47 protein-coding genes and 1 pseudogene are annotated in these 42,736 nt (G+C 47.1%); 33 read left to right on the top strand and 15 right to left on the bottom strand.

Annotation, left to right across the window (positions count from 1 at the left end):
- The first annotated feature begins 145 nt into the window (after positions 1-145).
- The 17 genes from KDK13_RS14685 (at position 146) to cysQ (ending at position 16,909) form a co-directional block, all read left to right on the top strand.
- On the top strand, positions 146-1,327 hold the full coding sequence (locus KDK13_RS14685) for a hypothetical protein (protein ID WP_257285718.1): 1,182 nt from the start codon (positions 146-148) through the stop codon (positions 1,325-1,327).
- The gene (locus tag KDK13_RS14680; protein ID WP_257285717.1) at positions 1,320-2,054 is read left to right on the top strand and encodes a sulfotransferase family protein; all 735 of its coding nucleotides are present in this window, start codon (positions 1,320-1,322) and stop codon (positions 2,052-2,054) included. Before KDK13_RS14685 ends, KDK13_RS14680 begins: the two co-directional genes overlap by 8 nt.
- A 31-nt stretch (positions 2,055-2,085) precedes the next feature.
- Positions 2,086-3,120 carry an acyltransferase gene (locus tag KDK13_RS14675; protein ID WP_257285716.1) on the top strand — a complete coding sequence of 345 codons (1,035 nt, stop codon included), beginning with the start codon at positions 2,086-2,088 and terminating at the stop codon, positions 3,118-3,120.
- Between the two features lie 2 nt (positions 3,121-3,122).
- Positions 3,123-4,310 carry a hypothetical protein gene (locus KDK13_RS14670; RefSeq protein WP_257285715.1) on the top strand — a complete coding sequence of 396 codons (1,188 nt, stop codon included), beginning with the start codon at positions 3,123-3,125 and terminating at the stop codon, positions 4,308-4,310.
- A 333-nt stretch (positions 4,311-4,643) separates the two neighbouring features.
- Positions 4,644-5,663 carry a glycosyltransferase gene (locus tag KDK13_RS14665; RefSeq protein WP_257285714.1) on the top strand — a complete coding sequence of 340 codons (1,020 nt, stop codon included), beginning with the start codon at positions 4,644-4,646 and terminating at the stop codon, positions 5,661-5,663.
- Between the two features lie 83 nt (positions 5,664-5,746).
- A complete protein-coding gene (gene kdsA, locus KDK13_RS14660) occupies positions 5,747-6,598 on the top strand; it encodes a 3-deoxy-8-phosphooctulonate synthase (RefSeq protein WP_257285722.1) in 852 nt (283 codons plus the stop codon).
- A gap of 62 nt (positions 6,599-6,660) precedes the next feature.
- Positions 6,661-7,158, top strand: coding sequence for a 3-deoxy-manno-octulosonate cytidylyltransferase (kdsB, locus tag KDK13_RS19050; protein WP_306671142.1), 498 nt, complete (start codon positions 6,661-6,663; stop codon positions 7,156-7,158).
- Positions 7,155-7,448, top strand: coding sequence for a hypothetical protein (locus tag KDK13_RS19045; protein ID WP_306671141.1), 294 nt, complete (start codon positions 7,155-7,157; stop codon positions 7,446-7,448). Before kdsB ends, KDK13_RS19045 begins: the two co-directional genes overlap by 4 nt.
- A 23-nt stretch (positions 7,449-7,471) precedes the next feature.
- The gene (locus KDK13_RS14650) at positions 7,472-8,425 is read left to right on the top strand and encodes an SIS domain-containing protein (protein ID WP_257285713.1); all 954 of its coding nucleotides are present in this window, start codon (positions 7,472-7,474) and stop codon (positions 8,423-8,425) included.
- 40 nt (positions 8,426-8,465) lie between these two features.
- Positions 8,466-9,788 (top strand): MATE family efflux transporter, encoded by a 1,323-nt coding sequence (locus tag KDK13_RS14645; RefSeq protein WP_257285712.1) that lies wholly within the window; start codon positions 8,466-8,468, stop codon positions 9,786-9,788.
- A gap of 119 nt (positions 9,789-9,907) precedes the next feature.
- Positions 9,908-10,372: a Panacea domain-containing protein gene (locus KDK13_RS14640; protein ID WP_257285711.1), complete on the top strand. Its 465-nt coding sequence runs from the start codon at positions 9,908-9,910 to the stop codon at positions 10,370-10,372.
- Between the two features lie 260 nt (positions 10,373-10,632).
- On the top strand, positions 10,633-11,544 hold the full coding sequence (cysD, locus tag KDK13_RS14635) for a sulfate adenylyltransferase subunit CysD (RefSeq protein WP_306671140.1): 912 nt from the start codon (positions 10,633-10,635) through the stop codon (positions 11,542-11,544).
- Between the two features lie 123 nt (positions 11,545-11,667).
- Positions 11,668-12,024: a four helix bundle protein gene (locus KDK13_RS14630; protein WP_257285710.1), complete on the top strand. Its 357-nt coding sequence runs from the start codon at positions 11,668-11,670 to the stop codon at positions 12,022-12,024.
- An 89-nt stretch (positions 12,025-12,113) separates the two neighbouring features.
- Positions 12,114-13,538, top strand: a complete 1,425-nt coding sequence (gene cysN, locus KDK13_RS14625; protein ID WP_257285709.1) for a sulfate adenylyltransferase subunit CysN — start codon at positions 12,114-12,116, stop codon at positions 13,536-13,538.
- A 76-nt stretch (positions 13,539-13,614) separates the two neighbouring features.
- Entirely contained in the window at positions 13,615-15,348 is a 1,734-nt protein-coding gene (locus KDK13_RS14620; RefSeq protein WP_257285708.1) for an SLC13 family permease, read from the top strand.
- Between the two features lie 95 nt (positions 15,349-15,443).
- Positions 15,444-16,046 carry an adenylyl-sulfate kinase gene (gene cysC / locus KDK13_RS14615; protein ID WP_306671139.1) on the top strand — a complete coding sequence of 201 codons (603 nt, stop codon included), beginning with the start codon at positions 15,444-15,446 and terminating at the stop codon, positions 16,044-16,046.
- 80 nt (positions 16,047-16,126) lie between these two features.
- Positions 16,127-16,909 carry a 3'(2'),5'-bisphosphate nucleotidase CysQ gene (cysQ, locus tag KDK13_RS14610; RefSeq protein WP_257285707.1) on the top strand — a complete coding sequence of 261 codons (783 nt, stop codon included), beginning with the start codon at positions 16,127-16,129 and terminating at the stop codon, positions 16,907-16,909.
- A 14-nt stretch (positions 16,910-16,923) separates the two neighbouring features.
- On the opposite strand, the gene KDK13_RS14605 is transcribed toward cysQ, so the two are convergent.
- Both KDK13_RS14605 and KDK13_RS14600 read right to left on the bottom strand, forming a co-directional pair.
- Positions 16,924-17,337, bottom strand: coding sequence for a type II toxin-antitoxin system VapC family toxin (locus tag KDK13_RS14605; RefSeq protein ID WP_257285706.1), 414 nt, complete (start codon positions 17,335-17,337; stop codon positions 16,924-16,926).
- A complete protein-coding gene (locus KDK13_RS14600; RefSeq protein ID WP_101749139.1) occupies positions 17,337-17,561 on the bottom strand; it encodes a type II toxin-antitoxin system PrlF family antitoxin in 225 nt (74 codons plus the stop codon). The genes KDK13_RS14605 and KDK13_RS14600 overlap by 1 nt, the downstream gene beginning before the upstream one ends.
- Positions 17,562-17,622: 61 nt before the next feature.
- Here KDK13_RS14600 and KDK13_RS14595 point away from each other — a divergent pair, with 61 nt between their 5' ends.
- Both KDK13_RS14595 and KDK13_RS14590 read left to right on the top strand, forming a co-directional pair.
- Complete coding sequence (locus KDK13_RS14595) at positions 17,623-18,360, top strand: hypothetical protein (protein ID WP_306671138.1); 738 nt, start codon at positions 17,623-17,625, stop codon at positions 18,358-18,360.
- Positions 18,360-18,551, top strand: coding sequence for a WecB/TagA/CpsF family glycosyltransferase (locus KDK13_RS14590; protein ID WP_306671137.1), 192 nt, complete (start codon positions 18,360-18,362; stop codon positions 18,549-18,551). The genes KDK13_RS14595 and KDK13_RS14590 overlap by 1 nt, the downstream gene beginning before the upstream one ends.
- Before the next feature lie 200 nt (positions 18,552-18,751).
- Here the strand turns inward: KDK13_RS14590 and KDK13_RS14585 are convergent, their stop codons facing one another.
- Both KDK13_RS14585 and KDK13_RS14580 read right to left on the bottom strand, forming a co-directional pair.
- On the bottom strand, positions 18,752-19,015 hold the full coding sequence (locus KDK13_RS14585) for a PIN domain-containing protein (RefSeq protein ID WP_257285705.1): 264 nt from the start codon (positions 19,013-19,015) through the stop codon (positions 18,752-18,754).
- A complete protein-coding gene (locus tag KDK13_RS14580; protein WP_257285704.1) occupies positions 19,012-19,263 on the bottom strand; it encodes a DUF6364 family protein in 252 nt (83 codons plus the stop codon). The genes KDK13_RS14585 and KDK13_RS14580 overlap by 4 nt, the downstream gene beginning before the upstream one ends.
- Positions 19,264-19,432: 169 nt before the next feature.
- On the opposite strand from KDK13_RS14580, the gene rfbC reads away from it, so the two are divergent.
- Positions 19,433-19,858 carry a dTDP-4-dehydrorhamnose 3,5-epimerase gene (rfbC, locus tag KDK13_RS14575; protein ID WP_257285703.1) on the top strand — a complete coding sequence of 142 codons (426 nt, stop codon included), beginning with the start codon at positions 19,433-19,435 and terminating at the stop codon, positions 19,856-19,858.
- Positions 19,859-19,923: 65 nt separating this feature from the next.
- Positions 19,924-20,181, top strand: coding sequence for a sugar nucleotide-binding protein (locus KDK13_RS14570; protein WP_257285702.1), 258 nt, complete (start codon positions 19,924-19,926; stop codon positions 20,179-20,181).
- Positions 20,182-20,342: 161 nt separating this feature from the next.
- Here KDK13_RS14570 and KDK13_RS19040 read toward each other — a convergent pair whose 3' ends face one another.
- Positions 20,343-20,795, bottom strand: coding sequence for a type II toxin-antitoxin system HigA family antitoxin (locus KDK13_RS19040; RefSeq protein WP_306671136.1), 453 nt, complete (start codon positions 20,793-20,795; stop codon positions 20,343-20,345).
- Complete coding sequence (locus tag KDK13_RS14560; RefSeq protein ID WP_257285720.1) at positions 20,792-21,037, bottom strand: type II toxin-antitoxin system HigB family toxin; 246 nt, start codon at positions 21,035-21,037, stop codon at positions 20,792-20,794. Before KDK13_RS14560 ends, KDK13_RS19040 begins: the two co-directional genes overlap by 4 nt.
- A 65-nt stretch (positions 21,038-21,102) precedes the next feature.
- Here KDK13_RS14560 and KDK13_RS14555 point away from each other — a divergent pair.
- The 6 genes and pseudogenes from KDK13_RS14555 to KDK13_RS14530 form a co-directional block, all read left to right on the top strand.
- Positions 21,103-21,180, top strand: a pseudogene (locus KDK13_RS14555) (GDP-mannose 4,6-dehydratase); the annotation flags it as partial.
- Between the two features lie 200 nt (positions 21,181-21,380).
- Complete coding sequence (locus KDK13_RS14550) at positions 21,381-22,808, top strand: mannose-1-phosphate guanylyltransferase/mannose-6-phosphate isomerase (RefSeq protein WP_257285701.1); 1,428 nt, start codon at positions 21,381-21,383, stop codon at positions 22,806-22,808.
- A 260-nt stretch (positions 22,809-23,068) separates the two neighbouring features.
- Positions 23,069-23,554: a DUF1016 domain-containing protein gene (locus tag KDK13_RS14545; protein ID WP_257285700.1), complete on the top strand. Its 486-nt coding sequence runs from the start codon at positions 23,069-23,071 to the stop codon at positions 23,552-23,554.
- 641 nt (positions 23,555-24,195) lie between these two features.
- Positions 24,196-24,558 (top strand): hypothetical protein, encoded by a 363-nt coding sequence (locus KDK13_RS14540; protein WP_257285699.1) that lies wholly within the window; start codon positions 24,196-24,198, stop codon positions 24,556-24,558.
- A gap of 156 nt (positions 24,559-24,714) precedes the next feature.
- Positions 24,715-26,085 (top strand): undecaprenyl-phosphate glucose phosphotransferase, encoded by a 1,371-nt coding sequence (locus KDK13_RS14535; RefSeq protein ID WP_257285698.1) that lies wholly within the window; start codon positions 24,715-24,717, stop codon positions 26,083-26,085.
- Between the two features lie 49 nt (positions 26,086-26,134).
- Entirely contained in the window at positions 26,135-27,586 is a 1,452-nt protein-coding gene (locus tag KDK13_RS14530) for an O-antigen ligase (RefSeq protein WP_257285697.1), read from the top strand.
- Here KDK13_RS14530 and KDK13_RS14525 read toward each other — a convergent pair.
- Positions 27,545-28,114, bottom strand: coding sequence for an ATP-dependent zinc protease (locus tag KDK13_RS14525; protein ID WP_257285696.1), 570 nt, complete (start codon positions 28,112-28,114; stop codon positions 27,545-27,547). The two genes, KDK13_RS14530 and KDK13_RS14525, sit on opposite strands and share 42 nt — an antisense overlap.
- Positions 28,115-28,314: 200 nt before the next feature.
- Here KDK13_RS14525 and KDK13_RS14520 point away from each other — a divergent pair, with 200 nt between their 5' ends.
- From KDK13_RS14520 to KDK13_RS14510, 3 genes are read left to right on the top strand one after another with little or no spacing between them, the layout of a single operon-like run.
- Entirely contained in the window at positions 28,315-28,575 is a 261-nt protein-coding gene (locus KDK13_RS14520) for a hypothetical protein (RefSeq protein WP_257285695.1), read from the top strand.
- Between the two features lie 33 nt (positions 28,576-28,608).
- Positions 28,609-29,343, top strand: a complete 735-nt coding sequence (locus KDK13_RS14515) for a tyrosine-protein phosphatase (RefSeq protein ID WP_257285694.1) — start codon at positions 28,609-28,611, stop codon at positions 29,341-29,343.
- Positions 29,340-29,957 carry a hypothetical protein gene (locus tag KDK13_RS14510; protein ID WP_257285693.1) on the top strand — a complete coding sequence of 206 codons (618 nt, stop codon included), beginning with the start codon at positions 29,340-29,342 and terminating at the stop codon, positions 29,955-29,957. The genes KDK13_RS14515 and KDK13_RS14510 overlap by 4 nt, the downstream gene beginning before the upstream one ends.
- A gap of 138 nt (positions 29,958-30,095) precedes the next feature.
- Here KDK13_RS14510 and hmpA read toward each other — a convergent pair whose 3' ends face one another.
- Positions 30,096-31,298, bottom strand: coding sequence for an NO-inducible flavohemoprotein (gene hmpA / locus KDK13_RS14505; protein WP_257285692.1), 1,203 nt, complete (start codon positions 31,296-31,298; stop codon positions 30,096-30,098).
- A gap of 95 nt (positions 31,299-31,393) precedes the next feature.
- Between hmpA and KDK13_RS14500 the strand changes: the two genes are divergently transcribed.
- Complete coding sequence (locus KDK13_RS14500; RefSeq protein WP_257285691.1) at positions 31,394-31,813, top strand: Rrf2 family transcriptional regulator; 420 nt, start codon at positions 31,394-31,396, stop codon at positions 31,811-31,813.
- On the opposite strand, the gene KDK13_RS14495 is transcribed toward KDK13_RS14500, so the two are convergent.
- From KDK13_RS14495 to ppa, 7 genes are all read right to left on the bottom strand, one after another.
- Positions 31,810-32,769, bottom strand: coding sequence for a DUF3426 domain-containing protein (locus tag KDK13_RS14495; protein WP_257285690.1), 960 nt, complete (start codon positions 32,767-32,769; stop codon positions 31,810-31,812). The genes KDK13_RS14500 and KDK13_RS14495 overlap by 4 nt on opposite strands.
- Before the next feature lie 151 nt (positions 32,770-32,920).
- Positions 32,921-33,808, bottom strand: coding sequence for a 50S ribosomal protein L11 methyltransferase (prmA, locus tag KDK13_RS14490; RefSeq protein WP_257285689.1), 888 nt, complete (start codon positions 33,806-33,808; stop codon positions 32,921-32,923).
- A 188-nt stretch (positions 33,809-33,996) separates the two neighbouring features.
- Complete coding sequence (accC, locus tag KDK13_RS14485) at positions 33,997-35,337, bottom strand: acetyl-CoA carboxylase biotin carboxylase subunit (protein WP_257285688.1); 1,341 nt, start codon at positions 35,335-35,337, stop codon at positions 33,997-33,999.
- Between the two features lie 21 nt (positions 35,338-35,358).
- Positions 35,359-35,817: an acetyl-CoA carboxylase biotin carboxyl carrier protein gene (accB, locus tag KDK13_RS14480; protein ID WP_257285719.1), complete on the bottom strand. Its 459-nt coding sequence runs from the start codon at positions 35,815-35,817 to the stop codon at positions 35,359-35,361.
- 222 nt (positions 35,818-36,039) lie between these two features.
- Positions 36,040-36,492 carry a type II 3-dehydroquinate dehydratase gene (gene aroQ / locus KDK13_RS14475; RefSeq protein WP_257285687.1) on the bottom strand — a complete coding sequence of 151 codons (453 nt, stop codon included), beginning with the start codon at positions 36,490-36,492 and terminating at the stop codon, positions 36,040-36,042.
- Positions 36,493-36,721: 229 nt separating this feature from the next.
- The gene (dsbD, locus tag KDK13_RS14470) at positions 36,722-38,563 is read right to left on the bottom strand and encodes a protein-disulfide reductase DsbD (RefSeq protein ID WP_257285686.1); all 1,842 of its coding nucleotides are present in this window, start codon (positions 38,561-38,563) and stop codon (positions 36,722-36,724) included.
- Positions 38,564-38,704: 141 nt separating this feature from the next.
- On the bottom strand, positions 38,705-39,232 hold the full coding sequence (ppa, locus tag KDK13_RS14465) for an inorganic diphosphatase (protein ID WP_257285685.1): 528 nt from the start codon (positions 39,230-39,232) through the stop codon (positions 38,705-38,707).
- 429 nt (positions 39,233-39,661) lie between these two features.
- On the opposite strand from ppa, the gene KDK13_RS14460 reads away from it, so the two are divergent.
- Positions 39,662-40,075 carry a CBS domain-containing protein gene (locus tag KDK13_RS14460; protein ID WP_257285684.1) on the top strand — a complete coding sequence of 138 codons (414 nt, stop codon included), beginning with the start codon at positions 39,662-39,664 and terminating at the stop codon, positions 40,073-40,075.
- Positions 40,076-40,195: 120 nt separating this feature from the next.
- Positions 40,196-42,712 (top strand): hypothetical protein, encoded by a 2,517-nt coding sequence (locus KDK13_RS14455; RefSeq protein ID WP_257285683.1) that lies wholly within the window; start codon positions 40,196-40,198, stop codon positions 42,710-42,712.
- Positions 42,713-42,736: the final 24 nt, after the last annotated feature.

Genomic DNA, 42,736 nt, shown 5'->3' with positions numbered 1-42,736 from the left:
CAGAGGCATTGAGACCTCACCCCAAAGGCCGGATATATGGAAGCATTACTCTTTAACGTCATGATGGAAAACTTTTCCTTGCAATGCGGGGCGGACCATATATGACCCCGGTTTTTTTCTTTCCTGATAGGTTTAAACCAAATAAATGAATAAGATATTATGGTTTGTCTCAACATTAGAAGATACAAATTTTTTAAATGAGTTTTCTAAGGCTTATAAAGGTGATATTCATATTTTCTGCTTAAATTATATTACATATTTTCAATCTTCATTTAGAGGATTTAGAACACATCTACCTAAACAAGGCAAAGAGAGCAATATTCAATTCGATGCATCAAAAACATTTAATGTTCTTTCAGGAAGATTGACGCAAGAGCAGGCACAAAAAGCATACTCAAATACAATACATACTCTTAGTGATATTATTCGTGTTTCAGATTATATATTTATGATACCGAGCGGTAGACATGTTCATCACATAGCTGCTACAGATTTCGCCATTAGACACTCTATAAAACGTATATATATAAATTATTCTAATTTTCCTGGTTATACATTTTTTGACTCCGAGGGCACTGATGCATTGTCATCAATATATAAGAATCCAGATAAAATTGATAGACTATTTCCTGAACATATAAATATTAAAGACACCTTTAAGAAGTTTTCATCATTGAAAACAAATCAAAAAAACATACCACAAGCTGATAGTGGTCACAGCATAATTAAAAGATACGCTTTTATTTTTGATTCAATAATCCAAGCTACAACAGGAGTTATTGGTGATAGAAGAACGTCTTTCAGAATAAAAAGGTCTGATGATTTTTTGAGTATCAATTATGATCAGATTGATTTAAAATCTGCCTTTATATTCTTTCCTATGCAAGTATCCACGGACCAGCAGGTTTTAGTTAACTACGAAGGCGGGGGTGTAGTTTGTGCAATAAAGGAGGCACTCAGCTATGCAGACAAAAACAAATGTATGCTTTATGTTAGAGAGCATCCTGCAGAGGGAGATAAAAACAAAATTAGAACAGCGCTGGAAAGTCTTCGTAAAGATAATGAACGATTGAAGATTGTTAATAATTCTGTTGCAGACCTAATAAAAAATGCCCATGAAGTAATTACAATTAATTCAACGATTGGTTTAGAATGTAGGATTAATTATAAAAAGATCACCTTTCTGGGTAAGAGCTTTTATGAGAAAGCAACTAATGAGCAGCTTGCAAAATATCTTAGCAACTATCTCATTCCAGTAGATTATCATGCACCTTCAATAACGGAAGAAGCTGTTCTTAAAATCCTGAGGTTTGCCGACCATGTTTGAATTCTTACGGTCAATCATCAAAAATGTGCCCATCTTGAACAGGGTTGCTCGCATTATTTATGTATCCTCAGTTGACCTTTTAGAAAGAGATGAAATATCGAGAACAAAAGTAAACCCATATAGCGAACTAGAAGATAACTATAAGGTAATATTTATTCATATCCCGAAAAATGCTGGAAACGGTGTAGCAATGTCATTATTTGACAGGCAACCATCCGGTCATAATTTTATTACACTATATAGAGATTATGACAATAAAAAATACAACTCATATTTTAGCTTCTGTTTTTGTCGCTGTCCTTACGATAGACTCTATTCAGCTTATACATATTTAAGACAAGGTGGTTTTGGCATTTACGACAAAGAATTTTCTGAAAAATATTTATCAAAATTCACAAGCTTTCAAGAGTTTGTTCTCGAATTAAAAAATGATCAATTTTCAAAATTAATAACAAGATGGTGCCATTTTATACCCCAATATAAGTTTGCCTGCGATGAAAATGAGAACCTGCTTGTTCAATATGTAGCAAGATACGAAAAAATTGATGAAGAGATGGACTTCCTTCGGAAAAAACTTCATCTTTTAAGTAAAGAAAACAAAGTGGTTAATAGAAGCAAAAAATCAAATGTAATTGATATTTACACCCCGGAAATGAGAGAGATTGTTCATAGTGTTTACTATAAAGACTTTGAAATATTTGGTTATCAAAAACAATCTCTGCATTAGAAAAACTAAAGGGATTACCTCGGTGCTACATATGAAGAGCAGTCGTCTTGAGATACTTGACCTAGCACGATTTATAGCAGCAATAAGTGTTGTATTTTATCATTATCTATATCGTGGTTGGATAGCAAATGACTTAAGTATTTTAACTTTCAATGAATACAATGGTTTTATCAAATACGGATATCTTGGCGTACAATTATTTTTCATGATTAGTGGCTTTGTTATACCAATGTCAACCGAAGGTAAGACAGCAAAGCAATTTGTCATTGGAAGGTTCATTAGACTATACCCTGCTTATTGGGCGGCAATATTTATAACGTGCTTTTTTATTTATACCTTTGACGATGGTCGATTTTATATAAGCCCATTAGACTCCGTTGCGAACTTAACTATGATAAGTAAGTTGTTTGGAGTTTCATTCGTTGATGGTGCTTATTGGACACTAATTTATGAGATTGTTTTTTATTTCTGGTTCTTATTAGTATTGTTAGTACCCAAGGTAAAGATTGATTACTTAATGGTCATATTTCTTCCATTATCCTTATTATCTATTGTAAATCTCGTTAACGAGCATCTAGCAGTTTTCTGGGGTGGTAGTTTTATAGCATACTTTTATGCAGGCCTGATATTTTACAGGATATACAAAAGCGGCCTCAACAATTTAAGGATTGCAGCATTATTCACAAGTTTTCTCCTATGCATCCTTCAAGTTATCTACCAAATAGAGAAAAAGAATATTGTTTATGGGGGGGGGTTAAGCATATATCCAGCAGTAGCTATAGTTATAATATTCTATATGTTTTTCATTGCGCTAGCCTTTGAAAATCTATCTTTTATTAAGTGGAAGTTTTCAGCATTGCTTGGTGCTATTAGCTATCCATGTTATTTATTACATCAAAATATAGCTTATATTTTATTTAACAAATGGGGTACGAGTGTAAATCAGTACTTCCTGTTGTTTTCAGTATTTTCCTTTATTCTTATTTTGTCGTTTATTATAACAAAGTGGGTTGAAACACCTTTATCAAAAGTCTTGAAATACCATTTTAACAAGGTGTTTTCATGAGCATGAGTACAATTGGAAAAAGAAACATTGATACATTAAGCAATATTTTTTTAGCATTATTTTTCCTCGTATATTTTGCCATCCCAAAATCAACTAGTTTTATAGTCCCCGGTGACTTCAGATTAATTCCAGAGTACCTAACACCTTGGTACATTCAGCGATATGCATTATTGTTATTGGTTTTTGCTTATTTCTCCTACTATTTACTAATAAAACAAATAAAGGTCAACAAAACGGCAATCCAAACTATTTTTTGGTTTGGGGTGTTTGTGTGCTTTCAGATGCTTTATGAAGACTTTGTTTCTTTTTACGCTTACCTTGCCGCTGCATCAGCATACATTCTTTTACTAAATCTTAATAATAAAGTTATAGGAGAATCCACTTTAAGATTGCTTTTTTTATTTTGTTTTCTATATGTATTGCAGTTTTGCTTTTATAGAATAGGGGTCAGAATTACCTCCAGCTTTCTAGACCCCAATATTTCAGGATACTATTTATTTTTATGTTACTTGATTTTTAGAACTTCTAAAAAGTACTTTCTATCAACTACAGCATTATTAGCTGGTGCATTAACACTAAGCAGAAACTTTTATTTGGCTGTGTTTTTGTATGAAGTAGTAAATTTGGAGTATATTGAAAACTTTCTGAAAAACACTTTATTCTTAAATAGTGTTCTCAAAATAACTATACTGTCAATAATTACCGTGAGTGCTGCATCTTATTACATTGTTAATAGTGATAATTATAATATTACCATTGGCTCAACCTACGAAAGATTAACCAATTTAAATGACGGTTCAAATTACTCAAGAGCTAAAGCAAATATTGTAATGCTTGAAAGACTTGGTGAAGGAGATTTTATTTTTAGAGGGCAAGGTACTGGCATGGATGCTAATAGCGAACATAGGCCACACAATGCTTTCTTTCGTGCAATATACCGTTATGGTTTGTTCATTGCTCTATTATCTATAGGATTTTTCATATACTGTGCTAATTTATTTTTAAATTATAATTATGCGATAGTAATATCTTTATTTTCGTATTATTCCATTTTAAATGATTTCGTAACTGGTAACGAATTAATATTATTTGTTTTGGTAAATTTTGTATGCCTATCTATTAAAAACCATCAAACGAATGAAAAATCAACCTTGAGCTCAAATAACAATCCTAGGCTAAGCTCCCTTTAATAGTTGCGGCAAACCAAAGAACCTCTGTATTATTCAGGAATAACAACCCTAAAGAACGCAATTTTGTCTATTGGATTATCTTTTAAGTAGGCAATAACCCGCTACTTAAGTTTAATTGAATCAAATTCTCGCGTACATTCAATTTTGGCTCTTTGCGGATTCCAGACTGATGCTTGGTTGAACTTAGCTACACCCCTTGTCACGAAAGACTCTCATGGATTTGTTCAGCAGTTTTACTCTGACCTTATTTTTCGTTGCCTATAGCCAATTTTCACTATTGAACAGTCCGGAAACCAATAAGAGCCTCATTTTTTATAAAAGTCAAACATACCTATGAAAGTATGCATATTACATATAGTAGAATCTTTTGGTGGTGGCGTTACATCTGCAATCAATTCTTATGTAGAGAACTCAACCCAATTTGATCACCACCTAATTGCATCTGTCAGGGAGAATGATGCTACAGGCGAGGAAAATCAAGGCGATTTCAAATCTGTTCATTTATTAGCTAGAAGCTTGAAGTCAATAATTAAAGTTTTCCATATCGTTAATGAAATCAAACCTGATGTTGTGCATTTACACAGCACCTATGCAGGATTCATATTTAGAATCCTGCCCATAATCCCAAAGGATAAAATAATATACACTCCCCACGCCTTTGCTTTTCTTAGAGATCAACATAAATTCATAACCAGACTTTATTCTATAATAGAAAAGATCCTTGCAAAGAGAACAGCGATAATTGCTGGCTGTAGCCGAGATGAAAAGAACATTGCTTTGGATTTTTTGCCAGAAAAACGAACAGCTGAAATCATCAATATATGTGAACAGATTATTTCAGATTACAATAAAAAGAGCAATAAACACACCATCGTTATGGTTGGTCGTATGTGTAACCAGAAGGGCTTTCATTATTACCTAACTGTTGCCAAAAATTTGAGTCATAAATACCAATTCAAATGGATTGGTGGCGGTGACGAATTTAATACCAAATTAATGCAGGAAGCCGGTGTCGAAGTAACAGGTTGGCTTCATCGATCTGAAGTTATTAATCAATTAGCAACTGCTGACCTTTATTTTCATACTGCTGCCTGGGAAGGTTTCCCTATATCAGTACTGGAAGTAGCCAAGCTTGAGATCCCATTAATTCTTAGAGACATTGGTACGTTCACGGCTGAAGATTTAAATGTTGTAAATAGCATTGATGAAGCAGAAACCGAAATAGATTCTTATTTTTCAGGTGATCAAAAAGCAGTAATGCGAGCACAAAAGAACTACGAAATGATCAATGAATACCATACAAAAGAAAACCTTAAGACGGCTTTAGATAACCTGTATAACAGCTTTAAATAAATTCTGCTCTTTCTCCCTTTTCAAAATATATTGGCAAAAACTCCTAACTCAAATTTAATTACTTGACAACTCTTATGAACACTATGAACAGTAAATCATTACCCCTCCCCAGCGGCACCCTAAGCAACACCGCCCCCTTCACCCTCTTCGGCGGCATCAACGTCCTCGAAGACCTGGACTTCACATTAAGAGCCTGCGAACACTACAAAACCGTCACCGACAAACTCAACATCCCCTTCGTCTTCAAAGCCAGCTTTGACAAAGCCAATCGCTCCTCAATTCACTCTTACCGTGGCCCCGGCCTCGAAGAAGGCTTGCGAATCTTCGAAGCGGTAAAACAACAACTGGAAGTACCGGTAATCACAGACGTACATGGACCAGCCCAAGCCAAACCAGTGGCAGAAGTGGTAGACGTACTACAACTACCCGCCTTCCTGGCAAGACAGACCGACCTGGTTGTAGCACTGGCAAAAACCGGCAAACCTATCAATATCAAAAAGCCCCAGTTCCTAAGCCCACACCAGATGGGCAACATTATCGATAAATTCCGTGAAGCCGGTAACGACCAACTTATCCTCTGCGACCGTGGAACCTGCATGGGTTACGACAACCTGGTAGTGGATATGCTGGGCTTTAATGCTATAAAACAGGTCAGCGGTGGTTGCCCGGTCATTTTTGATGTCACCCATGCCCTGCAGTGCCGTGATCCGTTGGGAGCTGCTTCCGGTGGCCGTCGTTCACAGGTCAGCGAACTGGCCAGAGCAGGTATGGCGGTGGGCATTGCTGGGCTGTTTCTTGAAGCTCACCCTGACCCTGATCAGGCCAAGTGCGATGGACCCAGCGCCCTGCTACTGGATAAGCTGGAACCATTCCTACGACAGATGCAGGCTATTGATGATCTGGTGAAAAGCTTCCCTACTTTAGACACTCACTGACGCTGTAGAGCTGTAGAGCTGTAAAGCTGTAAAGCTGTAAAGCTGTAAAGAATATTATTCTCATGACCTGTAAAGTTGTAATACCAGCTCGGTATGGCTCTTCGCGCCTACCGGGCAAGCCGTTGTTGGATATTGCCGGTAAGCCAATGGTGCAGCATGTCTTTGAACGTGTGGTAGAAGCGGGCTTCAACCCGGAAACCGAGATTGTTATTGCTACGGATCATCAGGATATTCTCGACACTGGCCGACATTTTGGCGCTGTTACGGTAATGACTGCTGTTAATCATGCCAGCGGTACGGACAGACTGGCGGAAGTTGCACAACTGCTGAACTGGCCGGAACAGGCCATTGTCGTGAATTTGCAAGGGGATGAACCTTTAATGCAACCAGCCTATATTCGGGCTGTTGTTGATAATCTGACAACTTCTTCAGCGGGTATTGCCACGCTCGCTACCCCCATCACGGCAGCTGAAGATATTTTTGACCCCAATGTGGTGAAAGTGGTCGCGAATGCTAAACAGCTTGCCATGTACTTTAGCCGGGCTCCCATTCCAGGGTGAGGAATAGTTACTCCGGTAACTCCATCGATCAACGGACTGTTAAAAATTCTACCACTCTGCGACATCTGGGGCTTTACGCCTACCGTGTGGAAACCCTGCAAAAACTGGTAACCACTCACCCCCCAGTAATGGAACAGTTTGAAGCCCTCGAACAACTGCGGGCACTCTGGCTGGGTATCCCTATTCATGTTGCCACGGTTACTGAACCACCGGGCCATGGTGTGGACACTGAAGCTGACCTTGAACGGGTAAGAGCACACCTTAATCAGGCTACCCATTCTGATTACTGAAGCACTTATGGAAGAGATTATTTATGGAACCCATACTATTGAAAAGTACCATTAAGGCTGCCATTGCAGAACAGGCTAATGCACTTGTTACTCTTAGCGACCGTGTGAATGATGACTTCGCTAATGCCGCTGAACTTATGTATGCCTGCAAAGGCCGGGTGATTATTTCCGGTATGGGAAAATCCGGCCTGATTGGTAAAAAGATTGCGGCTACCCTGGCCTCCACTGGCACTCGCAGTTTCTTTATGCATCCGGCAGAAGCTTATCATGGTGACTTGGGGATGGTGCGTTATGATCAGTATGCCGATCTACTGGTGTTGATTTCCTACAGTGGTGAAACCGATGAAGTGTTGAAACTGATTCCTCCTCTGAAGCGGTTTGGTAACAAGATTATCGCCATCACCGGCAGGCTGGATTCGACACTGGCCAGAAACGCCGACGTGTTGCTGGATGCATCTGTTGCCAGAGAGATCTGCCCCCATAATCTGGCGCCAACCACATCCACCACCGCTGCTCTTGTTATTGGTGATGCCCTGGCAGTAGCGCTGATGAAATTGCGTGACTTTCAGCCTGAAGAGTTCGCTAACTATCACCCCGGAGGCAGCCTGGGTAGACGTTTACTGACCAGAGTCAGGGATATGATGGTTTCTGATAACCTGCCCTTTGTTCAGCCTGAGTCGTCCATGAATTCAGTTATTGTTGCGATGACAGAAAGCCGAACCGGCTTGGCACTGGTTACTGAGGGTGATTTGCTTCGAGGGGTGATTACTGATGGGGATTTAAGACGTTATCTGCTTGACCATAAATCATTGGAAGATGTATTTGCAAAAGACCTGATGAGTGAAAACCCTGTTTGTATCCATTCTGGTGCCATGCTGGTTGAGGCAGAGAGCCTGATGAAGGACAAACACATTAAGTGGCTGGTTGCTCTTAATGAAAAGGAGAAAGTAGTCGGCTTGCTGGAATGGGCTGTGTAATTTTGATGCCTTTGTACCATAAAAGTTTACCGGGGGCTTTATGAACCCGGTAATGGCAAAACTCCATGGAGCCTTTGGGCGGAAAAAAAATGGGCTACTGTTTCAGTCAGCACTGGCTTTCACCGTTCGCGCTTTCGGTGCCGGAAGCGGCTTCCTCCTAAACCTGATCATCGCCCGGACTCTGCCCCCGCAACAGGCAGGTTACTATTTCCTGGCATTTACGGTTGTTCAGGTATTGGCCATGATGGGGCTAATAGGCTTGCAGACAAGCCTGCTCCGCTTCATCGGCAGCAGCAAATCCGAACAAAACTGGAACGAGGCCAGCGCTGCTCACAAAACCGGCACCCTCTGGGCTTTCCTGTCCGCCACCAGCCTTGGAGTACTACTTTACTTCACCAGCCCCTGGCTGGCAGAACACATCCTGGAAAAACCGGATGCAACCACAGCCCTGCAAGCCATGGCACCATCGGTAACCCTGTTCGCCCTGCTCACCCTGAACGCCCATGCGCTTCAAGCTATAGGCGATGTAGTAAAATCCGTCAGCACCATAAATATCCTGGTGCAACTGTTACTGGCCGCAGCCCTGTTATCAGGTTTGGCCACCACAGCCCAGACAACAGCCGCCTTTTACTCCCTGGCCTGCCTGATCACCATGTTCATATCCCTGTTCTGGTGGCTACGCAAACCGGGCATTCACTGGTGCGGCGTTGGGCAATTTCCAGCAACCACCCTCTGGCAAAGCTGCCTCCCCCTCTGGTGGGTAGCACTAATGGGCTTGGGCGTACAATGGGCAGGCCAACTGGTCTCCGGAGCCTATGTACCACCAGAAGAGCTGGCCATTCTAGCCGTAGCCCAGCGAACCGCCATGCTCACCAGCTTTGTACTGATGGCTGTCAACCTGGTGGTCGCCCCAAAATTTGCCGCCCTCTACAAACAAGGCAAAAGCGAACAACTGGAACGCATCGCCCTTAAAGCCACCAAACTGATAGTGCTCTTCGCCCTGCCCATTGTGGGCTTTATGCTGATCTTCCCGGAATGGCTGATGTGGCTGTTTGGCGAGCAGTATAAAAGCGGAACCAACCTGCTGCGTATTCTTGCCCTTGGCCAGTTTGTCAATGTAATGACCGGCTCCGTAGGTTATCTACTCTCCATGAGCGGCCATGAAAAAGACCTGCGTAATGTCGCCTTTATCAGTGGCCCAATGGCCATCATTCTTGCACTGGTGTTAACCCCGCTATATGGCGTGACCGGTGCTGCGGTGGCAACGGCGATTGCGTTGGCCAGCCAGAATCTTTTAGCGGTTGGAATGGTTAAGCGGCGGCTTGGGTTTAACACTCTCGCCGTCTGGCGACGGACGGGGTGAGCAATAAGCTGTAAGCTGTAAGTTATTAGCTGTAAGTAAAAGTCTTTTTGCTTACGGCTTACAGCTTAAAACTTACAGCTTAAAAAAATTACAGCTTTGCCAGCCGATGGCTATAATGGATGAGCTTTCTTCCCACGGGGGTATTTATGGCCGATGTATTCCAGGTCGCGGCTTATTTTTTAAACAAAGCCAACAGTGATGATGCAGGTGATCTGATTTCTAACCTTAAACTGCAGAAACTGGTTTATTATGCTCAGGGGTTTGCCCTGGCTATTTTTGATAGCCCCTTATTCAACAACGCAATTGAAGCCTGGCAGCATGGTCCTGTGATCACAGAGCTTTATCATCGTTTTAAAACCTTTGGGAGTGGTGCGATTGATACGCCTGATGAGTTTGACGCTGAGAGCCTGTCTCCCGAAGAACAGGGCTTATTGGATGAAGTATATGATGTTTATGGCCAGTTCTCTGCGTGGAAGCTACGCAATATGACCCATGACGAACCACCTTGGACAGAGGCATACAGGACAGGTGGTTACGTAAATGAACAGACAATGACGGATTATTTCAAAACGCAATTGAATTGATCTTTTGTTCTGGTTTGACCGGTAACAGGATTAGTGATGGGTCGTATCAAAAAACCAAAAAATGATAAAGGGTTACAGATAAAAGCGCCTGCAGTGCAGACTTTGAATTATGACAGATTTAAACCCTGCTTTTCTCTTGAGTACCAGCTGTAAGTTTTAAGCTGTAAGTTTTAAGCTGTAATTTAAAAGCTTTTACTTACGGCTTACAGCTTAAAACTTATAACCTATCTTCATCAATCCCACCTCCTGAATAAAATTCCATGATCGAAAAAAAACACCTAACCCACCTCAAACAACTTGAGGCGGAAAGTATTCATATTATCCGAGAAGTAGCCGCCGAGTTTGAAAACCCGGTGATGCTTTATTCTATTGGTAAAGATTCGGCAGTTATGCTGCATCTGGCCGCAAAAGCATTTGCGCCCGGGGCTCCCCCATTTCCGTTGATGCATATCGACACCACCTGGAAGTTCCGGGCGATGATTGAGTTCCGTAACCAGATAGCGGAAAAGTATGGGATGGAGTTGATTGTTCATACCAATCAGGAAGGTAGGGCTGCCAATATCAATCCGTTTGATCATGGCAGTGCCAAGTATACGGATGTGATGAAAACCGAAGCCCTGAAGCAGGCTTTGAATAAATATAAGTTTGATGCTGCCTTTGGTGGTGCCCGCCGGGATGAAGAGAAGTCCCGGGCGAAAGAGCGGGTATACTCCTTCCGGGATAAGAACCACCGCTGGGACCCAAAGAATCAGCGGCCAGAACTCTGGAATACATATAACGGCAAGGTAGAAAAAGGTGAAAGCATTCGTGTATTCCCTCTTTCCAACTGGACTGAGCTGGATATCTGGCAGTATATATTCCTGGAGAACATTGATATCGTTCCTCTTTACTACGCAGCAGAACGCCCAGTCGTGAACCGCGATGGTACGCTGATCATGGTAGACGACGACCGTATGCCACTGCATGAAGGGGAAACCCCGGAAATGAAGTGGGTACGTTTTCGTACTTTGGGTTGTTATCCGCTAACCGGTGCGGTGGAATCGAAAGCTACAACACTACCGGAAATTATTCAGGAGATGTTATTAGCCCGGACTTCTGAACGACAAGGGCGGGTTATTGACCATGACTCGGCGGGGTCGATGGAGAAGAAGAAAATCGAGGGCTATTTCTAAAGAAGCTGTAAGTTAATAGCTTTAAGCTGTAAGTAAAAGACTTATAGCTTACAGCTTAAAACTTATAGCTCTAAAAACCTCTGCTAGCATTATGCTCTTTTGGTGATAAAAAGAGAGCAACTTATGAATTTTGAGAAGCTAGAGGTTTGGAAGCGGTCTGCACGGCTTTCAGCACAATTGTATAAAGAGTTGAAACGCCTTCAGGATTATGGGTTTCGGGATCAGATAACTCGTTCAGGTCTATCAGTTCCCAGTGATATTGCTGAAGGAATGGCGCGCAACAGTAGTAAAGAAAAAGTTCACTTCCTTTCTATTGCCAATGGTTCCTGTGCAGAGCTGCGAACCCAAATTTACATTGGCATGGATATTGGTTATATCGAAAGCCAGACAGGTAAAAGCTGGCTGCAAGATACCCGTGAAATATCTTCCATGCTGTTCAGTTTATCCAAATCGATAAGCGGGGAAAGTTTTAAGCGGTAAGCCGTAAGCTGTAAGTTAAAAGCGATAAAAACTTACAGCTTACAGCTTCAAACTTACAGCTTTTTTCCAACTTCGCTAAGAAAAATAAAATGAATCAATCCGAATTAATTGAAAAAGATATTCTCGCCTATCTGAAGCAGCATGAGTCGAAAGATATGCTGCGGTTTTTGACATGCGGTAATGTGGATGATGGGAAATCTACCCTGATCGGGCGATTGCTGCATGACTCCAAGGTGATCTTTGAAGATCAGTTGGGGGCGATTAAGCAGGATTCTAAGAAGTTTAATACTACCGATGAAGAGTTTGACCTGGCGTTGCTGGTTGATGGGCTTCAGTCTGAGCGGGAGCAGGGTATTACTATTGATGTTGCTTACCGGTATTTTTCGACCGATAAGCGTAAGTTTATTATTGCCGACTGCCCTGGGCATGAGCAGTACACCCGTAATATGGCTACTGGCGCTTCTAACTGTGACCTGGCCATTATTCTGATTGATGCCCGCCATGGGGTGCAGACCCAGACGAAACGGCATAGTTTTATTGTCAGCCTGTTGGGCATTCGCCATGTGATTGTGGCAGTGAACAAGATGGATCTGGTGGAGTATTCCCAGGATCGGTTTCGGGAGATTAAGGCCGACTATAAAGCGTTTGCGGAGCAGCTGAATATTGGTGATATCCGCTTTGTGCCTATCTCTGCCCTGCGTGGGGATAACGTTGTAGAAACCAGTGAGAAGATGCCTTGGTATCCCGGCGCCACACTGATGAAACTGCTGGAAACCGTGACGGTGACTGATAACAAGGATTACGGTGCCTTTCGCTTCCCTGTGCAGTACGTCAACCGGCCTAACCTGGACTTTCGTGGTTTCTGTGGGACTATTGCTTCCGGGGAAATTCATAAAGGTGATGCCGTAACCGTTCTGCCTGCCGGTAAACAATCTACAGTAAAGGCGGTTTATACACCGGATGGTGAACAGCCCGATGCCTTTGTTGACCAGGCCATTACCCTGACACTGGATGATGAGATTGATATCTCCCGGGGCGATATGCTGGTGCGCAGCGACCAGCTGCCGGAAGTGAGCAATGTGCTGGATGCCAACATGGTATGGATGAGCGAACAGGCCATGGTTCCTGGTCGTGAATACGCCCTGAAGTTTGCTACTAAAAACGTCTATGGACGTGTAGAAACTATCTACCACCGCACCAATGTAAACACCCTGGAGCAGGAAGAGGCACATCAGCTGGCCCTGAATGAAATCGGTACCTGTCAGCTTTGCACCAGCCAGCCTATTGTCTTTGAGCCTTACGAAAAGATCACATCCTGCGGTAGCTTTATCGTTATCGACCGGATGACCAATATTACTGTGGGTGCCGGGATGGTAATCGGCAAATCCGAGGAGGGAGGCTTGAAACTGGATGCTAAAGGCGAGATGACGCCGGAGCGGATGCGGGAGTTTGAGTTGAAGATGAACGCACTGGTTCGGGAATACTTTCCGCATTGGGAGGTAAAGAAGCTGTAAGTTGTAAGCTTTAAGCTGTAAGTGGAAAGCTTTTACTTACAGCTTACGGCTTACGGCTCAGCGCTTCCATCTTCTTATGGAGTTTATCGTTTTCGCTACGCTCGCCCTGTTGATCGGGGCGTTGGTGTCTGGGCGGGTGCGGCCGGTGCTGGCGTTTACGGGGGCGCTTGGGGTGTTTGTTGCCCTGGGGTTGATTGAGTTGGAGAGTGCGCTGGCGAATGTGATTAACCCCTCGCTGGTAACTCTGGTGCTGTTGATCCTGATCTCCCTGGCTTTGCAGAAAACACCATTTGTTTCGGGGCTTGGCGATCGGTTGTTGCGGGGTAGTTATGGCCGTGGGGTTTGCCAGTTGTTTGGGGTCGTCTGTTCTGCCTCGGCGGTGGTGAATAATACGGCTGTAGTCGCTTCGTTGATCAGTACTGTAAGTCGTAACCGGCAATTTGTCGCCTCCCGGGTACTGCTGCCTCTTTCCTACGCTTCGATTTTTGGTGGTGGGTTAACCCTGATTGGTTCCAGCACTAATATGATTGTGAATTCCCTGGCCATTCAGGAAGGTTATGGTGCGCTGGGCTTCTTTATCATTACCCCACTGGGGCTGGTGATGGCCGGTGTAGGCTGTTTGATAACTGTGTTATTGGGGTATCGGTTCCTGCCGGAGCGCAAAATGGCTGCCCGGGATCTGCAGAACTATTTTGTCGATGCTCGCATTACCGATGACTCGCCACTGGTTGGCAAAAGCATTCTGGATAATGGTTTGCGACACTTAGGGCGTTTGTTTCTGGTGGAGGTGGTTCGCAATAGCGAGTTGATCAGCCCGGTAGCCCCCGGTGAACGACTGTTAGCTGGTGATGTGCTGGTATTCTCCGGTGATGTTAGTGCGGTTCCGTTGTTGAAGAAGTTCCCCGGTTTGCAACTTTTCCATGGTTCCCATGATTCGGACAGTGACCCGCTACTGAGCAATCTGGCTGAGGCTTATATCAGTCATCAGTCGGTATTAGTAGGTAAAACTGTGCGGGAAATTAATTTCCGCACTCAGTTTGATGCGGCTGTGGTGGCTATCCGTCGTGGCAGTGAACGGCTTAAAGGTTCATTGGGCAATATCATCCTGCGCACAGGTGATAGCCTGGTACTGGCAGTGGGTGAGGACTTTAGCCAGCATACCAACCTGGAGCGTAACTTTTACCTGATTAATGGTATTGAGGTGGAGCACGCTCTGTCTCCCACCCACAGTGTGCTGGTACTGGCCGGTTTTCTGATAACCCTTGGCCTGTCCGTCAGTGGCGTACTGCCTCTAATGGAAGGACTGGTATTTCTGCTGGGTGGCCTGATTGTAACCAAAGTGTTGACTCTGGAAGAGATCCGCCGACGATTCCCATTTGAAATGCTGGCCATTGTGGCTGCCACCCTTGGTATTGCCCAGGTAATTATCAGCACTGGTGTAGCTGGGTCTATCGCCAGTGCGATCAATGCTGTCTTTAGCCAGTGGGGAGTGTATGGCGCTCTGATTGGCGTGTATCTGCTAGCCCTGTTATTTACAGAGATAATTAACAACAATGCTGCAGCTGCACTGGTTTTCCCCATCGCTATGGAGATGGCCAGCCGCTGGGAAGCAGAGCCATTGCCATTTATCATCGCCCTGATTTTTGGTGCCAGTGCCAGCTTTATTTCCCCATTCGGCTACCAGACCAACCTGATGGTTTACAGCGCCGGTAATTACCGAGTGCAGGATTTTGTGCGGGTTGGATTGCCGCTCTCGGTCGTTTACAGCGTTGTTGTTTTGACGCTGATTCCTTTGTTTTTTCCTTTTTAAAAAAAAGCTGTAAGTCGTAAGCTGTAAGCTGTAAGTAAAAGCTCTTAACTTACAGCTTACGGCTTAAAGCTTACGGCTCTCCAAGAGCTTTGTTAATGAATATTGTTTGGCATCACCATAAAGTGACGCGGGAAATGCGTTCCTCCCAAAAGAAACAAAAGCCATGCCTTTTATGGTTTACCGGGCTGAGTGGTTCCGGGAAGTCTACTATTGCCAATGCGGTAGATGAGCATTTATTTGAAACCGGCCACCACACCTACGTACTGGATGGGGATAATGTTCGCCATCGTTTAAACCAGGATCTCGGCTTTAGTGATGAAGACCGGGTAGAAAACATTCGTCGTATTGGTGAAGTTTCCAATCTGTTTGTGGATTCGGGCCTTATTGTACTGAGTGCCTTTATTTCTCCCTTTACTTCAGAGCGGAGAATGGTGCGGGAAATGCTGCCCGATGGCGAGTTTATTGAAATTTTTATTGATACCCCACTGGAAGTTTGTGAACAGCGTGATCCAAAAGGCCTCTACAAAAAGGCCCGTAAAGGAGAAATCAAAAACTTCACTGGTATCGACTCTGCCTACGAAAAGCCGGAAAACCCGGAGCTGGTCATTAACACTTCTGAACTGTCGTTGAGTGAGTGTGCGCGGAAGGTTGTTGAGTACCTGGGGGAAAGAGGGATTATCGAAAGCTGTAAGCCGTAAGCTTTAAGCGGTAAGTTCAAAACGCTTTCAACTTAGAGCTTACAGCTAACAACTTACAGCTTTGTTTTAAGGAGAAAAAAATGATTCAGGATATTCTAACAATCGCTCGTCAGGCTGGTGACGCCATTCTCAATATCTACGAACGTGATTTTGCCACTTATGAGAAGAATGATCAGAGTCCGCTGACAGAAGCAGATCTGGCTGCTCATGAGGTGATTATTGCCGGACTAAAGGAATTAACTCCTGATGTGCCTGTGCTGTCGGAAGAGTCTTCAACCATTCCCTGGGAAGAGCGACAGCAGTGGTCGAAATACTGGCTGGTTGATCCGCTGGATGGAACCAAAGAGTTTATTAAGCGTAACGGTGAATTTACGGTCAATATTGCCCTGATTGAAAATCACAAAGCGGTTATGGGCGTGGTTTATGCACCTGTGTTGAGACGGTTCTATTTTGCTGATGAGAATGGAGCTTACCGTCAGGATCATGACTCTGATCCAGTGCAGCTATCCGTTGCAACTCATGGCGGTGATCGCCCCTGGAATGTGGTGGCCAGCCGTTCTCATATGAGCGATGAGACCATAGCATTTATTGAAAAGTTGGGTGAATGTGAGCTGGTTTCTATGGGTAGCTCCCTAAAGCTATGCCTCGTTGCTGCAGGCGCTGCCGATGTTTACCCACGTTTTGCCCTGACTAGTGAGTGGGATACTGCTGCTGCACAGTGTGTGGTTGAACGTGCCGGAGGCATTGTGATTACTCCGGAATTTGAGCCCCTGAGGTACAACACCAAAGAGAGTTTGCTGAACAGTTTCTTTATTGTCTGTGGTGGTAATTCGGAAGAATTTAAGAAGCTTTGTTCGGACTGATGGAAATCAAAGGCTCAGTTTTTATCCGGCATAATCACGCTGATCGTTGGGAAATAACTGGTGTAACGCCCCTTGTCCCGACTGACTAACGGCCATTTGCACACGGCTGCCTGTGCTCCAATATAAAAATCCGGTAGCACCCCCGTTTTTTGTCCCCCCTGTTTACGGTATTTGAGAAACGCTTTAGCGGCCAGAAACAGGGTGTCATGGTTCAGGGGTTGCTCACCAATGTTGAGCCTGTTCAGTAATTTCAGTACTGCAGCCGGTGATTCCATACCGGCACAAAGTTCTGAAAAAATAATCGGGTTAATCACAGCATCGTAAGCTTTGGTCAGTTCACGCAAGGATTCCTTGGCCCATGTATGCCAATGGCTCTCTTTATCAAGGATATCGAGTATAATGCAGGTATCCAGCAGAATGAGTGCCATCAATCATCCCTCAGAAGTTTCAATAGCTCATCGGCACCCATGTTGAGCTTGAATTCATCAGCGGCTTTTTCTACCGGGTCTTCGGTTTCAATCGTTACTTTTTGCAGTACCACTTCGCCCCGTTCGTTTTTTATAAAATTGACCCGATCTCCGGGATTCAGACCGAGACTTTTACGAATATGGGCAGGAATGGTTACCTGACCCTGCGTGGTTAATTTCATCATGATTCTTATCGCTCTGGTTTGAATCTATTAGGTATTAAATTAATAGTTAATAATTGATTAAATGACAACTTTTTCGAGTCAAGTAGAGGCCATCAGTGCTTCTGTCCTGGAGCAATCACGGCAAGACCACTTTGCTGGTTACGACCCGTTTGACGGTTTAAACAGCAAACTGTTCGAATGGATGCCCAGCCTGAAGTCGGGTATTTTTGGTTTGGCCTGGATTCAGTATTTCAAGCAGTCTCCCATTAATTTCCGCCCCCTGCTGGGTATGCCGAAACCGGCATTGGATGCTGCCAACTTTATTATAAAAACCCTTTATACCGAGGCAGATGGCCGACGTTTTTTTGCCTATATCCCCGGCGAAACAGCGTTTGTCCATAATGCCAGCCTCTGGGCGGCTGCCTGGGTGGCCGTTGCCGCTGCTTATACAAGCAATGACGCTTATAAAGCACTGGCGCTGCAAGTTGCCCGGCAGTCTACCGGCGAACAAGGCGAAGATGGCTCCTGGGTTTATGGTACCCGCCACCACCACCAGTTTATTGATGGCTTTCATACCGGTTATAACCTGGAGGCTCTGGATGTAATTCGCCGGTCATTACATACCGATGAGTTTGATCAGGCTATTAAAAAAGGCTTCAGTTATTACAAAGCTAATTTCTTGGAACCAGACGGTACTGCCAAATATTACAACAACAATTGCTACCTGCTGGATATGCATTCGGTTGCCCAGGCGGTGCTGACCCGAAAAAGGAGAACTTTATCAACAAATGGCAAGACCGACTGGGCGTCAGTTTTGTAATGGGCGTGGGTGGTACTTTTGATGTGGTGGCAGGAAAGGTAAACCGCGCACCATTGTGGATGCAGAAATATGGACTTGAATGGTTTTACCGAATTGTTCAGGAGCCGCGACGGATGTGGAAGCGGTATTTGGTAACCAACAGCAAGTTTGCTTGGTATTTGTTATGGGAAAAAATTGGGAGTAAGTTTTGAATTTTTAAAAAAATTGGGGCCAGGGAACTGCTGTCGTTTGTATAAAAACTGCTATTCGATACTTTCAATACCCACCAGAGCAGTGAGAAGAAACTGATTGCCACCGTAGGTGTTGATGACCTGATCAGGCCGGTTTAACCTGCGGAGTTCTGGAGCCTGTCATTCGGTTGAATATGGAGAGCTGGGGGGGGGATTTGGCGCTAATGGAAGAAAAAACTTCTGAGCTGTTGAGTCTGATCGGCTTCCCAGCGCCCGCTTCCCGAAAAAGATAATACGGGTACTTTCGGGCCAAGGCTTTTCCTGAGTATGTAAAAGACGTTGGCAAATACGGTGACTGACGTAGCGCCTTGAAATTCACCACTCTGTATTTTCATAAAGACGGCGGCACTCTCTTTAAACCAGGGTTGGCGCCGGGCAAGCAGATCCAGAATGATGTCCGCATCAAGGTACAGTGTTTGTGTCACTGGTATTTCTCCTGCAGGAAGCGGACATAGTCTGCATGGTGTTTGGCCAGTTCAGATTCATCGATCACGCCAGCCAGATCAGCAACCAGCCCTTTGAGTTCCAGTGCGGGATCTTCTGTTTCCGGTGCTTTAGGCAATGTTCTCAGATAGTTTTCAACCAGTTTGGACAGGCTTTGCTGCTGGCTTGCGGCGTAGCTTTTTGCTCTTTTAATCACGTCCGGGTCAACGTTCAGTGTCAGTTTACTCATCCTGATCTCCTATACGTATTAACTCTATAAATTAGTACGTGTTACTGGGCAGAGCAAGGCAGACATTTCAAGTTTTCAGCGCGTATTGGGTGATGGCAGTCGATTTGGTATTTCGGTTTTCTATGCACACAGCCTAAACCTGAAGGGCTGGCTCAGGCGTTTCCGATCGGTGCTGATTTTATTGGTGACGATAGAGGTTTTTTTTCTGGAAAGCTTTCAGGCGGATCGTTACCGGCAGCAGCTGAATATTGATCTGGATTTTGTCCAGGATAACCATTCCCGTTCTGTCTATGGAGTTTTGCGTGGCTTGCATTTTCAAAAGCAGAAACCTCTGGGCAAGCTGGTTCTAGTGGTACGAGGTGAAGTGTTTGATGTGGCTGTGGATATTCGGCCTGGCTCTGTTACTTATGGTCAAACCGTGTGCGTTTTTCTGTCCGAAGAAAATAAGCGTCAGTTCTGGGTGCCACCGGGTTTTGCCCATGGTTTTGTGGTGACTTCAGAATTTGCTGATTTTGAGTACAAGTATACTGATTATTATGATCCAACCGATGAGGGGGCTATTCGCTGGGATGATCCGGATCTGGCTATTGAATGACCGGTAAAGAACCCAACTCTGTCTGCCAAGGCTGCTGACGCTCCGCTGTTCAAGGATCTGACCCAATGAAAATTCTGATTACCGGGAGTAACGGGCAGCTTGGCCGATGCCTGCAGGATCGTAGTGGCCATTACGATTTTGAAGTAGTCGCTGTGGATGCGGATAAGCTGGATATTACCGATCGGTCGGCAGTGGCATCCTTTGTTCATCAGCATAAGCCTGATCTGATTATTAATGCTGCTGCTTATACCGCTGTGGATAAAGCAGAAACAGAACGGGGGCTGGTGAGCGTGCGGTTATCTTGGCTACGGCAAAGCATGTAATTATTCGTACTTAGAGAGAGTGCTGGAAACTTTGAAGCGTGGTTAGCAAAACTGGGGTCATATATGGTCCGCCCCGCATGGCAAGGAAAAGTTGTCACAACGGCTTTTAAAGAGTAATGCTTCCACTCTCATAATAAAGAGGCCGGCCTTGGGGTGAGGTCTCAATGTTTCTCACCAGTATCAATAAACATCTCCGGCTCCAGCCCAAATCGCTCAGCCAGTTTTTTTACCTGTTTCAAATTCAGTGACCTTTTGCCATTAAGCACTTCAGAAACCACGCCCTGGCTACCAATCTCCGGGAGGTCTGACTGGTTCAGGTTATGCTGCCGCATCAAGGTTTTCAGGAGAGCGATGGCGCCATCCTGCTGATCCCACTGGCTTAATACCGGGTGGGTGCGGTACTCATAGGCTTCCGTCTGTCGGAGAATTAACTCCGCCAGCAAGTGACGGGGGTCTTCAGGGGCATCCCCGGAACTTTGCAGCAGTGCCTCAATGGTATCAAGGGCGGATTGGTAGGCCGATTCATCATGGATAGGGCCAAGGCAGGGGGCAGCCTCCAGCAGATGGGTAAACCGCTGGGTCAGTTCTGACAACTGGTCCGGTGTATGGCTCATAGCTTGCCTCCTTTGCGGCATCGGTTGATGATCTGATCATATTCCTTATGGTCAACAATGTGCTTAATAAACACCTTCTGGCCGGTGAAGTAAAAAATACCAATCAAGCGCATATGGTTGCCGGAAATATCAATAATGTAAGCATCCCGGTCATGGCGAAACCGCTCCACGCTTTTAAAAGTACGTTGCAAAACATGGACATCCGGGAAATTGTTCTTATTCAGTACCTGATAAGTCTCCATGATGGCGTCAGCGTACCTGGGGTGCTTTTTTGCCGCCTCTGCAAACTTTCTTTTCGCTATGATATGAAGTGTACAACCTGGCAACACAGTCCCATGTCGCCGTATCTTTTGAATCTCCAGAATATACCGCCGATGTTGATGCCTGAGGCTGCTGGCTTCTGACCAGGTTCATCAGCAAACCAAAGATTATTTCCTATGAGCTGTTAGCTTGTAGTTGTGGGTTTTGAGTTATGAGGCGTGAGTTCAAGCTCTGCTTCTTGACTCATACCCCAAAGCTCATCACTCAAAACAACATTCCAGCCATACCCCACAACTCATAACTAAAAAATCATAACTAATAACCATGACCTTAATCCCCGTAATCATGTCCGGCGGCTCTGGCAGTCGACTCTGGCCTCAGTCCCGTTCACTTTACCCAAAGCAGTTTCTGCCACTGGTGAATGATCAGACCATGTTGCAGAACACGCTTTCTCGATTGGATGGGCTGGACTCTGTTTCTGATCCATTGGTCATTGCCAATGAAGAGCACCGATTCCTGGTGGCAGAACAAATCCGACAGATGGGGCGGCAGGCTTCAGCCATTATTCTTGAACCTGTTGGTAAAAACACGGCACCCGCAGTGGCCCTGGCGGCCATGAAAGCTCAATCCCTGTCTGAAGAAAAAGACCCATTACTTCTGGTATTGGCTGCGGATCATGTGATCCGGAATGTTCAGGCATTTCATCAGGCTATTGAGACTGCCTTACCAGCGGCGAGCGATGGCAAGCTGGTCACTTTCGGTATTGTACCTACCCATCCGGAAACGGGTTACGGCTATATCAAGGCCAGTAAAGAGTTAATAGGCAACAGTGAACAGGTTGCTCTGGTAGAAAATTTTGTAGAGAAGCCGGATCTGGAGACGGCCCAGGGCTATCTTGCTTCCGGAGACTATTATTGGAACTCTGGCATGTTCCTGTTTAAAGCCTCCCGCTATCTGGAAGAGTTGAAGAAGTTCAGGCCTGATATTCTGCAAGCCTGTGAAAAGGCGATTGCAGTACAAAATCCCGATCTTGATTTTGTTCGCCTTGATGAAGCAGCGTTTACCGCCTGCCCGGATGAGTCCATCGATTATGCCGTGATGGAAAAAACCACCGATGTGGTGGTGGTACCGCTGGATGCAGGCTGGTCTGATGTGGGTTCCTGGACATCGTTGGCGGATATCTGTGAAAAGGATGAGTCCGGTAACTCGGTTCAGGGTGACGTTTTGTTGCAGAATACCCGCAACACTTACGTACGCAGTGAGAAAAAACTGATTGCCACCGTGGGAGTTGATGACCTGGTCATCACCGAAACCGATGATGCCATTCTGGTGGCCCATAAGGATCGTGTGCAGGATGTTAAAAAGATTGTGGAACGGCTGAAAGCAGAAAACCGGACAGAGGTAAAACTGCACCGCAAAGTCTATCGCCCCTGGGGAGCCTACGACTCTATCGATATGGGCGACCGCTTCCAGGTTAAGCACATTACCGTTAAGCCGGGAGCACAGCTCTCTTTGCAAATGCACCATCATCGTGCTGAGCACTGGGTTGTGGTTAAAGGTACCGCAGTGGTCACCAATGGCGACCAGGAAATTCTGCTGACCGAAAACCAGTCCACCTATATCCCCATTGGCGTGGTCCATCGACTGGAAAACCCCGGCAAGTTTAACCTTGAACTGATTGAGGTACAGAGCGGGGGGTATCTGGGTGAGGATGATATTGTGCGGTTTGAGGATACTTACGGCAGGGCGTGATTGACGCCGCCCGCTTTCCGCTGCCCGCTGCCCGCCGCCCGCTTCCCGCCGCCCGCTGCCCGAAAAAGCACAGCTCTTATCTTTTACGGGAAGCGGGTAGCGGGGGGCGGGCAGCGCTCATTATCTGATCTCCCTGATAAAGTCTTCTGGTTTACAGCTGGTCAGGTGGTCAAACCATCGCTGGTCTCTTTCGGTTTCAGGTTGCCTCATTCATGCCATAATTCGAGGAATTAGCAATAGAGGTCAGGAATACCAGCATCATGGAACACTATGACTTGTTGCTCACCCGTGTTGGTGAGTTACTGGAGGTGGGGCGTAGTCAGGCCAGGCAGCAAATTAACACACTACTGGTCGAAACATCCAGGGCGGGTCATCAACCGGTTACAGCAGCGGAACTGGTGAAAGATCCTTATGTTTTTGAGTTCCTCAATTTGCCCGAGCGTAAACAATATAGCGAGAAGCAGCTTGAAAATCAGCTTATTGATAAGTTGGCGCAGTTTCTCCTGGAGTTGGGCAAAGGGTTCGCGTTTATTGCCCAGCAATATCGGGTGACGCTGAATAATACCCATTACTATGTTGATTTATTATTTTATCACCGAATTCTGAAGTGTTTTGTGCTGATTGATCTGAAGCTTGGCAAGGTAAGCCATCAGGATATCGGGCAGATGAATTTGTATCTCAACTATTTCAAAAAAGAGGAAAATACTGCAGGGGACCATGAGCCTATCGGCATTGTTCTTGTTTAAAAAACTTACACACTTTAGCGAACGCTCATTGTCTGATATCTGCGCCCGGCACTTTCGGCTTAGTGACAGTTAATGCTCTCGAGTAACTGTACAAGCGTCATGACTGGCAGGTTTTCTGGCTTATAGCCCTTTATATTCCGTATTACGTCCGGGTCAACGGTCAGTGTCAGTTTGCTCATCCTGATCTCCTATACGTATTAATTTTATAAATTAGTACGTATCACTGGGTAGGGCAAGGCAGAGCAGTTCAAGTTTTTTAAGGCAGTTGTTCTATTACTGCGATTCCTTTGCGCATTGAAATCGGGGTCAGTTCATCCATTGTGCATAAAGTCAATAGCTTTTTAGAGTTTTCATATCAGCCTTGTTAACAACCATCCAAACTAACCTAAACAACAAGCGTTGTGATGGTTACTCCCGGTTGGCCGGGGAAATAGAACCAGCCAGGTCGTCTGATGAGATTTTAACCAGATGAGCAACACTATCCCGTTCAAATTCAGTGCCGTTGGATCCCGGAACATGCTTGGACTCGTAACTTTCAAAACAGTTGTTGCCGGGTAAGAGGGAATTTGGCTATTCACAATTAACGGTTCCCTATTCACTCAATGTTTGTGTTTTTGTGGTGCAAAAAAAAGATTCAAGATTTGCTACGGATTTTAGCGGTTGGCTGGCTGGCCTTTCTGGTGATTCTTTCGGTCAGCAAGAGTCTCGGTTATGGCCACTGGGCCTGGGGCAGCATTGAACGTTTTCTGGGCGGCAATCTGCAGATGCATTTTGTGATGGCTTTTATTCTTTCTGCACTGGCTCATCTGGCTTGCCCGGGGTTCTGGCACCGGGGCTGGTTGTTATTGCTGTTGATTTTGGGCTGTGCCCTTGATGAAAGCTTGCAGGCAGTGTTGCCTCTTCGGAATTTTAATCCGCTGGATTTTCTCCTGACCTGTGTCGGGTTGTTGCTGGCTGCGTTGCCGTTTATGATTGTTCACTGGCGTATGGATAAAAGCGCTTGAATCACTGAGTTCCAGAGTGTCGATGATTGCTCCTGCATAATCGATACTCCCGCCATCGGTGGCGGTCCCGCAAAAAATGAGAAAAAGAATAATAAATGTAGCCTCTTTTGTGTGCTTCGTACTTTTTGTGATTACCGGAAAATGGATTTTACATAAATGCCTACATCATTGTTATCGGGCCGGTCACGGCTGCCTCTTATTGTTCTGGTTATTATTGACGTGGCCATCGCCCTGGCCTGTGCGAAGCTGTCGGAATGGGTGCGGTTTGGGGACCTCGCCACCCATTATCTCAATGTGATGTATATGCAGGCATTGCTGGTGGTGGTTTTCTCGTTCCTGTGCGAAGTATATGCACCCTGGCGGGGGCGTCGACTCAGTGAGCGACTGGCCAAGGTGTTGATTGCCTGGGCACTGTCGTTTATAGCGCTGATTGCCTTTATGGTGATGACCAAAACCACTGAGCAGTACTCCCGCCTCTGGCTCGGCACCTGGATTGTCATGGCGATCCCCATGGCACTGGGTATTCGCTATGGCCTCTACCAGTCGTTGAAATCCTTCCGCCGCCATGGCCGCAATACCCGCCATGTGCTGGTAATTGGCAATGGCCGTAATTTTGAGGCGATGCAGGCACACTTCTCCACAGACAATGCCTATGGTTACCGATTACAGCATGTGATTGAGTACCACAACAATGAGCAGGCGCTGGCAGAACTGCAAGAGTACCTCGCCAGCAATCAGGCCTTTGATGAATGTTGGCTTAGTATTCCTTTTACCAAAAACCCCGTCCTGCAGCCGGTGATGTTTGCCCTGCGCCACAGTACCGCCAATATCCGCTATATTCCGGAACTGCAGGATTTGCCGCTGCTGAATCATACCATTACCAAAATCGGGGATTTTCTTGCCCTGGATATCAGCTGTTCACCCATGGACAGCATTAACGCCATTATCAAACGGGTGTCGGATATTGTGATTGGCAGCCTGATTCTGCTGTTGATTTCGCCGGTGATGATTGGTGTCGCCATTGCTGTGAAGCTTTCGTCTCCTGGGCCGGTGTTTTTCAAACAATACCGTCATGGCGCCTCAGGCCGGCAGGTGAAGGTGTATAAGTTCCGCAGTATGAAAGTGCATCAGGAAGGGGAAGGTAAAGTAACTCAAGCCACCAATGGCGACCCCCGGGTGACAACGGTGGGTGTTTTTATCCGCCGTACCAGTCTGGATGAGTTGCCGCAGTTTATTAATGTGCTGCAGGGGCGGATGTCTATTGTTGGGCCAAGGCCCCATGCGCTGGCGCATAACGAGTATTACAAGGATCTGGTGGAGTCTTATATGAAGCGCCATCAGGTGAAGCCGGGGATTACCGGGCTGGCGCAGGTGCGTGGCTTTCGGGGTGAGACCGATACGCTGGATAAGATGCAGCGGCGGGTGGAGTGTGATCTGGAATACATCAATAACTGGTCGCTGTGGCTGGATATCCGGATTATTATCGGTACGGCGTTTAAAGGGTTTATGAATCCTAATGCTTATTAGAAGACTTTTTGGGTTTAACGCTTTTTTGTGGTTTAAGCATCGAATAACAATGATCTATAGACAGTGTTTGTTCTGGCCGTTACTGGCCATCGTTTTCTGGATACCGCTACCAATGGGCAGTAACCCTCTCTGGGCCCGGGGAACTCTGGTATTGCTGATTGCTGTTCTCAGCCTGTTCTGGGTGCTGGGTTATGCCCTTGGCCGGTTGGAAACCACACCATCTTTCCGTCAGGCCAAATGGCTGCATGCGGGTTTTATGGTTGTTATTGGCTGGTTGTTTATCCAACAGTTGCCTATCCCGGCGGACTGGGTCCGGCAGCTTTCTCCCTTCTCATGGAATCTTCATGCCGCTGCGGCAGAAGCGCTGGGTATGGCAACGCCCCAGTGGATGACGTTGTCGGTCTCTCCTTACGATACGATGGTCAGTACTCTGTTGACCATGGCCTACTACCTGTTTTTTTGTCTCTGTCTGCTGCTGGTGGACCGGCCTGATAAATTACGCTGGCTTGCCTGGGCTTTTGTGGTCTCCGGAATTTTTCAGGCCGTGTTTGGTTCGCTGAGTACACTTTCCGGGGCAGAAGTACTGCTGTTCGGTGAGAAACCATCTTACTTTGGTGTTGCTACCGGTACTTATGTTAACCGGAACAGTTTTGCCGGATGCATGGAGATGACACTGGCTTTTGGTATGGGGTTGCTGATTGCCCAGTTGAAGGATAGCAAAGCCGACAGTTGGCAGGAGTGGCTTCGCCAGACCCTGCAAACATTGATGAGTAACAAGGTTATACTTCGTACCGGGCTGGCCATTATGGTGATTGGCCTGGTGCTTTCCCGTTCCCGTATGGGGAATACGGCCTTTTTCTCCAGTTTGCTGGTGACGGGAATTCTGTACGTTATCTGTCGTAAAAAGCTCAGCCGTGGGATGATCGTTCTTTTTGTCAGCCTGCTGGTGATTGATACGGCGATCCTCAGCCAGTGGTTTGGCCTTGAAAAGGTAATGGAGCGTATTGAGCAAACCTCTCTGGAGCGGGAGACCCGCCCCAATGTGTCTGAGGTAACCCTGGCGGCGATCAGTGATTACTCACTGACGGGGTCTGGTGCAGGTAGCTTTTATACAACACTGCCTGCTTATCATGATGGCAGCTGGAGAGGCTTTTATGACCTCGCCCATAACGATTTTCTGCAGTTTCCCCTGGAGTTTGGGGTTCCGGTATTTGTGATATTGGCGTTGATGGTGATCTGGTCATCCTGGCTGGCGGTTCAGGCGATGAAGCAACGTCGCAGTCGGTTGATGATCGGTATGGGGTTCTCGTCGTTTATGGGGATGCTGGCCATCATGATTCATTCGTCGGTGGACTTTAACCTGCAGATGCCAGCCAATGCGGCGTATTTTGTATTACTGATGGCACTGGGTGTTCTGGCCAGGTACTTGCCATCCGATTCCCGGAAAAAAAGTGGCTTGTCAGGGATGACGGCTGATGTGCAGACAGTGCTTTTTCAGTAGAAATTCTTCTGAGAGATCAATAACGGCCAGGTTCTTCAGCGTATTGGTGCCGAGAAGAATCTGGTTTTTGAATCGGGAGCGGGAGGTCAGGCTGAAATCGGTACGGGTTTCAACGGGTCCCAGCCGTATGGTTGCTTCGATCACCGGACGTTTCTGCGGAACTCCGGAGTGGGTTTGTACTCGGGCGTAACGTTTCAGTGGTTTTATCATGTTAACCATTTCCTGCTGAGTGCCGCCGGAGTGAACGGAAAAGTAAACCCACAGGGTGCCATTGGTGTGTTTTCTGATTTTGATGTCTCTGGCATCCATGGAGGAGAGGGTAGAGCCGGAGTCAATCAGCGCATTAATGCGGGTGGGAAATGCATCGATTTGATCAACCCTTTCCTGCAAGCCAAACCGATAACGGTCACCGATCAGGCATTGGCGCTGAGTCTGAGGTGATTCGGCTCTGGAATACGTGTTGGTTATCAGCAGAAGTGCCAGGGTGGCAACCACAGAAAGGCCAGAAAAATTGGCGGAAAACAGCATGACTTCCTCCATGAAGGTACTGCACAATGAAATCCTTCTCTTTATATTTGTAGCTTCTGACGTTAGATTGAACCTCTTTAATGGTCGGTAAGTGGCGTTTATTGACAGTTTTGCGACGGGGTATCCTGAATATTGACAGGTGTGCCTGTGGATTGCCGGGATTCTGTTATTTTGATGGGGGATCTGAGGGGGTGATTCTCATGAAAAAGTGGGTGCCCGGGTGGGATATTCCCCTGATTATGGTGATTCTGGCCGTGGAAGTTCTGTTGTTAAACTACCTTTCCGGGCCAGATAATTCTCCGTTGAGCTTAAGTATTTTGGATGCGGTGGGCAGTATTGCCTTTGTGTTTACCTATTTCCATGTTCCGGTGCCTGTCGCACTGTTTTTGACAGGAGCATTGCTACTGGCTCCCGCGTACTTGCTGACATTGCTGGTGCGTCGGCTGCTATCCAGAAGCTGAAAAAAAATCAGTAACCAAGACCTATAAAACTAAATGATTGATATCCACAACCATATTATTCCTGGTATTGACGATGGGGCTGATAGTCTGGAACAGGCACTGGTCATGCTGGAGCTGGCCCAGGCCGATGGCATCCGGAAACTGGTGTGCACACCCCATATGCACCCCGGGCGATTTGATAATAATTCAAGTACTATCCGTCCGGGGTTTACTGACCTTCAGAAACAGGCCAGGGCAGCGGGGTTGTCGATTCAGCTGGCTATGGCGGCAGAGGTTCGTTTCAGCGATGAAATGATGTTTCAGCTGCGCAGGGATGAAATTCCCATGATTGGGCAGTGGGATGGTTTTCACTGTCTGTTACTGGAAATGCCTCATCAACGAATTCCCGTGGGGATAGAGCAGATGCTGGACTGGCTCCATAAAAGGGAGATAAGGGCAGTCATTGCTCACCCTGAGCGGAATAAAGAACTGATGTCTTACCCTGAACGTGTACTGCCGTTTGTGGAGCGGGGGGCGTTGCTGCAGCTGACAGCAGGTTCGGTTGCCGGTCGGTTTGGCGAAAGGGCCGAGACTACTGCCCGCTGGTTTGTGGACCAGGAGCTGGTGCAGTTTGTGGCTTCGGATGCCCACCATCCGGTTCGTCGGCCGCCGGCCATGGCGCTGGCTGCAGTGACTCTCAACCAATGGGTTGGCAGTGATCAGTGTGCGTTGCTGACAACGGATAATCCGGATAAGTTAACGCAGAGCCTTTTTGGTGATGCCTTATGAAACGTTCTCTATCCTGGCATCGTGGTTTGCTGATGCTGCCGGTTATTCTGGTGCTGTGTCTGGTGATTTTTCAGGCCTTTACCCTGTTGCGTGCGGAAGTCGGTCGTTACCAAACCGAACTGTTTCTGGATCATTGGCAACAGGAGACAGCAGCCAGCAAAAGTTTTGTGGTGGAGCCTGCTGAACTGAACATTGCCATCCAGAGTGTAGACGGTGCTATACGACAAATGCCTGAGAGTCCTGCCCTGTATGTTTTGCAGGCACGGGTGCTTGAGCGGGGCAGGCTATCCGGTATTGATATTGAGAATAATGCGGAGTTGGAAGCCTGGCAGAAAGCCATCGTTTTAAGGCCCGCCTGGCCATACAGCTGGAGTGATTATGCCCGGGCCCGCTCGCAGTACTCTCTGATCGACCGGTCGTTTACAGCGGCATTACTGCGTGCCAGCAAGCTTGGGCCATGGGAGCCTCGTGTTCTGGAACACAGCGCGTTATTCAGTTTTCACTACCGGGGCTGGTTGAGTGATGGGCTGCAGGCAACGCTGGATAACAGTTATCAGAAGCTGGTGAAGGCTTATCCACACAGAGCCAGGAAGATCGCCAGGCAATATCAGTGATATTGTTTATCTGCAGGTTTTGTGCAAACGCCAGTGACGGCGGAAGTGCCGGTAATGCAGGAGCAATTATCAGTAACTCGGTGGTTCAACATTTATAGGGGTTCCCTTATAGGCTTTCCCTGAATTGTGCAAAAACAATCAGAGATCTTTATGGGGGCCAAAGACTTCATAGTGCAGTCGGTCTTCAGATACTCCCCAGCCCTGCAGTACTCCTTTCACCATTGCCATATACCCCAGTGGGCCACAGAAGTAGTAGTGTGCTCCGGGAAGGTCAATCTTGGCGCGGATCAGTTCCAGGTCCGTTCTGCCTGCATAATGATGAGCAGGGCAATCATCGGTTGGCTCATCGTAAAACAGAATCTGTTCAATGTTGTCATTTTTCTCGGCAATATTCTCGACGTGCTGACCAAAAGCATGAACCTTGCTGTTAATGGCGCTGTGAACAAAAAGAATTGGCTGGTGCGTTTTTTTTCGGGCCAGGCTGTTCAGCATGCTCAACATCGGAGTTTGACCAACACCAGCGCTGAGCAACACCACGGGTGCATCTGGACGGTGATTCAGGTGGAAGTTGCCACAGGGTGGACACAGTTGGACAATATCGCCGACTTGTACATTGTCGTGGAGGTAGTGAGAGATCATACCCTGGGTCTCTCCTTCACCCTCACGCTTTACCGAAATGCGATAGCTTCTGCCATTGGGCGCATCGGAGAGGCTGTACTGACGAATGCAGCGATGTTCTGATTGTTCCGGATGCAGATAGATACCGATGTACTGCCCTGGCTGGTAGTCTGCTATCGCTAAACCATCCACTGGTTCAAAATAAAAGGAAGTGATCAGGTCGCTTTCTTTAACCTTGTGTTCCACCCTGAACTCCCGTATGCCACGCCAGCCACCGGCTAACTGTTCGTTCTCCCGGTAAATCCCTTCCTCCACTTCGATGAACAGATTCGCCAGGAAACCATAGGCTTCTTTCCAGGCATTAAGTATCTCATCGCTTGCAGCCTCACCCAGGACATGGGCAACAGCTTCCAGAAGGTGCTTGCCCACAACAGGATACTGTTCCGGCAAGATGTTTAAGCTGGCGTGTTTATGTGCGATGCGTTGTACGGTGCTGGTCAGGGTTCCAAGATTATCGATATTGGCGGCATAGGCATAGATGGCATTGGCCAGGGCTGCCTGCTGGCGACCGGCTTTCTGGTTAATTGTGTTGAAGGTATCCAGCAGCTCTGGATTCTGGCGGAACAGCTGCTGGTAGAAGTGTCGGGTAATGGTTTCACCATGCTCTGACAGAACCGGGGCAGTGGCTTTGACGATTCGAATCGTTTGTTCACTCAGGCTCATAAGACACCTCTGCGGTGTTCCAGTTAATGATGCATTTGAAATGCATCTAATTAAGGTGCATTCTATTTGCTTCTTTTCACCATGTCTATCTTTGAATGAAACTGACAAAACACACCGACTATGCATTACGCATACTGATATATGCAGCCCTTCAACCAGAAGGACGGTTGCTTTCTATTCAGGAAGTGGCGGATACCTATGACATATCACGCAACCATGTGATGAAGATTGTTCAGAAACTTGGGCATGAGGGGTACCTCACCACGATTCGTGGTAAAGGAGGTGGGTTTACCCTGGCCAAGCCACCGGAAGTGATTAACCTGGGTGTACTGGTCGGGTGTATGGAAACCACCATGAAGGTGGTGGAGTGCGACCAGCCGATGTGCAGGATTTCACCTGCGTGTGCATTGAAAGGGGTATTTGCCGACGCGGTATCGGCATTTACGGGCGTGTTGAACCGTTACACTCTGGCGGATTTGATTGGCAATAGAAAAGAGTTGATTAAGTTAGTTTAGTTGGTTTTTGTCGTTTTGTTTTCACTGAAGGTCAGTTGATAGTTCACTGCCTCTTTGCCCGGGTCGATAATTGCCAGCCCCAGGCGGACAGGTTGTGCTGCAGGCATTTCATCCGAGCCGGCCAGTTCACCACCGAGATATTCCGATGGGGTAAAGGTGCGGTTAGCCACCAGTCGGCCATTGATATCTGAAAAGGTCAGCTTCAGGTTTGGAAACGGTTGTGGGTGCCCCGCTTCATTGATGATGACCGCATCTATCTGCAGGGCGTTGTCTTGATCAGGGTGGCTGCGTACTACAAGATCAATACTTCTAATGGCATCAATGTTGACCATCGGGGGAAGTTTGCAGGAAAGCAGGTGGCAGGTCATGACATAAGCCGGTCTCAGGGCTGGCACCAGTGACAGTGTATTGCGGTTGAACCAGGCAAATTGCAGTGTCAGCAACATCAGTAGACAGCAGGCCGCGATGCCCCAGTGAGTTCTTTTCCTGCGGAGCTGCTGTTCATTAATGGTTTCTTCGGCTTCCCGTTGGTCCAGCTCGTGGATCAGGGTTTCGATGCTTTGCTGGTGATAGCCATCATACTCTACGGACGCATTAGCCACCTTTGCCTTTATCGAAGGGTCAAGGTCTTTGCTTCTGGAGGTTTCCGGCTTTGTTGAATCCGGCTTTTTTACCGGTTTTTGCTGTTGGACAACGAGCGTTTCCTGAAGCTCTTTTCTGGGTTGCGCGGATACCGGGGACGTTTCCCTGTCGTCAGAGGGGGGGATTTCAACGGTTTCACTGGCGGTGTTCAATTCCTCCTTTTCCTGCTCTTTCGGGCGCGGTACCTGCTCCATGGCATTAAATACCTGCAGGCATGAGCCACAACGCACCGAACCATTGGCAGCCTTAAGCTGGGCATGGGTAATGCGGAAAATGGTTTGGCAGTGGGGGCAAGTGACACTTGTCGGCGTCATGTTTACTGTTTACCTGATTTTAAAGCTGCATTTTTTATTAGACCAGAGCCCCCGTACTGAATCCAGTCTAATTAGTAGTGCAGGTACTTCAGTTTCTATTGAAACCCATGGAGTAATAAGTTCTGTCATACCTGCATCACACAATGCCAGCTTATGAACGTCGCTTACCAGAGAGCATGGCCCAGCCATCAACGGTGACGGCTGAATCCATGGCAAACCACGGTTCGTAGGTTTGAATTATTTCATCCGCCTGTTCAGCCAGAATACCTGACAGGGCAATGAAACCACCTTCCCTGGTCAAACTGGCCAGTTTGGGAGCCAGTTGCGTCAAAGGACCAGCAAGAATGTTGGCCAGTACTACATCGGCCTGATCGGTTGGTTCGTCATCGGGCAGAAAAACCTCCAGCTTGGCCATCGGGATGTTATTCCGTTTGGCATTCTCGACAGTGGCTTCCAGCGCCTGTGGATCAAGATCAACGCCGACAGCCGATTCAGCACCAAGAAGCAGCGCAGCAATAGCGAGGATGCCTGAACCACAACCATAGTCGATAATTGTTTTTCCGGTCAGGTTATTCTGCTGATCCAGCCAGCGCAGGCAGAGTGCCGTGGTGGGGTGCGTCCCGGTGCCGAAGGCCAGGCCCGGGTCCAGCATCAGGTTAACAGCCTCAGGGTCAGGAACGTCTTTCCAGCTGGGGCAAACCCACAGGCGGTCACCAAACTGCATGGGGTGAAAGTGGGTCATCCACTCCCTTTCCCAGTCCTTATCTTCTACCAGTTCGACCTTGTGGTCAGGGAAAGGGTTCAGCCCGGCGTGTGCTTTGAGAAATGGGATGACATCATCGGTGCGGGTCTGGGCATCAAACAAGCCAACAACAACGGTGTTGTTCCACAGCGGTGTGGTGCCCAGCTCTGGTTCATAGACCGGTTGATCTTTTGCATCCTGCAGGGTTACCGCACAGGCACCTGCTTCCAGAAGCAGGTCTTCCAGAATTTCAGCATGGTCAGAAGTTGTATCCAGCCTGACTTGAATCCAAGACATTGTGTTATCCAGAATGAAAAGCGATAAGAATTCCAGCCTGTTCTTCAGGGGAGAAATTCATGGAACATAAGCAGCCTATTGTAGCTGAGCATGGGTACTTCATAAACAGACGCTGGCTGAGCACCCAATAAAAAGAAAGGCCAATACTCCCAAGGGAGATGGCCTTTCCAGGGAGGAAAAACTGGAAATCACTCAGCCAGTTTCTTCTCCAGGTAGTGAATGCTGACACCGCCTTCCTTGAAGTGAGGATCAGTCACCAGGTCCTGATGAAGAGGAATATTGGTTTTAATCCCCTCAATAACGGTTTCATCCAGTGCGATCTTCATCCGGATAAGGGCTGTTTCACGATCCGGACCATAACTGATGATCTTGGCGATCAGTGAGTCATAGTAAGGAGGAACGCTATAACCGTTGTACAGGTGGCTGTCAACACGAACACCATTACCGCCCGGTGCATGGAACTGCAACACTTTGCCAGGTGATGGCATAAAGGTTTTCGGGTCTTCGGCGTTGATACGGCATTCGAAGGCGTGGCCCTTGAGTTCGATGTCTTCCTGACCAACGCTCAGGGGCAGGCCGCTGGCAATTCTCAATTGTTCTTTGACAATATCGATGCCGCTGATCAGTTCGGTCACCGGGTGTTCAACCTGGACCCGGGTGTTCATTTCAATGAAATAGAACTCGCCGTTTTCATACAGGAATTCAAAGGTACCAGCACCTTTGTAGCCCAGCTCGATACAGGCACGGGTACAGGCACTGGCCACTTCCTGACGTTTCTCTTCCGGGATGCCGGGCGCAGGCGCTTCTTCAATAACCTTCTGATGACGACGTTGCAAAGAGCAGTCGCGGTCACCCAGATGGATGGCGTTACCCTGGCCATCGGCCAGCACCTGAAACTCCACATGGCGTGGGTTCTGCAGGAATTTTTCCAGGTAAACCGTGTCATTGTTGAATGCAGCACCGGCTTCCGATTTGGTCAGGGCTACGGAGCTGATCAGGTCTTCTTCGTTGTAGACCACGCGCATACCGCGGCCACCGCCACCGCCGGCAGCCTTGATGATCACGGGGTAACCGATATCCCGGGCAATGGCCATGGTGCGGCTATGGTCGTCAGTTAGCGATCCATTGGAGCCCGGAACCGTTGGAACTCCGGCTTTCTGCATGGCTTCGATCGCGGATACTTTGTCCCCCATCAGACGGATAACGTCTGCCGAAGGCCCGATAAAGGTAAAACCACTGCGTTCTACCTGTTCAGCAAAATCCGCATTTTCTGACAGGAAACCGTAACCCGGGTGAATCGCGGTGGCGTGAGTCACCTCGGCAGCACTGATGATGGCAGGAATATTGAGATAGCTGTCTGCCGGGTTGTTTGGACCGATGCAGACGGACTCATCCGCCAGATGCAGATGCATAAGGTCAGCATCAGCCTTGGAGTGAACTGCAACGGTCTTGATGCCCAGTTCTTTGCAGGCCCTTAATATTCTGAGAGCAATTTCGCCCCGGTTGGCTATTACGACTTTATCGAGCATAACGCGATTCCCAGGCGATTATCAGACAATAGTGAACAGGGGCTGGTCGAACTCAACAGGCTGACCATTTTCTACCAGGACGGCGTCAATGGTGCCGGATTTATCGGCTTTGATCTGGTTCATCATCTTCATGGCTTCAACAATGCAGAGCACGTCACCTTCCTTAACCGGCTGGCCGACTTTGACGAAGTCCGGGGCATCCGGTGACGGAGCGCTGTAGAAAGAGCCAACCATGGGAGACTTGACCTGGTGACCGGAAACGACAGGCTCAGCAGCAGCGGGTGCAGGAGCCGTTGCTTCAGTGACGGCGGGGGCTGCAGCAGGAGCGGCTGCCGGATAGGCAATGGGGGCGGCGGCTACAGGTGCATTTTTTGAGTAACGGCTGATACGAACGGACTCCTCACCCTCATGGATCTCGAGTTCATCAATACCTGATTCTTCCAGCAGCTCAATGAGCTTTTTTACTTTTCTGATATCCATTGTCAGTCTCAAATGCTTGTACTGGCAGAACTGGTCGGCCAGTGTGGTTGATTTTGCCAAGAAATCGTACCTTCGAGTTTGCGAGTGGACGATTCCAGATGGTCAACTTTTGCCTGACAGTGCAGTTGCTTAAACGTTATTCAGAACAGCTGCACTGTGATGTATATGGATCAGAACGCTGTTATGGCTGTGAACAACGTACTGATGAATGATTTCGTACTCTTATGCTTCTGGTTGTCTGGCGAGTTTTTCAACGGCGGCAGACAGTGCCAGCTCATAGCCTTTAGGCCCCAGCCCGGCAATAACCCCCTCAGCAACGTCACTGAAATAGGAGTGGTGACGGAAAGGCTCCCTGCGATGGACGTTCGAAAGGTGTACTTCAATAAAGGGAATAGCGACCCCAAGCAGTGCATCCCGCAGCGCCACACTGGTGTGGGTAAAAGCAGCCGGGTTGATGATGATGAGGCGCACGCCCTCATTACCTGCCTGATGAATACGGTCCATCAGAATGTGTTCTGCATTGCTTTGAAAGCTTTCCAGCTGAAGACCTGCTTCAGTAGCCAGTTGGACAAGGTTCTGGCAGATCTGTTCAAGTGTGGTTGCACCGTATACACCGGGCTCCCGGGAGCCAAGCAAATTCAGGTTTGGACCATTGAGCACAAGAATGTCGGCCATGTTTATCCTCTTAAAGACCACCGTTGTCACCGTTGCGACCCTGCCCGGCGGGAGGGAGCTTAAGCAGTCAACATGTTTTGACTAACCGGACAACGCAATTGACTTTGAAATGCATCGCCTTTGTTACTAACCAGGCATTTTGCCCCATTGTCAAGAGTGCGTCCAGTTTGTGCGTGTTACAGGAGGTTAACGACAGTTACGAAGAATTTCATGCCTGTTTCAGACATGTTCAGGCATCGGTAGCTGTTCCTGAGGCTGCAAGAAGTTTTGTCAGCTTTCGATGCAGCTGCAAAGCGGTGATTTCACCCTGGGATTTCAGGGCAGACAACTCATTCCCACTGGCATCGTAAAACAGCATGGCTGGTGGTCCAAACAGTTGATGTTGATTGAGAAATTGTTGGTGTTCCGACGTGTTGTTGGTGATATCAAGCTTGATCAGGGATATTGTGGCGAGCAGGTCAGTGACCAGCGGGTCAGGAAAAACGGTCCGCTCAATGACTTTGCAGGATATGCACCAGTCAGCATAGAGCTCCACCATGGCCGGCAGGTTGTTCAGGGCTGCGTCTGCCAGCAGGTTATTCAGTTCATTCAGTGTCGTGACCGTCTTGAAGCCGGAACTCTCTGCCTGTTGAGTGATGCTTTTTGTTGAAGTGCTGCTTTTGCTCCATAAAGGTTTCAGTGGGTCACTATTGCCCATGGCGGCGCCAATAATCAGGCAGGCTCCGTATATCAGGCAGAGTATGCCGACGGTCTGTCGGAGCTTCTGGCGTGCTTCATTCAGGCTGGTGTGAAGAGCGCCCAGGAACACGGCACTGCCAATTAGTAGGGCACCCCACAGGAAGAGCGTGACTGATGGAGATAGAACCCTTTCCAGCATCCAGATGGCAACGCCCAGGAGTAACACGCCAAAGAATGAACGAACCCCATTCATCCAGGGCCCGGACTCTGGCAGCCAGTGTCTTCCGCCTGAAGCCAGGACAAATAGGGGGATGCCCATGCCAATGCCAAGGGCAAACAGTGTCAACCCACCAAAAAGAGCATCACCGGTTGAGCTGATATAGACCAGTGCACCGGCCAGGGGGGCCGAGACGCAGGGGGAAACCACCAGGGCGGACAGCATCCCCATTACGGCAGCCCCAGGCAAGCTGCCTGATTTTTGCTGGCTGCTATTGAGCCTGTCCCGAATTCTGGCGGGCAGCCGCAAATCGTAAAGGCCAAACATACTCAGAGCCAGCACTACGAAGAGTATTGCCATAGGGATCAGCATCCATGGGGACTGGAGCTTTGCCTGAAGGTTAAGACTGGCACCAAACAGCCCCATTAACGTACCTGCGCTGGCAAAGGTGGCTGACATGGTGAGTATGTAAGTCATCGTCAGGGCAATGGTCCTGGCTTTACCCTGTGTCCTGGTTCCCAGGATCAGGCTGGACAGTATCGGGAACATTGGCAGAACACAGGGTGTCAGACTGAGGCCAATACCCGCCAGAATAAACAGAAGTAATGCAATCGGCAGACTGTTTAGTTCCAGCTGCTGTTGGAAGGTATTCCCAGAGTCTGGTGCCACCGTTGGGGTAACACTGGCTGAAATGGGTGAATTGCTGACTTCTGCCCGGGTAACCAACGGAATAACAACTTTATGGGGTGGATAACACAGTCCGGCGCTGGCGCAGCCCTGAAAGCCGATTTCCAGCTCAGGCAGGTTGCCTGAATGACTGGCAGGAACTTTGATAACCAGGTTTTCACTGAATACTTCCAGTTCTTTATTGTAATAAGGATCAAAAATCGATTCACCGGCAGGATAGTCAGCTGAATCCAGTGCTGAGATATCGGCTATCGGGGTAAAAGTGAAACGGTGCTTATATAGGTAGTGCTCTGGTGTTACGGCAACATCAATGATCGCCGTACCCTGTTCAATTCGACCAGTGAATTGAAAGGCTTCTTCGACCGGAAGAAAATCCCGGTTTTTACTGGATTCTGTCCCGAATAGCTGGCTCAGGTTTGCCTGCGCAGACCATGAGAATATCAGGCCCAGAAAAAGGGAGCAGATCAGGCGGAGATGATATGTTGGCATATAAGCTGCTGTTTATAATGGCGAATACTATTTATTGTGCAACGATATATCAGAGATGCAAGCAGAGAGTAGTAAACAAAGAAAAGAAAGCAGTAGAAATGGGCAGTAAAGCTCAGGCCGAGGCCTGAGCTACCCGAGAAATCAGCCTTTGTAGTTCGCGGCAGACTTCTTGATGACTTCCAGCGCCGCTTCGGAACCTTCCCAGCCATCAATCTTGACCCACTTGCCTGGCTCAAGATCTTTATAGTTTTCAAAGAAATGCTCAATCTGCTGAAGCAGCAGGGCTGGCAGGTCAGTGTACTCTTTGACGTCTTTGTAGATGGTGGAAAGCTTGTCGTGAGGCACGGCAATCAGCTTCTCGTCACGGCCTTTTTCGTCAGACATGTTCAGCATGCCGACAGTTCGGCAGCGAATCACTGAGCCCGGGATAACCGGGTAGGGGGTAACCACCAGCACGTCCAGAGGGTCGCCATCGTCAGCCAGAGTCTGGTTGATGTAACCGTAGTTGGCTGGATAGAACATTGGGGTTGCCATGAAACGGTCAACCAGGATGGCATCCATATCCTTGTCAACTTCGTACTTGATTGGCGAAGCATTGGCAGGGATTTCGATGATGACGTAGATGTCTTCTGGCAGACTTTTACCAGCAGGAACCGATGAATAGCTCATTTACTGTCAATCTCTGTGTGAGGTCAGTTTGAAATTGCCGCGTATTATATAGAGTTTGTAACGCTCTTTTCCACTTGTAAGGGGGATCAACCCTTGAAACGAAGTTGTCCAAAACTTTTGGCAAGCAGTCTTGACAGGGTCCGTTCGCGTGGGAGCTGACTCGAGACCCAGCCGCAATGCACTAATCAGGACTCGCCGTTCATGGTTGTATGGCGATTGAGCCGGGTGTTGGCTTCCATCGAAAACCGACCACGTGTAAACCTTTTTTGCCTTTTGCGAATCCCGGAACCCGGGAGTGCACCCTGATCTGGCTTGATGACAGTGAATATTTCCGGTTACTGATACTCAGCTATTTGTTTGATGGAGAACTAAAATAAAAAGAGTGTCCTTAGCTGGTGCGGACAGGATTGAAAACCCAAGGAGGTGATTGTGAGATCGATTACTGTTGAAGATTGCATGACCCCCAACGTTGTCACCGTTTCTCCGGATATTCAAGTGGCAGAAGCTATCCGGATTTTGTTGCAACACAATATTACGGCAGCACCGGTAATTGATAAAGAAGGGACGCTTATCGGGATTCTTTCAGAATCAGATTGCCTGGAAGGGACATTGAATGGCAGCTATTTTTCCCAGGATGCGGGCCTGGTGCGTGATTATATGACCAGTGAGGTGGTTACCGCTGACCCACAGGAAGATATTATTACTGTATATCAGCGATTTATGACCGATAAGGCTTACCGGATTCCGGTTGTTTCCGGGGGAGTCCTTGTGGGCATACTCAGTCCCAAAGATCTGATGTCTGCAGTCCTCGAGTTTTATGAACGTCCGGTGGATTCTGCGTAACTCGCTTGCCAACCCATACGAGAGAGTGATTATTCAATTTCTTTTATTTATTGATTTTGTTTTTTATTCATCAGCTAGACTTTTTCTTTATATATCGGAGATTTTTGAAAAGGAATTCTCATGTCAAGCTCACTTTCCCCAGCGGCGGGCCCTCAGTCACAGCCAATTGCTGATTCGTCCACAGTACCAGAGTCAGGGAATGTGGGGACGCTGGTTACTCCTAATGGTCGTCGGAGCGTGACTGCCCATGAAGTAGACGAATCAACTCTCTCTGTCCGAGGTAAAAAATCGCTTCCTGAAGCAGATTCTTCTCAGAGTCAACCTTCGGAGTCAAGAACCGTTAAGCTTGTTAAACCTCGACAACCGTCTTGGATAACTTTAGATCCAATCCCTGAAGGTATTGAAGAAGCTTCTATTGAAAATGGTGCAGGACCAGACCTTGATTCTCCTGAAACGCGATCATCGACTCTTGAGCCTGAAAGTCCATTCATTGATAACTCCCCCCTCAGGCGACAGGAGTCAACTTTGCGTCCAACGACTACTGCTTTCAGCGATCAAGAGAGTTTGGATGGCGAACAATTAACACAGGATGGCTATGCAGAAATCGAATCTCGGTTTGATGATCTTCTATCGATAACTACTGAGCTTTCTGATGTACCTCGTCATTCCGGTGCAGAACGATTGGTTAGTCAGGATGGTATTGGTGAATTGTTTAGTCGCCCTGAATTGGGCACTGCTGTGGGACAGATTTTCAAAGAAAATAGTGACCTTATGTCGCCTGGTGAGCAGTTTCCGGTTAATGCTGCTACAACTCCTGTGGCTAATGGTGAAACGCCAGTATTGGACGATAAATGTGAATTGGCCAGCCTTTCAATCGAGGGAGGGGTTGGTGATAATCATTCAGAACTTGCCAGCCTCTCGATCGAGGGAGGCAATCCTGATAATAATTCAGCCGTTAAGAGTGGTGGTTCAGTCTCTATTGAAGGAGGTGGTGTAGAAGGTGGTGGTAAAACCACCAATAAGCTACTGCAGCGGGTATTGGGTGCCATTCAATCATTGTTGGATGTGGTCAAAAATAATCCGCTATGGACTGGGTTTGTGGTTTGCAGCGCCATTTTTCTGATCAGTCTCATGACAGGAAACGTTTATGCGGCGATTTTTTTCGCAATTTGTGCCCTGGCTTTTCTGGGTGTGGCTTTGGGGGTAACAACGCATAATACTCTATTCGGTAACCAGCAGAATCCGTCACAGACCAATAGTGGCCAGAATCAGAATCCACAGAATACGCCGGAAGACAAGACACCGAAACCCCCAGAGCAACCAACCGATAAGACTGAACCTGGCTCAAGCCCACAGGCAGAGACTGGTGATACGGATGGCAAGTTTGTGATGACAGACTCACGGCCACCCTCTGCTACCAATCGTGGAAGTGAGCCAACTGCCGGGGGAAATAAGGCCTCTGCTGTGGCAACGCAAACTGTGGGGGAGCAGAATGACGATGACCTCACTCGCAATATTGGTAAATTCCTGCAATTTATTAATGAAAATTTCAGCCCATTCTCAAATAAGACTCATGCTCAGGAACAACGGAACAGGAATTCCCAGGATCCTGACAGAGAGATTGATACACAGACCTTAAAAGAGGTATCTGCTGCTGCGGTAGGCCTTTATGACCAGTTTCGCCATGTGACGGACTATAGGGATACCAATGGTTCTGATACATTTCAGGATGCCAGAATGCGTGAGGTTGAAAGGCAAACGAATCAGCTTATGGATTTAATAAAACCTACAGATGAGTTTATTGAACAATTGACGAATAAAGTTTATATGCAATTTTCTGACCCCAGACTTTCTCCTGATCCAAAAGCACCTGCACTGACCATCGGTGAAGTACGCAGTCGACTGGCGAGTTTTGCTGATAAAGATATGCAGGGAATTGAGTTTTTTGACCTGTTGCACGAGTTTATACGGGCAGCGAAGACTTATGGAAATGACAGAATGAAGCATCGATTTGGCCAGGTATTGCCTGAAGCCGAGTCAACTATCTCTCCTTTACAAACCTCTACGTCCTTATCTTCATCGACAGCGTCAACTGTGTCCGATGCCGAATCTGCTATTGCTCCAAAAGATGGTTTGGATAACGAGTTACATGAAGAGGCGGATAAGCGGCATAAAGAAGCGGTTGAAAGGCTTGAGCGTGAACTGAATATTAGTGACTCAGATTTAGAGAATCCCGTACTCCCTGAATATAGCGGCATGAATAAATACACCTTTCTTTTAGACTTGCGTGCAGAAGTACTGGATTGGAGTCGACAACAAGAGCAGGCCATTGCTACCGAAGGATTGGTTGGTCGGGAATACACGGCCAGGCATTATGAAAGACTGGTTGGTGTTGAGCTGGGCAAAGCGGTTTATAGTGTTGCAAGTAAACTTTTGAGTTCTAGGCTGGAACTTCCGGAAAGCGAAAAGAAATTTCAATCTGACGAATTTGATATTTCCAAATCTGAGAATAAGAAGGAATTACTTGAATATATTTTTGGCAAAGAAGAAGTTAATAAAGCCTTTGAGAATACCGTAGCCATGGACGGTGAAAAAGAGCGAGCTAAAAATCACTATCGAAGATTTTTGGATAAATAATTTTTAATTTCTTTTTTTATAAAA

The sequence above is a fragment of the Endozoicomonas sp. SESOKO1 genome, from assembly GCF_024606265.1.
Lineage (GTDB): Bacteria > Pseudomonadota > Gammaproteobacteria > Pseudomonadales > Endozoicomonadaceae > Endozoicomonas.
This window is presented reverse-complemented; position numbering and strand designations above follow the sequence as displayed.

Coding starts and splice junctions, on each gene's coding strand:
- KDK13_RS14685 (WP_257285718.1), top strand. CDS start 146: ATGAATAAGATATTATGGTTTGTCTCAACATTAGAAGATACAAATTTT.
- KDK13_RS14680 (WP_257285717.1), top strand. CDS start 1,320: ATGTTTGAATTCTTACGGTCAATCATCAAAAATGTGCCCATCTTGAAC.
- KDK13_RS14675 (WP_257285716.1), top strand. CDS start 2,086: ATGAAGAGCAGTCGTCTTGAGATACTTGACCTAGCACGATTTATAGCA.
- KDK13_RS14670 (WP_257285715.1), top strand. CDS start 3,123: ATGAGTACAATTGGAAAAAGAAACATTGATACATTAAGCAATATTTTT.
- KDK13_RS14665 (WP_257285714.1), top strand. CDS start 4,644: ATGAAAGTATGCATATTACATATAGTAGAATCTTTTGGTGGTGGCGTT.
- kdsA (WP_257285722.1), top strand. CDS start 5,747: ATGAACAGTAAATCATTACCCCTCCCCAGCGGCACCCTAAGCAACACC.
- kdsB (WP_306671142.1), top strand. CDS start 6,661: ATGACCTGTAAAGTTGTAATACCAGCTCGGTATGGCTCTTCGCGCCTA.
- KDK13_RS14650 (WP_257285713.1), top strand. CDS start 7,472: ATGGAACCCATACTATTGAAAAGTACCATTAAGGCTGCCATTGCAGAA.
- KDK13_RS14645 (WP_257285712.1), top strand. CDS start 8,466: ATGAACCCGGTAATGGCAAAACTCCATGGAGCCTTTGGGCGGAAAAAA.
- KDK13_RS14640 (WP_257285711.1), top strand. CDS start 9,908: ATGAGCTTTCTTCCCACGGGGGTATTTATGGCCGATGTATTCCAGGTC.
- cysD (WP_306671140.1), top strand. CDS start 10,633: ATGATCGAAAAAAAACACCTAACCCACCTCAAACAACTTGAGGCGGAA.
- KDK13_RS14630 (WP_257285710.1), top strand. CDS start 11,668: ATGAATTTTGAGAAGCTAGAGGTTTGGAAGCGGTCTGCACGGCTTTCA.
- cysN (WP_257285709.1), top strand. CDS start 12,114: ATGAATCAATCCGAATTAATTGAAAAAGATATTCTCGCCTATCTGAAG.
- KDK13_RS14620 (WP_257285708.1), top strand. CDS start 13,615: ATGGAGTTTATCGTTTTCGCTACGCTCGCCCTGTTGATCGGGGCGTTG.
- cysC (WP_306671139.1), top strand. CDS start 15,444: ATGAATATTGTTTGGCATCACCATAAAGTGACGCGGGAAATGCGTTCC.
- cysQ (WP_257285707.1), top strand. CDS start 16,127: ATGATTCAGGATATTCTAACAATCGCTCGTCAGGCTGGTGACGCCATT.
- KDK13_RS14605 (WP_257285706.1), bottom strand. CDS start 17,337: ATGGCACTCATTCTGCTGGATACCTGCATTATACTCGATATCCTTGAT.
- KDK13_RS14600 (WP_101749139.1), bottom strand. CDS start 17,561: ATGATGAAATTAACCACGCAGGGTCAGGTAACCATTCCTGCCCATATT.
- KDK13_RS14595 (WP_306671138.1), top strand. CDS start 17,623: ATGACAACTTTTTCGAGTCAAGTAGAGGCCATCAGTGCTTCTGTCCTG.
- KDK13_RS14590 (WP_306671137.1), top strand. CDS start 18,360: ATGGGCGTGGGTGGTACTTTTGATGTGGTGGCAGGAAAGGTAAACCGC.
- KDK13_RS14580 (WP_257285704.1), bottom strand. CDS start 19,263: ATGAGTAAACTGACACTGAACGTTGACCCGGACGTGATTAAAAGAGCA.
- KDK13_RS14570 (WP_257285702.1), top strand. CDS start 19,924: ATGAAAATTCTGATTACCGGGAGTAACGGGCAGCTTGGCCGATGCCTG.
- KDK13_RS19040 (WP_306671136.1), bottom strand. CDS start 20,795: ATGAGCCATACACCGGACCAGTTGTCAGAACTGACCCAGCGGTTTACC.
- KDK13_RS14560 (WP_257285720.1), bottom strand. CDS start 21,037: ATGGAGACTTATCAGGTACTGAATAAGAACAATTTCCCGGATGTCCAT.
- KDK13_RS14550 (WP_257285701.1), top strand. CDS start 21,381: ATGACCTTAATCCCCGTAATCATGTCCGGCGGCTCTGGCAGTCGACTC.
- KDK13_RS14545 (WP_257285700.1), top strand. CDS start 23,069: ATGGAACACTATGACTTGTTGCTCACCCGTGTTGGTGAGTTACTGGAG.
- KDK13_RS14535 (WP_257285698.1), top strand. CDS start 24,715: ATGCCTACATCATTGTTATCGGGCCGGTCACGGCTGCCTCTTATTGTT.
- KDK13_RS14530 (WP_257285697.1), top strand. CDS start 26,135: ATGATCTATAGACAGTGTTTGTTCTGGCCGTTACTGGCCATCGTTTTC.
- KDK13_RS14525 (WP_257285696.1), bottom strand. CDS start 28,114: ATGCTGTTTTCCGCCAATTTTTCTGGCCTTTCTGTGGTTGCCACCCTG.
- KDK13_RS14520 (WP_257285695.1), top strand. CDS start 28,315: ATGAAAAAGTGGGTGCCCGGGTGGGATATTCCCCTGATTATGGTGATT.
- KDK13_RS14515 (WP_257285694.1), top strand. CDS start 28,609: ATGATTGATATCCACAACCATATTATTCCTGGTATTGACGATGGGGCT.
- KDK13_RS14510 (WP_257285693.1), top strand. CDS start 29,340: ATGAAACGTTCTCTATCCTGGCATCGTGGTTTGCTGATGCTGCCGGTT.
- hmpA (WP_257285692.1), bottom strand. CDS start 31,298: ATGAGCCTGAGTGAACAAACGATTCGAATCGTCAAAGCCACTGCCCCG.
- KDK13_RS14500 (WP_257285691.1), top strand. CDS start 31,394: ATGAAACTGACAAAACACACCGACTATGCATTACGCATACTGATATAT.
- KDK13_RS14495 (WP_257285690.1), bottom strand. CDS start 32,769: ATGACGCCGACAAGTGTCACTTGCCCCCACTGCCAAACCATTTTCCGC.
- prmA (WP_257285689.1), bottom strand. CDS start 33,808: ATGTCTTGGATTCAAGTCAGGCTGGATACAACTTCTGACCATGCTGAA.
- accC (WP_257285688.1), bottom strand. CDS start 35,337: ATGCTCGATAAAGTCGTAATAGCCAACCGGGGCGAAATTGCTCTCAGA.
- accB (WP_257285719.1), bottom strand. CDS start 35,817: ATGGATATCAGAAAAGTAAAAAAGCTCATTGAGCTGCTGGAAGAATCA.
- aroQ (WP_257285687.1), bottom strand. CDS start 36,492: ATGGCCGACATTCTTGTGCTCAATGGTCCAAACCTGAATTTGCTTGGC.
- dsbD (WP_257285686.1), bottom strand. CDS start 38,563: ATGCCAACATATCATCTCCGCCTGATCTGCTCCCTTTTTCTGGGCCTG.
- ppa (WP_257285685.1), bottom strand. CDS start 39,232: ATGAGCTATTCATCGGTTCCTGCTGGTAAAAGTCTGCCAGAAGACATC.
- KDK13_RS14455 (WP_257285683.1), top strand. CDS start 40,196: ATGTCAAGCTCACTTTCCCCAGCGGCGGGCCCTCAGTCACAGCCAATT.